Here is a 52,560-nt window from a genome sequence, read left to right on the forward strand (position 1 = left end):
AGTTGACCTGTTTCCCACAGTCCGGGCCGTCCGCGGAGTTGACCTGTTTCCCACAGTCCCGGTCGTCTGCAAAGTTGACCTGTTTCCCACAGTCCGGGCCGTCCGCGGAGTTGACCTGTTTCCCACACTCCCGGCCATCCGTGAAGTTGACCTGTTTCCCACAGTCCGGGCCGTCCGCGAAGTTGACCTGTTTCCCATAGTCCGGGCCGTCCGCGAAGTTGACCTGTTTCCCACACTCCCGGCCGTCCGCGAAGTTGACCTGTTTCCCATAGTCCTGAGCGTCCATAAAGTTGACCTGTTTCCCACAGAGGATGGAAAACTCTTCTTGTGCTGAGCGTAAGAGCTATCTGCCGGAACGGTTCCTCTTCGCTTCCTCGCCAGTTCGCTCGCTACGCTCGGTTACATGGCTGCGGCGAGCGCTGATACCTTTCTCTATACCCTTTTGTACGACTTGTTGTGTGATGGTCATAAGTGCGTCTGCGTGTTGCGGCACTGTGATTGAGTGGCACGCCCGTCGAACTTCTCCCCCCTCCTGTTGAGAGCGAAATCAAAACAATATGATTTTTTGCTTGCAACATGACTCTTTTTGTTCAAAATGACAAAAAACGTCATGAGGTGATAAATGGACAATATTGAGCAGTTACGGAAAGTCGCTACACGTGCAGGTAAGCTTCTGACATCTTTGAGCGAAAGTATCCGACAGCAAAAAGAGGAATTGAAGCTTACCGAGTTCTATCAGGAATACAGCAAAGCCGCTCTGTATAAGCTGCCTAAGCTCAGTAAAGGCAGTGTTGAGTATGCTGTGTCCGAAATGGAAGCCGGTGGCTACATTTTTAAAAAGAAACCTTCTGGTAATACGATGAAATACGCGATGACGATTCAGAATGTCATCGATCTGTATAACCATCGTAAAGTACCGAAGTACAGGGATCGCTTCGATAAAGCCTTTACGATTTTTGTATGTAATCTTAAAGGTGGTGGTTCCAAGACAGTTTCTACCGCTTCATTATCACATGCTTTTCGAGCTCATCCTCAGCTTCTGTTCGAAGACCTGCGTATTCTGGCCATCGATTTCGATCCGCAGGCATCTCTGACAATGTTCCTGAGCCATGAGAATTCAGTGGGCTTGGTTGAAAATACGGCTGCTCAGGCCATGCTCCAGAACGTGTCTCGTGAAGAATTACTTTCCGATTTTATAGTACCGTCTATTATCCCTGGTGTTGATGTAATCCCCGCTTCCATTGACGATGCATTCCTTGCTGAAGGCTGGAAGGGATTGTGTGAAGAACATCTGCCAGGGAAAAATATTCATGCGGTGCTTAAAGAGAACATTATCGACAAGCTCCAGCATGACTACGACTTTATTTTCCTTGATAGTGGTCCTCACCTTGATGCGTTCCTGAAAAACTGCATTGGGGCGGCAGACCTGATGTTGACCCCTCTTCCACCGGCGACGGTTGATTTTCATTCTTCCCTGAAGTTTGTGGCCAGCCTCCCTGCCCTCATAGATTCCATCGAAATGGATGGGCACACCTGCAATCTCATCGGTAATGTCGGCTTCATGTCCAAGATCCTGAACAAGTCTGATCACAAAATTTGCCATAGTCAGGCCAAAGAGGTTTTCGGTGCCGATATGCTAGACATGGTTCTGCCGAGACTGGATGGTTTCGAACGCTGTGGGGAGACTTTTGACACAGTTATTTCAGCAAATCCAGCAACCTATGATGGAAGTACTGAGGCACTAAAAAGCGCAAAATCAGCAGCGGAAGACTTTGCGAAGGCAGTCTTTGATCGCATCGAGTTCATTCGTACTAACGGAGGTATGTGATGTCGAATGAGAAAAGAAAAACCATCGGCAGACAGTTAAATACCCAGGCGTCAATGGCGGAAATGACGGACACCGGTAGAAGCCAGGTATTTACCTTAAAAACCGGCAGGAAGGTAACGTTTAGGTTTGTTCGGGTGCCTGCATCTGAAGTTGAAAGTAAGACCTTCGTAAACCAGGAAAACAACGGAAGAGATCAACTTGCACTGACCAGGGAGTCCCTGAAATCCATTATCCAGACGATTAAGTTTCAGCAGTTCTTCCCCTGTATTGGTATTAAGCAAGGTGAAAAGATTGAGATACTGGATGGTTCAAGACGGCGAGCCTCAGCGATTTATATCCGCACAGGCCTTGATGTCATGGTTACCGATGAACATTTATCAGCTGATGAAGCTCGCCAACTGGCTAAAGATATCCAGACAGCTAAAGAACATAACCTTCGCGAAATCGGCCTGAGACTGTTAGCTCTTAAAGAGTCCGGATTCAATCAAAAGGAAATTGCTGAACTGGAGGGGTTATCTCAGGCTAAGGTCACCAGGGCGTTGCAGGCGGCGGCAGTACCGCAAGACTTGATTGCTCTGTTCCCGGTTCAGTCGGAGCTATCGTTTAGTGACTATAAAATTCTTTTAGAAGTTAACGAAAAACTCAGTGAAAAGGGCTTAACGCCTGAAGAACTCATTCAGTCTGTCTTAGATCGACATAATGCAATTTTAAGTGATTGCGAGCGACCAGAAGATGAACAGAAAGCCAGTATACTGAAGCTGATTTCTCAGGCATCTCAGGCATTGATAGCTCCACCTCCCAAGGAAAAGTCAGTGATTTCCCCGCTCTGGACGTTTGAAGAAAAGGACAAGTTTGCGCGCAAACGTGTGAAAGGGCGCACGCTGACTTATGAGTTTAGCCGTATGTCAAAAGTGGTTCAGGATGAACTGGACAAGGCCATCAATGAGGTCCTTGACAGAAATTTGAGTCAATAATTTCGCCATGGCGATTTCACATCTAACTTATTGTAATTAGGAAGTTTAGGTTGAGAATTTCAAGGTGAAATCGCCAAAGTTTCACGCCAGTTTCGCTTCAGGAATATCTGACCATCGTGTCGTATAAGCAGGAGAAAGCATCTCCCGTTTCATCTGCCATTCCGGGGCAATGCCCCGCCCCGCAAACCATACTTTACCCAGCCCTGAGTGGTTGATCCCGTCCAGAACCTTCATCAGCTCAGCACTGTGAGGGCGGGGCGGGCGTTCGTCGAACAGCTGCAGCTGCGAAACGCCGGAGACGGTGAAGTCATTCAGCATAACTCCGGCTTTGGCATACCGGTGCCCATCCCTCCAGATACGCTCCAGAGCCGTTGTGGCGGCTGCAATGATGTCCCTGGTGTCCTGAGTCGGGGTCAGCAGTTTTTCCGTGGCCACGTTGCCGTAGTACGGCTCTTTAACGGCGAACGGGGACGTTTTGATGAAAACGGAAATATGCCGGCAATACTGGCGCTCTTTACGCAGCTTTTCAGAGGCCCGCTCTGCGTGCTGGCAAATAGCCTGGCGGAGCGACTCGTACTCTGTGATCTTCACGCCAAAACTGCGGCTGCACACAATTTGCTGTTTCGTCGGAGGGGCTTCCTCAAGCGAAAGGCAGCTTTCCCCGTTCAGTTCCCGTACCGTTCGCTCAAGGACCACAGAAAAATTTTTGCGGATGAAGGCCGGGTTCGTCAGAGCCAGATCGAGCGCGGTTTTTATGCCCAGCACATTCAGCTTGCGTGCAATACGGTTACCCACCCCCCAGATTTCTTCAACCGGCTGCAGTGAAAGCAGTTTCCGCGTCCTTTGCGGATTTCCCCTGGTCAGAGCGAGTACGCCACGAAACTGTTTCCACTCTTTTGAGGCCCACTGGGCTGATTTTGCGAGGGTTTTCGTTGGTCCGGCGCCCACGCCAATGGTCAGGCGGGTACAGTCATACACGTGCTGACGCAGCTGCCGGCCGAAGTCCTCAAGCCCCATACAGTGCTCCACGCCGGTCAGGTCGAGGAACATCTCATCAATGGAATACTGTTCCACCCTGGGGGCCAGTTCCTCCAGGCAGTTCATCACGCGCGCCGACATCGAGGCGTAAAGTTCATAATTACTTGAAAACGCATATATTTTTTCCGGGTACCTTTCGTTTTTTATCTGAAACCACGGAGTTCCCATTTTGATCCAGGGCTTCGCCTCGGCACTGCGAGCGATTACGTTCCCGTCGTTGTTGCTCAGGACGACTATCGGCTTTCCTTTCAAATCCGGGCGGAAAACACGTTCACAGCTGGCATAGAAGCTGTTCACATCGGCCAGGGCATACATCAGTACATCTCCCTCGGGCGGTGGATGATATGCGTGACGACGCCAAAGATATCCAGCTCGTCGGGATCAGGATAAATCGGCGACCAGGAGGCATTCATGGGCTGCAGCGTCAGTCGCGGCGTCAGCAGAAGCCGTTTCACCGTAAACTCACCCTGTACGCTGGCGACAACGATATCGCCGTGCCGCGGCTTTTCAGCACTGTCCACAACCAGCAGATCGCCATTGTACAGACTGCCGTCGGCCATGCTGTCTCCGCTGGCACGCAGGTAGTACGTCGCGCTCGGATGCCGTATGCAGTAATCATGGAGATCCAGATCGGACTCGACATAGTCAGCAGCAGGGCTGGGAAAACCGCAGCTGGCCAGATCGGCAAACAATGGATGGGTCTGTGGCGGGAGTTCTTTCCCGGCGCTGAAAAGTTGTAGCTTCATCTTTCCTCCTGACACTCCAAAAATACTGGTTATGCATACAGTATATTTAACAGCGTGACGATAATCCAGATCGCATGCCTTAAGAACATTTTGAGTACATAAAGGTGTTCAAAATGCTCAAACTAATCATTTTGATATTTTTATATTGCTCATATTGAGAAATATTGCTTTTATTTTTTCATTTTGATCTTATAATTGGTATCAAATTGAGTGTAATTAACGGAGCATAATGATGAATATTTACTGCGATGATGGTTCAACTAATGTTAAGCTGGCATGGTTTGAAGGCGATGAGCTTCAGACCCGAGTCTCTGCGAACTCCTTCAGGCATGGCTGGAAAGTGGCGGAATTCAGTGCGGCAACGTTCAACTATCAGGTGGGTACGCTGAAATACACCTGGGACAGCGTCAGCCGGGATGCCATCCCGACAACAAACGTGGAATATCAGTACGGTGATCTCAACCTGCTGGCCGTGCATCATGCGCTGCTGAACAGCGGACTGGAGCCGCAGCCGGTGAGCCTGACCGTGACGCTGCCCCTGAGTGAGTATTACGACGGGGACTGCCAGCGGAACGAGGAGAACATACGACGCAAACGGGAAAACCTGATGCGTGAGCTGGTTCTGAATAAGGGCAGGGCATTTACCGTAACGGACGTGAAGGTGATGCCGGAATCACTGCCGGCGGCGTTCTCCCGTCTCGCGGAGCTGAAGCCCGGCCCCGCTGAGACCACCCTGATTATCGATCTCGGTGGCACCACGCTCGATGCCGGTGTGATTGTCGGCCAGTTTGATGATATCAGTGCGGTGCACGGTAATCCGTCTGTCGGCGTGTCACAGGTCACCCGCGCAGCTGCAGGCGCGCTGCGGGCGGCAGACAGCGAAACCAGCGCCCTCATCGCTGACACTATCATCCGCAACCGCAATGATCGTCAGTATCTGCAGCGTGTGATCAACGATGCCGGTAAAATCGACGAGGTTCGGAACAAAATAACAGAGGCGATCACTTCCCTGGGGGCGCGTGTCACCAGTGAGCTGACGGCCTTCAGGAACGTTAACCGGGTATTCCTGGTCGGGGGAGGGGCTTCCCTCATAGAAGAAGCTATCCGTCAGGCCTGGCCTCTGGCTCCTGACCGTATCGAGGTTATCGGCGATCCGCAGATGGCGCTGGCCAGGGAGATTGCCCTTTACAATAAAGAGGACTAAACGTGCCGGACGGCCAGTATTCTTTCTATCTGCACAGCGACGATCGCACCGACATCGCGGCAATGGCAACCATCAGCACCATCTCACAGCCCCTGCGCGGTGAGTTCATCCGTACCGCCGCCACCGCCGGGGCGGTGGTATACCAGGTGGATGCCCGTTTACCGGCGCTGATCCCGGTGTTCTTTGCCGGGCAACTGAGCGCTGTCCGCCTTTGCGCCGTGATGGCCCTGGTCTCCGGAACCTGGTCCTCACTCACCGGCCTTCCGGATGAGCCCGAAAATGGTGAGGCAGCTCTGCCCGTGTCACCGGAGACAGAATACCAGCGCCGGCGTTACACCCTGACGCTTCAGAATGGCCGGAGTGGGGAACGGGTGGAAAGTGTGCTGACGGAAGCGTCATCCCGTCTGCGTGGGGATCTGCTGAGAAACCTGATTATCACCGGTCTTGCCCTCCACACGACGGCGCCGGAACTGCCGCGCCTGCTGGCCAGTATGCCGGTACCGCCCACCTCGGTCAGTGAGCTGCAGGCACTGGTTCAGCAGATGGCCGGCACCGCTGACGTGAACAGGGCTGCAGCTGCAGTACCGGATACGCCGGCAGCATCTGCCGCGCCGGTGTCCGGGTCGGATACCCGGGAATTAAAGAAAAATATGCGGCGTGCATTCGGTGACTAAAATCAAAAACAGATCTTGTAATATACAGAATTAAATGGTTTTCATCCCCAGGGAGGTTCTCATGTCACCAGGATTCAGAAATGTGCTCCGTCTCGCCCGCATTCCCGTCGACAGCAGTGAACCGGTGCGCAGAAAATTTGGCAGCCGGCTGATTGGCATTGTGACGGTATGTCTGCTTCCGCTTCTGGTTTTCGACGTTCCGCAGTGGGTTTTCATTTTGTCGCAGGTCATCTGGGGGGCGGGCGTCTATATTGGCCTGTCCCTGGCCGGGGATAAATCCCTGAACCGCTGATATAAACTTTCCGGTTGTTCAAAAAAATAACAGGCGTGGTGGCGCCTGTTCTCCCGCGCTTCTCCGTCCTTTGCCTTCAGGTTATCCACAATCTTAAGCCCCGGATTTGTGGACAGGTATGCAGGTAATTCCCCGTTCGCCTGGAGTTAACGCAAGCCTGCCGGACGCTGCCAGTGTCTCGCGTTCGGTCTGGTACGGGACGGGCGGTTTTTCCGCTCCGGCCCGGCGTCGTTGAGAGTGTACGCCAGTCCCTCGCCCTTTTAAGGAACGCCCTTCAAGCCGCTTTCGCGGCATATCCTTGCCGTCCAAAAGACGGACGGCTGCGGTATTCCACGGTCGGCCTGACCCGTGACCGGACGCGATGAACAGGCAGCGTGCGGCAGGGAACGGTATCGCGGTGATGCCTCCTGCCCCCTCTGACTACAGGAGTGCTGCCATGTCCAGATTCATTCTCGGGAACTGTATTGATGTGATGCGCGGATTCCCCGACCGTGCCGTGGACCTTATTGTGACCGATCCGCCTTACCTCGTCGGTTTTAAGGACCGTCAGGGCAGACAGATTGCCGGGGATGTGACGGACGAATGGCTGCAACCGGCCACGCTGGAGATGTACCGCGTCCTTAAAAAAGACGCACTGATGGTGAGCTTCTACGGCTGGAACCGTGTGGACCGCTTTATGGCCGCGTGGAAGGCGGCAGGATTCTATGCCGTGGGCCAGCTTGTGTTCACCAAAAACTATGCCTCCAACCGTCGTAACGCCAGGGCCCGACGCGGATTTGTGGACTACTGCCATGAAGGGGCTTATGTCCTTGCCAAAGGCCGCCCCGTGCCGCCCCTTAAACCGCTGCCGGATGTGCTGCCCTTCCCGTATACCGGTAATACCCTGCATCCGACGCAGAAACCGGTGGAGGCGCTACAGCCGCTGATTGAGTCATTTAGCGCCCCGGGCGCGATTGTTCTCGACCCGTTTGCCGGAAGCGGTTCGACCTGCGTCGCTGCATACCGTGCCGGACGCCGCTATATCGGCATCGAAATGCTGGCGCAGTACCACCGGGCCGGAACCGAACGACTGGCCGCCATGCACCGGGCCGTCAATACCCCGGCGGCGAACGATGAATGGCTCCCGGAGGCCGCGTAATGAATTACGACGGACACGAAGCCCTGCGCCGCGATATGGCCGGGCTGGCGAACAATCTTTGCGACCTGAAAACCACCCTGAAAGTGCTGGAAGACACGTACCACTACCGGTACGACGGACTGGCGGAACGGCTTGCCGGTATCAGTCTGCGACGTCTCAGCGTCCTGATGGATGAGGCGTTCAATATTGCACTGATGCTCGATGAAAGCTTTCTGGATTGAGGAGAGAACATGTACGGAACCCGTGAAGATCTTTGCAGGATGCTGAATGAGCAATATCCCGCAGAAACCCCGCTGAACCTGATTATCTGGACCCCGGCGGATATTGAAGCACTGGCTGACGGGATGGAATATTCCTTTTCAGAACATGACGTAAGGGCAGTACTGGAACGCATGGACGCTATACCGGAAGAACAACGGCTTGAGTCGGGCGTGTCAGCCGGCCTGGTGATGGCACTGATAGACCAGGTGAAAGAGAACGGGCAGAGGGTGACTGTGCCGGTTGACCTGCTTGAAACCCTGCTGATTACCGCCGAACAGGCATTGTGGGACAGGGAATGGACCGCACGGGATCGCAATCTCCCGGTGCCGGAAAGCGTCATGCGCCGCCTGGCGGATACAGCAAAAGTGCGGGCATTACTGAAAAGCTGACAGCAGATCGCCCCGCCACGCTGCGGGGTGATATAACCCGGACATAGACGATAATGATGAAAAATGAAACCCTTAACACGCTTATTCTGCGTCACGGCGACCGGATGCTGCGCCAGGCTGGCTGGCCCGACACTGTTGATATGGCGCCCGTCGCCCCTGAAACCGTACCCGGCTGGCTTGCCGCCTGCGGCTCTCTCAGTGGCGTGGAAATCCTCACGCTTACGGAACAGCTTTGTCAGCCGCTGACGTATGGCCGGGCAGCGTTGTTGCTCGCCAGCGCCCGGCGGCTGGCGGGAACCCCGGCTCGTCTGCATCTCTTTCCGGTGCAGGCATATCCGCATCCGGAGCGGCTGGCTGACTGTCAGGTTATCCGCCTGCCTTACGCTCAGGAGTGGCTGACGGCGGCGGAATGTGACGATCTGCTGGCCTTCCTGAAAGCCTCCCTCATGCAGATATCGGAAATCGTCCACCGGGATACGAAGCGCATCGCCGCCGCGCTGACGTCGTCCGTCAATCCCCGTCTGATGGACAGGCGGATCGGTGACTGGCGCTTGCTGGCCGTGGAGTATGATCATGATAACTGCCTGGACGAAGACGAAACCGACAGGCTGGATCAGGTCCTCGATGCCATTCTTATTCGCGATGCGCGATTCTGCCCGGTCCTGCTCACCCTGGTTAACGAGCGGGAGGAAACTATCAGGAGCGCAGGGGTTATCGCTGATCAGCTGCGTTTTACGGACACGCCGGTCCGGCGCTGGTTTGATCGCCGGGTTTTAAGGGAAATGGTGAGAGAGGCCCGCGCCAGCAGAACTCAGGAGTGACCGCCCGGCGCATCAGGGGAGGGGGACCCTCCCTTGTCAGCCTGCCGGCACAGGAGGAGTGGTGCGATAAGGATGTCGCCGTGCCGGCTCCGCGTCCACCCGGCCCGGTTTCCGGGCCTTTTGGGTGAACACAACCCTCTGTTATCGCCGTGCCGTGTGCTGGCTGTGCCGTGCCTTCACTTTAGCCCGGCAGCCGCAGAGGCTGGAGTTCGCTGGCGCACCCATCTCCGGATAAGGAAGTCGCCGGCTTGCCGTTGCCGCCGGCTCCGCTTCACCCGGCCCCATCCCTCCGGTCTGTGGCCTTATTCCTGCGTCTGTCGCGTCGCGACATCTGCTTCCGCTTTTCTCCCTGTGGTCGAAAAACGGGGGGAGAAACCCTGTATTCAACCTCCTGCATCGCGACGGGTAGTGCCGTGCCTTCACTTTAGCCCGGCTGCTGCAGATGCAAGGGTTCGCTGACGCCGCCATCCTCGCCCGGTCGCAGTTTTTTTTTGATGCTCGCCGTTCTTCCCGTCGTTTTCTCGCTCAGGTTTCGCTCGAAAACCGTCCAGACCAGCTTCGCGCTTTATCTGCGCTGCGGCCTCCGGTGTCGCCCCTGCATCTTCCGCTTTCCGCCGGGCTGACGTGTCGGCACGGCACAACCCGGTGCCGCAGTCCATGTGATTACGGAGGTTTTACCATGCAGTATGTGACAACACGCCCCGTCCTGAATGTTGAAGAGTGTGACCGCCTGTCTTTTATGCCCTACCTGTTCGGCACGGATTTCATGCTCGCAGAATTGCAGGTGTATGCGCTGGCGAAACAATGGATGCCTGAATACAGCAGTGAGTTCTGGCACTTTATCCGGCTTCCAGAGGGCGGCGGTTACATGATGCCGGATTGTGGCCGGGTTCATCTGTTCAACAGTGAAAACTGGTTTGATCGCATGGTCAGCGCCGACGCGGCGGGCATTATTCTGACCAGCCTGGCGATTAATCGCCGTCTGGCGGCCCATCATGACAGCAGTAACCCGGCACTGACTCGCCTTTATATGCTGCGTGATGCCCAGCTCTGGAATCACATTACCCTTCACCCGGAATGCAACGCCATTTACGCCGCGCTGGACTGATTAACGACCGGGGCGGCCATGCCGCCCCGCAGGGAGACGAAAAAATGAATTCATCCATCACCACTCCGGCCATCTACGTGGGCACGTATCACCAGTACAACGGCGGCAGTATTTTTGGCAAATGGTTTGATTTAACCGATTTCGACGACGAAGACGAATTTTATGACGCCTGCCGGGCGTTGCATGCCGCCGAGGATGACCCCGAGTTTATGTTTCAGGACTGGGAAGGGATCCCGTCTCAGTTTGCCTCTGAATCCTCTGTTAAGTGGGCGTTTATCGAGGCATTCCGGCAGGCGCAGGACGACGGGCGCGCAGCCGCGTTTGTGGCCTGGGCGGAATATACCGGCGAGTGCGACTATGACGCCTTTGATGATGCGTATTGTGGCGAGGCTGAAAGCGAGGAGGATTTTGCTTATGGCTTTGTGGAGGATCACGGCCTGTTAAACGAGGTGCCTGAATCCCTGAGCGTCTATTTCGATTATGAGGCTTACGCGCGGGATCTGTTCAGCAGCGGCTATGTCTTCCATGAAGGCTATGTATTCAGCAACTGATTACTATCCGGCGGGGAAGCCCGCCGGTTAAGGAGAAAGCATATGAAACTTGCACCACAAAGCCGCGATATCCTGCGACAGTACAAAGCCCTGATTAATGCCCGCCGCCGCGATGCCGGTCAGCGGGAACTGACCACTGCGCAGGTGATGGATGAAATCTGCGAATACATGACCTGTCAGTGTGCCGTCTGTATTGGCGGACACTTTATCTTACAGGGCGGCAAGGGCCAGTAAGCTCGATGGCAGGCGTCCGGGCCGGAGGGCGCCTGTCAGTCCGCGCGCAAAACCCTGGCAGGCTGCGCCTGCCGGAGAGAGACGTCGCCGCGCCTCCGGCGCCGCGCACTCTCCTCTTCGTTGTCAGTCGCTGTTGCCCGGGAATACGCGTATTATCAGGGATATCTTCCTCTAAAGCAGACCGGTGAGACATATGTCAAAGTGGAATATCGCCTCTTTTTCAAAAGAGGAGCAGGACAACGTTGCCGTCGATAAGGTGGCCGCTGCCGTTGCCTGGCAGGAAAGGATGAACAAGCCTGTTGTGCCTGAGCTTGTTGAACGGGAACAGCCTGAACATCTTCGCCAGTATTTCCGTGAACGGCTTGAAGTTCATCAGCAGAACAGTCAGCAGCTGCCGCGCGCAAATGCGCCCGAATATAATAAACCCGGAGATGAGCAGCAGAAGTGATTCGTATCGTCAGTGTGTCCAGGGAGGAAATTTTATGCGTATGTCTCTGATGTTTGCAGCCGTGACGCTTTTAACCGGTATTAACCTGTTATTTATTCCGTTTCAGCCTGTTCCGGCTCTGTGGGGGGGGATCCTGGCAGTTGTTTTTATCCTGATTAATGTCGTGGCAGAAAAACTGCGCCTCTGGAGTGGCATGGCGTGGATTATCGTTGCCGGCATCATCATAACGCTGATGCTGAAGGGGAAAGAGCCGGGTGACGAATTACGCGTGCTGATCACCGTTTTTGCTTTCCTGGCTTCGGCCTGGTACTGCGTTGTTCAGTACAGAAAAGAGAAGGGCGAATCTCAGTCCTGACCAGACCAGACCAGACCAGACCAGACCAGACCAGACCGGTACTCTCCATCTTGCTGCAGCTCTTCCTCTGTTTAACTTTCTTTTCACACAATCTGCCCCGGGGCCACCTTCGGCTCCTGACCCGCTGGCGCGGTTCAGTCGTCGAGCCACACTCCGCTAACCGCGAAAAGACGCGGTAAGCTCCGCCGAACCCGCAAAGCGGTTTCGGGCCTGCCGGCTAGTGTCTGATGTCTGAGTTCAACGGCAGCGCTTGCTGCGACCGGAACGGTCGCGCCGCTTTCACCGTGCCGGCGAAGGACTGCCGGCACTCTGCAGGGCAACGCCGTTTCGCGCCCGCGCGTTCCGTCGTTGCGGCGGGTGCCTGCTCCTTTCCCCTGGTACCCGTATCACCCTTTTGAGTCCATTCGCCCGGGCTGACATAGCCACAACCTGTCGCATTGGCTGTCCAGGGTGTAATGAACAGTCCACAAAACTTTTTGCATGGAACCGCAAAAACTTTTGTGTCCTGCCCCGGACAGATGCGTCAGGCCGTGGCGTCTTTGCCCTTGCGGCGAACGGCTCTCAAACGGGTGAAGGTAACAACCAGGGGGCAGGTTCAGCAGGTCCCCGCAAAACGTCAAAACCGCGGCCCCGGCAACTCAACGGGTGATGGTTTTTAAAGACAAAACAACAGAGTAAGGAGATTCATCATGGCAGCACGTGGCGTTAACAAAGTCATTCTGGTCGGACATCTGGGACAGGACCCGGACGTGCGTTACATGCCCAACGGGGGCGCAGTGGCCAGTCTGACGCTGGCCACGTCTGAAACATGGCGTGACAAGCAGACGGGAGAGATGCGCGAAAACACCGAGTGGCACCGTGTTGTCATGTTCGGCAAGCTCGCGGAAGTGGCGGGCGAATACCTGCGTAAAGGTGCGCAGGTCTACATCGAGGGCCAGCTGCGCACCCGCAACTGGCAGGACGAAACCGGAGTCACGCGCTACGTCACCGAGGTGCTGGTCGGCCAGAACGGCACCCTGCAGATGCTCGGCGGCCGCCGTGGATCCGGTGAGCCTGAGAGCGCCGCGCAGCCGCAGAGTCCTGCTACCCCGGCACAACCTGCTCAGGCTGCGGTTAAATCCCCGAAAGCGAAGGGCGGTAAGAAAGGCCGTCAGGATGCGGCTCCGTCTCAGCAACCGCCTCAGCCACTCCCGGATGATTTCCCACCAATGGATGATGACGCGCCCTTTTAAACCACGATGAAGACGCCCCGTTCAGGCGGGGCAGAAAAGGAGAAACACATGGACCATAACGCTTTGTCCCCGCTTATATCCCTGCCGGATGGCACGTTTACCCGCGAGCAGGCTCAGGTTGTCGCAGCGCAGTATCAGAATGTGGCGATTGAAGATGACCAGGGGACCCATTTTCGCCTTGTCGTCCGTCATCAGGATGACGGCAGCATGATCTGGCGCGTCTGGAATTTTGAACCGGGCGGCGAGGACATGATGAACCGCTACATCCGGGGCTACGGAGTACGCAAAACGAAGTAAGCAGTAAGAAGAAGGCCGGACAGGTGGGCTGTCCGGCAGACATTCATCAATAGCTAAGAGGTATCAATTATGTCTGCAACAGAGTCTAAGGTAAAAACTGCTCCAAAAACCAGCAAAAAATCCCTTAAAGCTGCTGAAGCCGAAGCGCTGAAAGCGGCTCTCGATGCCGCACCGATTGAGTATGTCCCGGTGACGGCCCTGGTGAAATCTCCCCTGAACGTCAGGACCATCCCTTATCCGGCGGAGAAAGTACGCTCAATGGCAGATTCCATTGATGCGCTTGGCCTGTTGCAGAATCTGGTCGTTCATTCTCTCCCTGACGGGTTGTGTGGTGTGGCTGCAGGTGGACGTCGCCTGAAAGCGCTGCAGCTCCTGCAGAGTGAAAAACGTATCGATGCCGGATATCAGGTAATGGTGAAAAAGGTACCTGATGAACTGGCTGTTGCGGCATCAATGGCAGAAAACGAACAGCAGATGGCAATGCATCCGTCTGAACAGATCGCCGGATTCCGCACGCTGGCAGAGCAGGGGAAAACTCCCGCGCAGATTGGCGATTGGCTTGGGTTCGGTACCCGTCATGTTCAGCGCATGTTGAAGCTGACCGAACTGGCTCCCGAAATTCTGGAGGCGCTGGCGAAAGATGAAATCACCACCGAACACTGCCAGGCACTGGCGCTCGAAAGCGATCAGAAACGCCAGGTGGAAGTGCTGGAATCCGCTCGCAAACGGTCCTGGAATAATGAAGTATCAGTTTCCTCGATCCGTAACCTCATTACCTCAGAAGAGGTCTCCACAAACGGCGATAAATTCCGCTTTGTGGGGCAGGCCGCATTCAGTCCGGAAGAAATCCGGGTTGATCTCTTCAGCAGCGAAAACGGCGGCTATGTCAAAAGCGCATCGCTCGATACCGCCCTGCTGGAAAAACTGCAGAATATCGCGGAGCACCTCCGCGAAGCGGAAGGCTGGTCATGGTGTGATGGTCGTCTTGACCCGATTTCACACTACGGGAAGGACACTAAAATCTGGCGTCTGCAGTCTGTTCCACCGATTGAATATTCTGAGACAGAATCAGAACGTCTTGCGGAGCTGGAAGCTCTGGAAGCTAAGTATGAAGACGAGAACCCCGGCGTGAATGCTGATGTCGTGGCCGGGGCTCTGGAAGCCGTCTGGGAAGAACAGCAGACCATCGCGCACCGGGCAAAACACCGGGCATGGACGGATGAATATAAGCAGACCTCCGGTGTGGTGGTTTCCTGGAATGGTCATGAGGTGACGGTGCAGCGTGGCGTAGTACTGCGCGCCGATGAAAAAATGGAGGAGAAGGATGCCTCCACCGATCAGGCCCCTGAAAAAGTCGATCCGCTGGACGCCGTCAGTGTTCCGTTGCTGACCCGCCTTTCTTCTGAACGCACACTGGCGGTTCAGGCGGCCCTGCTGCAGCAGTCGCAGAAAGCCGTCGCGCTGATGGTCTGGAAAATGTGTAACTCGGTTTTCCATACCACAACGTCCGTCAAAGAGCCGTTCTGCATTAGTGTGAGTGTGTCGCATTACGCGCTGACCCGTGAAGCACCTGACGGTGAAAACAGCGTTGCGTTTCAGGCCATCCAGGCAGAAAAAGAACGTCTTGAAGCCCTGCTGCCGGAAAACTGGCGAAAGGATATGACCACCTTCTTTACGCTCGATGGCGCAACCCTGATGGCGCTGATGGCTTTCTGCACCGCCTGTTCCATAGATGGTGTACAGGGCAAGGATGAATTTGGTCGTAAACACCAGAGTTCGCTGGATGGGGTGGAAAACGCCATTCAGTTTGACCTTCGTGACTGGTGGAAACCGACGGCTGATAACCTTTTCTCGCACATGAAGCTGCCACACATTGTACAGGCACTCTCTCAGGCCGGACTGGCTGGCGCAGCACAGGACGCCGCGAAGATGAAGAAAAAGGATGCCGCTGAACATGCAGAGCACTTCCTCTCAAAAATCCGTTGGGTTCCGGAATGGATGACCAGTGCTGACAATCAGAAACAGCTTGCCGCAAAGTCTGAACTCAGTCTGGCAACAAGTCAGAACGATACCGACGCTGATGCCGGCGACGTCACCGACCATAACAACCCGGCCTGCGCCGCCTGATAACGGAGACGCCGCCCTGCGGGGCGGCGATAAGGAGACTGAAAATGAAAACGTTACTGACTCTGGATGTCCTGAAAACCATGTCTTCTGATGAGCTGGAAGACTACCGCGCCGCCGGTGAAGACTTTCGCCGGGAGCTAAGTCACGCTGTCATGCGCGATCTGACCTCACCGTCCGGCTGGTCCGTGAATGCCGAATACCGGTGCGAATTTGGCGGCTTCTTTCCTGTCCAGATCCGTTTTACCCCCCCTCATGGTCACTTTGATGTGGCGGTATGCAGCCCGGGGGAGCTGAATCCTCGCTGGATAGTGGTCTTTGTTACCCGTGACGGTCAGCCGTTCTCTGTCGTTCGCGTGATGGATGCATTCAACCCTGAACTCATCACCCATACTCTGGATCTCATCGAGTGTCTTGACGCCGGTGGCTACTCGTTTGCCAGCATCATCAGCACGCTGTCACAGGATGGCGCACAATGATCCCGTCATCCAGTGCTCTTGTATCCCTGAAGCCAGCCCGTCAGGCAGCGCTGCAGGCCATCATGACGGTGGAAGAGGCTCGCCAGCGCGGCGCACGTCTGCCATCGATGCCACACGTCCGGACATTCCTGCGCCTGCTGACAGGCTGCAGCCGGATTAACAGTGACGTTGCCCGCCGTATTCCTGGCCTTCACCGTGATCCAAAAGACCGCCTTTCCAGCCTGAAACAGGTGGAAGAGGCGCTGGATATGCTTATCTCCAGCCACGGGGAATACTGTCCGCTGCCGCTGACAATGGATGTGCAGGCTGAACTTTTTCCGGAAGTCCTTCATACCCGAACAGTACGCAGGCTAAAACGTCAGGACTTTGCCTTCACCCGAAAAATGCGCCGTGAAGCCCGTCAGGTCGAGCAGTCCTGGTTACTGCGTCAGAACCTGCTGGGACAGGCTGTCACAGAACTGAATTTTCAGTCACCGGAAACCGTCTGCACCTGGTACACCCGGTGGAGCGACGAGTTTGACGCGAGTGAGCTGGAACCGGCCTTCTGGCGCTGGCAGACGCGATTCGCCTCACTCAGGGAGCTGGTCTGGCTGCGTTACAGTCATGCACAGTTGTATGAGGTGATGCATGAAATCAGTTTTATCGTCAGGGGATCCGGGGAACACATTCTGGAACGCGAACGCTGGCTGGTTCCCAACAAACTTGAGTTGCAGGAGAGAAAACAATGAGAAATAACCCCTGCAAAACGGAGCTGAAGGTGGCCCGCAGCCAGCGCAATAAACTGCATACCATCTCTTCCCGACTTAAAGATATGACCTGCGAATGGGACGGGCTGAGTGGCTGGCTGGAAACAGAAACAGAGCGGCTGGTTGAATATGTCGATCAGCATATTCAGGCGCTGGATGAACAAATCAGGGACTGGTCTGCAGGAAACAGCGACAGGGAGTTCTGATGAGTATTGTCAGCCGGAAGTTTGATCGGAAGGATGTGGGAACGGTATTTCGCCATGCGGTCACCGGAAAAGTATTGTGCCGTCTGGAGGTCAAGCTGACTTCAGAAGACAGGGAGGAGTTACTGTCCTTAATCAGTCTGGTGTATCGCGCCGGAGAGAACGCCGGTAGCGAACAACGGGCGGCTGAAATCCGGCAGGCACTGGGTTTGCAGAGAGAAAACGAGTCAGGAGGTGTTTGAGGATATATTCAGTTATCAGACTGTTAGTCCTGGGTGGATGAGAGACGACAGGGTATAATGACATCGGCGCTTGAGGCTTTTTGCCTCATGACGTAAAGGTGGTTTGTTACCGTGTTGTGCGGCAGAAAGCAGAAAGCCCCGTAGTTAATTTTCATTAACCCACGAGGCCACCTGTATGCCTAGACAACATCAGGATAGCCTCTTAGATGCCGCGAGGCAAGGAGAAGAAGGCCATGAAACTGCCGCGAAACACTCTGCTCGGGTGTGTATTAATAGTGTGCCTCACACTGCTGATATTCACTTACCTCACCCGGAAATCACTCTGTGAAATCCGGTACAGAGACACGAACAGGGAGGTGGCGGCTTTTATGGCTTACGAATCCGCTAAGTAGCTAACCCCGGCGGGGGGAAACCCCCGCCATTAAGGGGAGATGATGTCTGTCATGCCTGAAGCGCCTTTATGAAGGGGTTACCGTTCGCCGGTAGCCCCTTTTTCCTCTATCTATTCATGTTGAGGCTAATGTACGCATCCATTAGCTATTACCGGGAAGGTTATTTTTCCCTGTTCCGTGCTGCACGGATGCCTGTCTGATAGTGCTTTTTCACACTTGCAATATCACTCAGGGTGGAGGCCTGACAGGAGTATGCGGCAAGACGGTAGCGGGAAGCTATTTCATCCAGGATGGCAGGCGTATTATCGCGGCTGCGGTGCTGGCGACCCTTCTGCCCAAAAGTGGCAACAATTATGTCCTGGCTACCCGAGCGGCCGAAAAGGCGCATACAAAGACGCTTTACAATAAGCGGGGTTAAGTCCAGATCGATGCTGTCAGCTATCTCAAAAATAAAATTCAGCATCCGGTACGTTTTATAGCGCTTAACTGCTGCGCTGAGGCGTGCGGCTCTCTGAGGCAGTTCCCACGAATCATCAGAATAGCGCTGCAGTTCAGCCTGATAATCCCGGGTCAGATGTTCGATTGTGTACGTAAAGTTGCGGTAAAAGTAAGCGCGAGACTGTTCAGTCCGGGATTCCTGAGCCATTTTATGCACCAGTTATTAATGCTAATGGATGCGTACATTAGCATTAATATATATTGCGCTCAAATTTTACTCTTCCTGCTTGATTGTGTATGACTTCTGTCATACAGTTGTCTGTGTAATGAACAGCAGTGAATCCACTTAACTCAGAGAGGCGAAGCGCAGTCGCGGGTGAGCCAAAGGAGATCCAGCATGAACTTCACGATAAAATCCCGTAAAACCGGAGAAACTTTCAGTTTTTACGCACCCGACAGGGGGGGCTACGTTCACCTGGAGTCCCCGGGACACTCTGGTAATACAGGTGCTCAGATTTGCCGTGGGGGAGGGTTTATGGGAAGTTCGCTTTCCTGTGGCGCTTCTGTGGACGATCTGGCCAGTGTTGCCCGTAAATGGTACCGCCAGTACATGGAGGAACGGCGTAAATTCTTAATGATGTCGGGCCAGTATTCTGAGGATAACCCATGAAAAAAGAGATTTCCCGCAACCCCTCTTTCACGCCTTCGCCTAAGCTGCGAGCTCATCTGAACTCCCACAGGGAAGGGGTGACTGAACGGCTGAATAATATCTTTGATCGCTATGCGCATCTGGTTCGCGCCTGTGCCCTTCCTCTCGATGCCGAAGAAACACAGGTTCTGCTTAATGTGCTGAATGGCTCCGTTGTGGAACCCGCCTTTATTGAATATCTGGCTCAGGAAATCCGGGACTCGGATTACTATCTGGAGGGTATCCCCGCGGCTGAATCGCTGTATGAAAAGTGCCTTTCAGCGACCTATCCACAACTGCTGGCTACCGTCGAGCGGCTCGAGCGCTGAAGAAGGTCATACCGATGAGTGACGTCCTTTCCAGAAGACAACTTACCGCTAATCTAAAGATGATTGCCGGGGCGATTGGCTGCCTCAACAGGAATGATGTTGCACAAATTATCAGCCTGGGCGGTGTCCCATGTTCTAAAAGCCGGGCCGACTCGATAATCCGCAGTGCCGGGGCGGAAAAAAATGCATCCGGCAATTCTCATCTTCGCGGAGCCAGAATAAACCGATCCGCAGAGGTCACGCCGGAAGAATTCAATGCTTTTTGTGCCGGGATGAAAACATTTCTTGTCGCATTTGAAACGAATAACCTGAGTGAAAACAACGATAAGTAAGCTCCTGACCTGTCTGTGATCCGGACAACTGCAGTTTCAGGAATTTATAAATCCCTATATGTGGTAGTGTTAATTTTGTGACGCGGATCATAACATCCGGCCCGGTTATTGAGCTGTATGTTGCATATATTGACCTATCTCGATTCGCCCGTTGGATCAGCCCGTGATTTCCCTGCGGGCTTTTGTTCTGATACTCCTCCGTTCCTTCCTGTGATGGCTTTCTTTCCTGCTGTGTCCCTTTTTAAAACTGAAAAGGCTTAAAAGCACACCCACACTGGACACCTTCGGCTCCCGGCCAGCTGCGCTGTCCAGTCGTCGAGCCACACTCCGCTTACCGCGAAAAGACGCGGTAAGCTCCGCCGAACCCGCTACGCGGTTTCGGGCCTGACGGCTAGTGTCTGATGTCTGAGGTCAGGGTCAACGGCAGCGCTTGCTGCGACCGTTCCGGCCGCGCCGCTTTCACCGTGCCGGCGAAGGACTGCCGGCACTCTGCAGGGCAACGCCGTTTCGCGCCCGCGCGTTCCGTCGTTGCGGCGGGTGCCTGCTCCTTTCCCCTGGTACCCGTATCACCCGTTTGAGTCCATTCGCCCGGGCTGACATAGCCACAACCTGTCGCATTGGCTGTCCAGGGTGTAATGAACAGTCCACAAAACTTTTTGCATGGAACCGCAAAAACTTTTGTGTCCTGCCCCGGACAGATGCGTCAGGCCGTGGCGTCTTTGCCCTCGCGGCGAACGGCTCTCAAACGGGTGAAGGTTATATCCAGGGGGCAGGTTCAGCAGGTCCCCGCAAAACGTCAAAACCGCGGCCCCGGCAACTCAACGGGTGATGGTTTTAACAGACAAAAAACCAGACAGAGGAGAAACGATGATGGAGCGTAGAAATATGGTCCTGCGTACCGATGGCTTTATACGCAACATTCATTCCCGAAACCCGTTCGATGTTATCCGCGCCGATGTAGTGCTGGAACGTATCGAGAAAAAGGCTGGTCGGAGCTGCGGGATGCATTACGAGCTGTATCAGGCCCGTCTGCTGGGTGGTGCACTGGATTATCTGGATGCGCTGCCGTTGAAAGACCGTCCGGTGTTAATGGGCGCTGCGGCAAAGCGCGGCTATCTGCTGACGCTAGCCGAAGAGGAACGCGCGCTGGAAGCACGGGATGTACTGATGAGTGAACTGGCGGCAAACGACTGCTGAGAAATAAACACGGATGGCGGCGTATCGCTGCCATCCCTTAAAGACCAGAGGTAACGCAAAATGAAAGTATACGGCCATCAACACTCATCAGAGGCTTTCTCCCGGGAAACTTCCCCATCCAGTTTTGAACCAATAGCGGAAAAGGTGATCGCTTTTCACGGAAAGGATGCCAGTTACGCCTATAACGTGCTGGCCGATCTGAAAGCCGCAGGTGCTTCATATACCCGCCGGAATATCATCGCCGATATGTTCCGCCGTCTGGGTGTGGATTGAGGTCTGGTCAATGGAACACGTGAAAGGAAAAATCCAGCAGGGGGCAGGGAACGCCTATTATGCAGGGCTTCAGTGGCGCGGTATTACACTCAGACACGCCGATGCTGCAGCGCTTAATCAGTTTGATATCGATATCAGCAAAGCTCAGGCACCCGAAGCACGCACCTGGTTGCTTCAGAACAAAGCAGAATTCATCGCTCTGATCCTGGGCATTGAAGTCGTAAACGTCGGGTAATCGGAATGGCTGGCGGGGAAGAAACTGGCCTGTCAGCCTGTTTCCATATTGTCAACTTCCGTGGAGTGAAGTACAATGTTTCCATAATGGAAACTGGAGGCATGGCGTGCATGTTATATCACGAGCCCCTTTTGATGAGGCGGCAAGACACTATCCGAATGATGCAGCGGCCATCGATGACACCTATCGTGTACTAAAGCGGGTTGTCGCAAAAAAACCGGATGAGCTAAAGCGATACTTTACCAGTCTGGATCGCATGAAATACCGGGAAAAATGGTGGGTTATCGATATCGGCGGTAATAACCTTAGAATGATGTTTTTTGCTGATTTTGAGCGCGGAAAGATATTCGTCAAACACATCACCACCCATGCTGAATATGATCGCTTAACGAAATATTATCGGGAGCACAAAGAATGATTTTTAGCGATGCCATTAAAGCTGCGAATGACCTGGCGAGTATTGTCCCTCTGCTGGGTGGCAGCTCGTCCCGCAAAGATTACGAAGAGGCGCTTAAACTCGTTGAATATCTTCTGGAACATGACCCGGACAGCCCGCTGGTTGATATGCTGACTGCCCGCATCGATGCCTGGGAAGATAACGCGGTGGAATTTGAAGAATTTAATACGCGCATCGAAGCAGGCAAAAACGGTGTATCGTTGCTGCGGGTTCTTATGCAGCAACACGGGCTTTCACAGTCCGATTTTGAAAACGAGATAGGCAAAAAATCGCTCGTCAGCCGGATCCTCAGTGGTGAACGGAGTCTGACCCTTGATCACATGCGGGCGCTGGCAAATCGATTTCAAATCCCGGTCTCGATGTTTGTTGACTGATACCGGCAGAGCAGGCGAAGAGGGCACAGTAGCTGTCTTCAACCTGTCATCCTGACTACGAGACGGGCAAAAAGGCCGCGCGCCTGCGGCGCCGGGAAAACCGGGCCGCGCTGACGCGCCGCCCGCATTTCCTCTCCGCGTCTTCCCTGTTTGCTGCCCGCTGTCTTCCTGCTTCTTCTCCCTGCTGTGTCTTTGCTGTTAAACCCTTTAAGGCCTTAACGTCAAAGGCATAACAACACTGGACACCTTCGGCTCCTGACCCGCTGGCGCGGTTCAGTCGTCGAGCCACACTCCGCTAACCGCGAAAAGACGCGGTAAGCTCCGCCGAACCCGCTACGCGGTTTCGGGCCTGACGGCTAGTGTCTGATGTCTGAGGTCAAGGTCAACGGCAGCGCTTGCTGCGACCGTTCCGGCCGCGCCGCTTTCACCGTGCCGGCGATACACCTGCCGGCACTCTGATGGCGCCACGCCGTTCCGTCGTGTCGGGTGTGTTCATTCTCATCCCTTCCCCTGGTGAGTCATCTCTCGTCCGTTCCCCGGCGAAGGGCTGGTCGTAGCACCGCCGTGTCGTCATCCGAAGGGTAAAATGAACGCCGCCAAAACTTTTTGCCAGGGACCGCAAAAACTTTTGTCTGCGCCCTTCTCCTTCCGCCCCGCCGTTGCTCCTTTGCCCTTTGCCGCCAGGGAACTCACCGAGAGATGGATTAACCACCAGACCAGAGGAAAAGCAGAATGAACACACAGAACGTCAACGTCAAAACCGCCACCAAAGAATCTACCGAAAGATGGGTTGAAAACCTTCTGGCCAACGCGATTAGCGAGCAAAAGAGCCTCCTGCTGCATCTGGTAGAGCTTAAAAACAAGCGTCTGAGAGAAAGCGAAAGAAGTGAACTGGTATGGGGCACGTTGATGCGTATGGCTGATAACGTCCTGGGTGCGGGAGTGATTGACTGGCACGCTGACGTTCTGCAGGTGCATTTCGGCGTTGCTCAACCATGGCTGCAGTCCCGGAAACTCGTTGAGCTTCTTTTTGGTGATACCGGTAAGGAAGCGTGGAATGACGCACGCAAATACATTGCTGACTCAATGCGCGCTGAACGCCATATGCCATGAGTCTGCTTTTTTCCCCAACATCTGGCGGTCCGGAGGCCGCCGGTGATCCACATAAGGAGAGACGTATGAACTTACACCTGACCGAATCCTCTGCAGTCCTGGGAATGCAGACCACCGCAGAGGCAGAACGTGCGTACTGGTTGAGTCGCCGTAACGATGCGGTGAAAGCACCGGAAGAAATCGACGTTCATGCCTTTCACGAGGCGCTGGGCCTGATGTATCCGCTCAACTGGTCAACAAGTGAGAACGGCGAGTGGGAAACGTTCATGCTGCAGGAGATGGTCTGCTGTGACGTGACAGAGATATACGCCCGCTACGGAGCCAGATATTTCCGGCTGCGGGATGTGTGCAACCTGAGCCATGCGCAGATTACAACGCGCATTAAGGAGGAATTTAACCTGTTCCGGAAATGAAAAAAGCAGGGAAAACCCTGCTTAATCCACGCCGTAAAAATCGCTGTAACGGTTTTTACGGCTCCATTAACTACCAGACGGAGTTAATTCTATGAACAGAAGTATTGTTTCACCTTCCACAGCGGCTGTAAAGCCCCGTCGTCATCCACGTATCCAGCGAGACGATATTGCGGCCCAGGAGATTGATCCGGCGCTGAAAGCCTTCGGACGGCATATTGCCCGCAGTATTCGTAAGGGGCGCGGCGTTCATATCCCCGCGATGAACAACACCGCCTTCGGGCAGGTACTCCGCACGCTTGAACTTAAACGCGCATGTAACTGATAAGGTGAGCCGCTCCTTCGGGAGCGGCAACAGCGGAGATAATTGTATGTCACAGCTTGGTTTTGCCGATGTGTTCAATATGGCCAGAGAAAACGCTGATAACAGCCCTGTCATTCAGGCAGGGCAGCAGATCGCGGAAACGGTGCCCACGGTTCAGCGTATGATGAGCGAGCAGTACAGCCGGGGCCGTTTTATCAGCGTATTTAAGGATACTGGCCGCCATCTGGGGCGCTGGGAAGTGTTCAGTGATTTTCTGTCACTCGCCGCCAGTGAGCTGGATATAGCCCGCATCAGAACGCCGGAGAGCATGGAGCACTGCCGGAAAATCTGCGCCCGGTACGAGGCCACCGACATCGCGAACATGCAGGAAATGTTCTGCCTGATGGTGTGTGCGCTGGAGGCGAAATTTCATGATTTCCTCGGCGCGATTTTTATGGAGCTGGAGCTGGGCGATAATTTTCGCGGGCAGTATTTTACTCCGTATTCAGTGCAGTGTCTGATGGCGCGGATGCTGATGCCAGGTGTCAGAGACACTATCCGCCGGGAAGGGATTGCCACCGTCAGCGATCCGGCGTGTGGGGCCGCCGGGATGCTGATCGCCTATGCAGAGTGCCTGCTTGAGGCAGATATTAACCCCTCCATGCACATGTTTGGCAGCTGCATTGATATCGATCCGGTGGCGGCAGATATGGCCTTCATCCAGCTGTCACTGCTGGGGATAGCAGCGGAAGTGGTGACGGGCAACACGCTCACGATGCAGATCCGGCGGGTCAGGTATACCCCGGTTTTCTACCTCAATGACTTTGAAAAACGACTGGCAGATCTGCGCCGGTTCAGGGCTATGCGGGACTTTATGCGCGGAATACAGGAGGCCGCGTAAATAACCGGAAGGGCAGGGGATAACCTGCCCGACTGCGCTGAAAGGCCGCAGCGCCTGTGGCGCTAAGTAATACCGGCTGCGCTACGCGCCGCCCGTATTACTCCGGCGCGGTATTATCTCATCAATATTCTTTATTCATCCCTGTTACATCGCTTCCGCTATTCTGCTGTGTATCTCTTCCGCTATTTATCTCTGATGAAAGATTAAATAAATACTGACCCGGGCGTCGTCCCTGTCGGGACACGGCTGTCGTGAACAGAGCCAGCAAGCTGTCTCTGCCCTGTCGGGCTTCCATCCTGACGCAAATTCAAAATCTCGCTTGCTGCATCCTTATCAGGATGCGCCGCTCTCACCGTGGCGATAAATACCCGCCACTCCAGGGCCTGAACGTGAATCCGATAAACACCGGATTGACGTTCAGGGTTGTGCGCATTCTCACTCCTGCTCGATATCGCCCGACTTCATCTTTCGCGGAGGGCTGCTTTTAGCATCTGCCGTGGAGGAAATAAAGGGGTATATAAACGCCGCGCGCCCCTTTATTTCCTCCCCGTCGGCTGCAAATTGCCCTTCGCCGCTCAGTGATGAAGTCGAACGTTTTAATAAACCGCGAAGGAGAAAATCAGTATGCGCACAATGAAAGTCAACACCGCCACTCGTGAATCAGACGAACAGTTTAAAACAGACAAATATCTGCGCTGTGCCGTAACCAATGGTAAAGCTCGCCTTGATTTTATCCCGGACCTCTTTTTTACGCCGTTAGCCGATAATATGGCCGCGAGCTGGTTACGCCAGCATTCTGAATACGACGGCGGTTCCTGGTCTTACTGGGTTATTCCACAGGGTGTCGGCGGGAATATTGCACCAAACAGCATCCAGTTCATTACCACGCAGACCGGATATATCGCACCTGAAGGTGAGCAGCGTTACAGGATGTGCATCCCGGGAAATTATTTCGAAGGTGAGGTCAGCGCCGATGCAGCAGGCATTATTGCCACGCTGATGATTATGAACAGGTTGTCCTGGCACGTGGCTGAAATGGGGCCGCAATATGACCAGATCTGCAGGCGTCTGGTTTCACGGCAGGATGCACTGAAGGATTATATCAGCATTATTCAGCATCCCGAACGGCATTTAATATGGCGGGCAATTGATTAATCACTTCCCTGTTCTGAAGACCTCATGAATGGGGTGTTCAGTTTTTTGTTAAAGATGACTGGCCGGCATTTTTATTTTTCTTGATAGCCAGGTAGATAGCCTCAATCTTCCTGGCGTACTCCAGTCGTCGTATGGCCTGCCTGTCCGTTCGCCGGAACCCGGCATTGTAGGCGCCGACTGCCTCCCAGCTGACTCCCCATTTTTTAAAAGCCAGTGCCAGATAATAAGCACCGGTGTAAATATTCAGACAGGCATCAGTCAGAAGGTGTCCCGGTTTAATACCGTACTGCGACAGTTCACCCTGGTGTTGCGAGTCGATCTGCATCAGTCCGGCACCGTAGCCAGACCCCGGGTTTTTCCCGATGGCATTCACCTTCCATTTAGACTCCTGCCATGAAATAGCCCGCAGCAGATCGGGATCTATTCGATAGTCCCGTCCTGCCATATCAAAACAATCCGCAGCCCAGGCAGGCGTGGAAATTAAAAGCAGGGTAGCTAATACCAGTTGTTTTCTCAAAAGACTCCCTCCGGGTCGGTTCCTGCAAATACGTTAACCCAGACCAGAACCAGACTCAACAGATATGCACTCCTCACCACAAAATCACCACACCCCACGCAAAATTAAAATTTTGCTGATTTCACTTTATCTTCAGTGGCTTAACTGTAGTTATATTATTTTGTGTTATATTTTTTAATATATATGTAAGTTGCCGGCGAGTCAGTAGTAAGTCGTCGGTAAGTTTATAGCGACTCGTTTACGACTCACTCTTTTATAATCAGATGTTTAAAGCAACTTAACTCTAGACTTAAGTTGTTATGTGACTCGTAATGCAACTTACTTAGACTCTAGACTTAAGTTTAGAGTTGTAATTAAGGTAAACTCGCGTTATCTTCTCGTTATAATATCTTGCTAGATGCTGTTTTTAATAAAGGAACCGAAATGGCCAGGGTACAAGCTTATGCCAGCGATGAAGTTGCTGAAAAAATTAATGCAATAGTTGAAAAGCGAAGGGCTGAAGGGGCAAAGGAAAAGGATGTTAGCTTTTCAAGTGTTGCTTCGATGCTCCTTGAATTAGGCCTTCGAGTCTATGAGGCTCAAATGGAAAGAAAAGACTCAGGGTTCAACCAAACTGAGTTTAATAAGATTTTGCTTGAGAATGTCATGAAGACTCAGTTTACCGTATCCAAACTTTTGGCTATTGGCTCTCTAAGCCCTCATGTTACAGGTGATGAACGATTCGAGTTCCGTAGCATGGTGAGCAACATTCGAGAAGATGCAAAAGATGTCATTTCTCACTTTTTCCCTGAGCAGGAAGAAGAGTAAGACCCGGTGTGTATTTCTGGTGGTTTGTAATTAATTCAGTAGTAAAAAAAGAATAATGATCTAGCTTTAAAAAGTGACATGGAAGAATAGGGAATATAGAATACTTACAGGGTTGTAATAAAATTTGTTGAAGCGTTGACGTCCGGGGCTAGTCCCCCCGGACGTCAACTATCCATAGTGTCCTTTCCAGGAGGCGCCTATGTGTGCGAAGGATCGTAGTCAAATTGCTGTACGCAGTCAAACAGATTCCATTCATTCTATGCGCGAGATGCTTAATATTTCATCTTGCCCTGCCTTTATTCGTGATTCCCGGGGCGACGTAATTCACACCAGCCCAACCTTTGATAAAGTTTTCTTAACATCTGGGTGCGCTGGAACATTTGATACACCCAGTGCACCTGGTAACTGGTTTCTGGATCTCTCCCTTGAAGTCAAACTGGAACTGATGCAGTCAGAACTGAAATCATTTTCAGAAGGTTCTGCTGTACTGGTCAAAAAAATTTGGTTGGTAGATTCTCTTTGGACTGTTTTTATTGAAACGTTCACAATTAATGAGGAGACCTACAGTAAATGGGTCTTTATCAAGGAAGGTGATCAGATTCCTCAGCCTTCAAGGGAATATAATGAATTTTCGAAAAAAATGCAGGGATATATCGAAAGAATTCAGCGGTCAGCAAAATCTGACTGGGCTATCTTTAATCTATATGCGGTTGGGTTTTCACATGCTTCTATTTCAAAAATTATTGGAATAGAGGTACAAACATCAAAGAATACAGTTAGCAAAATAAAAAAAGAATTGAACTTTGATAGTCGTGATTACATTATTTTGTCATCAATTTATACATTAAGTTATGGAAGGTTTGTTTCGAACGTACTGGGTATATTGAAAGCTGGTGTTAATGATTTGTTAAATCAATAGTACCATTGGTACTGTTGATTTGTGAAAATAATTTACTCAATATTTCTCCTTAGTTTGTTTACTTTTAAATCCTCCAATGTAAGATTTATTAAAGGTTGGTAATCTTACTTTGGAGGTCGATTGGAAAGAGCGATTAGGAGCAACGCACGACCTGCGCCTGGAAAAAATGTGCTTTTAAAATTAGATGAAGAAACTAATCGTCGACTCATCAAAGCAAAAGACAGAAGCAGAAGAAGTAAAACAGCTGAAGCTTATTTGAGACTGAAAGATCATCTAGAACGTTTTCCGGACTTTTATAACTCGGAACTAACCATACCAGGAGGTGAAAAGGAAGAGTGATTTAACATCATAGTCATAAATCTGTTTTATATATCAACCATTCTTTTTAAAGGAAATAAATATGAATGCTGTATTAAGTGTTCAGGGCTCAGCTGTCTCTGAAAAAACCAAACCGTCTTTTATGTCCCGCGTTTTCAATAAAAAGAAAGCCCTGAAAGTCGCTAAAGTTGCGCTGCCGGTTGCTGCTGTGGCGGCGTTCTTCCCGGATGCTGCGATGGCCACCACCACGGCAACCGACCTGATGAAGTCCGGAGATGCGACCGTTAAAGGCACGTTTGGTAAGCAGTCCAGTGTCGTCAAATGGGTGGTTCTGGCAGAAGTCGTCGCCGGCGGCATCATGTACATGATGACCAAAAACGTGAAGTTCCTGTTTGGCTTCGCGATTATTTCCACCTTTATCACCATCGGTATGTCGGTCGCCGGTTACTGACAGGAAGCACGTGATGACGGGAGACGAATTAAAGCGATACCGTTTCCCGGAAACACTGACTAACCAGTCCCGCTGGTTTGGCTTATATCTCGATGAACTTATCCCGGCCGTGATTTGTCTCGGCTGGGGTTTCTGGACCAGCAAGTTCATTTTTGGTATGGCTGCAGCGGCACTGGTTTTCTGGGGTATCAAGAAACTGAAAAAAGGGCGGGGCAGTTCCTGGCTACGCGACCTGATTTACTGGTATCTGCCAACCTCCCTTCTTAAAGGTTTCTTTCATGATGTTCCGGACTCCTGTTTCCGGCAGTGGATTAAATAAATCAACGGGGAAATAACATATGGAACATGGTGCCAGACAAAATACCACCCGCGTTATCGCTGTGGGATTTATCAGTCTGGGGACACTCCTGACCCTCAGTCTTGCGACCAATATTATCCAGGGCATAAATAATTACCGTCTTCAGACAGAACAGAAAGTCGCTGTGACACCGATGTTATTCAGTGCTCCCTTTGCGGTGTCTCAGAACCAGGCTGACGCCTCTTATATTGAGCAGCTGGGCCTGTCCTTTGTTGCCCTGCGTCTGAATGTCACGCCGGAAACTGTTGATGCCCAGCATCAGCAGCTACTCCGGTATGTATTACCCGCCTCGCAGAACAGCCTCAAGGTCCAGCTGGCTGAAGATGCGAAACGCATTAAAGACAATAACGTTAATGCCACCTTTTATATGACGTCGATCCGTGCCTGGCCGGCAGAGAACCGCGTGGATATCCGGGGTGAGCTGAAAACGTGGATTGGGGATTCCAAACCCTACAGTGAAATTAAAAGCTATGTCATTCAGTTCAGTCGTGTCGATGGTGTCAGCTGGCTGGCGCGTTTTGGAGAAATAAATAATGAAAAAAATTAACCCGTTATTTATTTCATGCTGTCTGCTGTTGGTTGCCCCCGCGATGTCAGCGACCCTCAGCGGTACGCTGGCGCCGACAGTGGTCCCCCTGACCAATGGCGGTCAGGCAAATATTGCCGTGAGTAACACCGACCCGAATCTGTTCACTGTACCTGGCGATCGCATCACGGCGATAAACAGCCTGGACGGTGGCCTGACAAACCAGGAGCAGACCGACAGCGGCGGCGCCATTCTGGCGACCGTCAGTAAAAAACCATTCACCTTCATTGTGGAAACCGAACGCGGGCTGAACTTCTCCATTCGTGCCGTGCCCCGTGCGGGCTCAGGCCGGACAATTCAGCTGGTCAGCGAGCTGGCGGGGACACCCGGTCCTGCAAAAGCCTGGGAAGAGTCGAACCCCTATGAATCGTTACTGGTTTCGCTGAATCGCGCCGTGCGCCAGGGCAGCGTACCCGATGAGTATCAGTCTGTCCCCGTCACTTCTGAAGTGCTGCAGGTACCGGCTGGTCTGCGCGCCACTGCCGACAGGGTCTGGGTCGGCCACCACCTGAAAGTCGTCCGTTACAGTCTGGATAACGTCTCCCTGTCGCCCCGTATGGTGCGTGAAAGCGATTTCTGGCAGCCCGGAACACGTGCCGTCATGTTCAGTACCCCGGCGGGCCTGCTGACTGCCGGTGGTCGCATGCAGATCTGGGTCACGACGTCAGATGAAGGAGTGAAGCGCTGATGGCCAACTTCAACACGCTGATCAAACGTAAGCAATATATCTGGCTGGGACTCATTCTGGCGGGCGGCGCGGCAGCCGTCGGAGGCGGGCTGTATCTGTCAGATCTGAACATGAGCTCTGATGAGGAAGCCCCGGCTCAGGGCGAACCCGCACCGGATATGACCGGGGTGGTCGACAGCAGCTTCAACAGTAAGGTGGAACAGCACGCGACAACAGAAATGCAGGCGACTGCCGCTGATCTCAACAAGCGTTTTGACTCCCTGCAGGGGGAAGTGGACCTACTGAGTAAGGCGCGAACCGCTGACCAGATACGTATCGACAAACTCAGCAGTGATAATGACGCCATGCAGAATCAGCTGAAGGCGCTGGGCGTGAAACCGGCTGTCTCTGGTGGCGAGCCTGCGCCGACTCCTCCGTCACCGCCACCCGGTCCGGAAGGGGAGCCGCAGCCAGCCAGTTATCCGCCGCAGACCGGCGCCGCGGTACCGCCTCCGACGGCATTCTATCCGGGGAATGGTATGACACCGCCGCCGCAGGTCAGCTACCAGTCTGTGCCGGTACCAAACCAGATACAGCGTAAAACGTTCAGTTACGACAAAGGAAAGAAAGCGAAGTCATTGCCGTACATTCCGTCGGGGAGCTTTGCAAAAAGCATGCTTATCGAGGGGGCAGATGCCAACGCGTCTGTTACCGGGAATGAATCCACTGTACCGATGCAGCTGCGTATCACCGGTCGCGTGGAAATGCCAAACAGCAAAACCTACGACCTGGCAGGGTGTTTTGTGGGGCTTGAAGCCTGGGGCGATGTATCGAGTGAGCGCGCCATTGTCCGTACCCGCAATATCAGCTGTATCAAAGGTGATAAAACCATCGATCAGCCCATTAACGGCCACGTGTCCTTTATGGGGAAAAACGGGGTTAAGGGAGAGGTGGTGATGCGTAACGGAAAAATCCTCGGCTGGGCATGGGGGGCCGGTTTTGTTGACGGGATTGGTCAGGGCATGGAACGGGCTTCACAGCCGGCAGTTGGCCTGGGGGCAACCGCATCTGTTGGCGCCGGTGACGTTCTGAAAATGGGCGTCGGCGGTGGTGCATCTAAAGCTGCACAGACGCTGAGCGAGTACTACATCAAAAGGGCCGAGCAGTATCACCCGGTCATTCCGATTGGTGCCGGCAATGAAGTAACCGTGGTCTTTCAGGATGGTTTTCAGCTGAAAACCATTGAGGAACTGGAAGCGGAAAAGAACGGGCAACAGCAGGCTCAGAATCAGGAGGCGGAGCCGGCACCGCAGGCTGATGCACATCATCAGTCAGGCGGCGGTATGAACGGATTCAATACTGACGAGATGCTGAAGAAGCTGGGCAAACTTGATCCGCGTGAGTTCTCTCCGGGCGCAGCGCCGCAGGGGGAAAATAATGGCTAAGTCTCTCATTACTGCTGTTCTGTCAGCACTGCGCTGGGCTCACTGGCTGGTTAAGTGTGCGGTGGTGTATCCGCTGGCCATGATGATGTTACTGGTTGTTCTGGTGTTCCGGACGGGACCGTACACGTTCGGCCAGACGCTCGTGAAAACCGTAGAGTCTGTGCAGCAGGAGGGATATGTCATTCAGGACTGCACGGGGCCGAAAGAACTTAATGGTGATGCGGTGAACGCACCACTGCCTCCGGTTTTACAGGAAGACTGCACCACCGTCAGTACGGATGCGGCAGGGTATGCAGCATATATCGACCAGAGCTATACGCATAATATTCTCTGGCTCTGGCTGCTGATGGCGGTGGTGTTTACCGGGATGGCTGTGGTTTTCCGTCGGACTCCTGTCCGCAGGGGGAGAATACGGAAAAACGGTGTTGTCGTCGGAGAGTCTGGTTCGGGTTCTTCAAGGCTGATTCCAGCCCGATCTGATGTCAGCCAGATTAAGCGTGAACAGGGGGGAACTGCGGAATGAACAGGAAGCAGGAGAAAAAGGAGCCTAAGCCTGTACCTCAATCTGCAAATTATTTAGACCCCAAACTTTATGAGGAGCTTGTAAGGGCTGCTAATAATCTTGCAGAAGCAGTATTCAGGAAGACTGACTGGAAATCGATTTTTAAAAAATAAACAGATTACGGGTGAATATATGAAGGAATTAATGCTGTTAATTCCTCTGGGCAGCGCTTTGCTCTTAACCGGGTGTGCGGGCACAGAGACCGAATTTCAATGTAATGCCACGACGTCGGATACCTGTATGACGATGGAGCAGGCAAATGAAAAAGCGAAGCTGAAAGAGGAACGCAGTGACGCAAAGCCGGCTGCGGCCGGGTTGCCACAACTGGCTGAGGGTAATTTCAGAACAACGTCAGTTAATTCGTACCCGTTGCCGCCACAGCCAAATTTAATGCATCCCGGAGCAACGACAACTGCACCGACTAATAAAGTAACGTCAGGATTGCTGACGAATAACAGAATAGTCAGTGCGCCGGTATATCGGCCCGTGGTTGTAGCGCCAGCTGTTCGGCAGGTCAGTGTATCAACTTTTACATCTCCGGTAACGGCTCCAGGTAACTATCCCCGGCCATTAAGAAAAGGGGAGGAGACAACGTCATTGTGGATAGCGCCGTATGTGGATGCAGATGATGTATATCACCAGCCAGCAACGGTTCTTTTTGTCGTGACACCATCGGCGTGGGGACAACCTCGCCTTAATTGATTCACAGCGCCATTACTGGCGCTGCAGTAAGTTTTCATTTCTGAATTATAACGAGTGCCCTCTGCGTTGAAAGGGAGGGGCGGTAGCGTGTGAAATGAACCTCGATAACGAATAATGAAAGGATTAGAAAAATGACTGACTCAATGAAATATCTATGGCTGCTTTTGCGCGAAGATTCGTCATATATTTTTATGTTGATGTTGATTGTTGGCACTGCCGTAGTTATGTCTTTCTTTTTACAGAGGTTGTTTGTGTCATGGTGGGGTAAGACAATCATTCTGATAATGTGTATTGTCGTCGCGATTACAGAAGTTTTTGGCTTTCTTGAGCCTGAGTCAACATATAAACAGATTCAAACCAGAAAACAGGATGTCATCTATACGCTGAAAAACTGCAGAATCTCCGCATTTGAAGCGCAGCAGGCAGGGTTTCTGGCTAAAGCAAAAGATGCCTGGTCTTGCCCGGATGGCGTAACACGGTATATGGATGTGAGATACAGGGATAAGGCAGAGATTAATAAACTCAGTACAGAGGGTAAGTAACGTTATGGATGAATTATTCAAATGGCTGCTTGCTTCTGTATTTTTAGTATATCTCTTGCTGTTTGCATTCAGTAATGACCCTGTACCAGAAGCGCTCGCACATCACTGGACTCATGACTGCCGCTTGCTGGAGAAGAATATTGATAAAGGTTTATTTTCTCCCACGCAAAACCGGCTTCAGTGTGGTGATGTCATTGAAAATGTCAGTACAGATGAGTATGAACAGGCGATAAGCGGGAAAAAGCCGGTCACCTTACAGGAGTTAATCGAAGGGATATTCAGTCATTAATATATAAACAGGGGCAATAAAGTATGCATGCCTTTATTTTTCTGGTACTGATGACACCGAGTAGTGGCGGTGGGTTTTGGAATGTTTCTCCCATGCCTAATACAGATGTTTGCATAAAAATGCTACGGGTACTCGAAGCACGTGGAGGAAGAGGTTACGGAAGTAATACAGGAGAGTGCATTGAAATTAAAACCCGCGAGCCTTTGAACAGCGTGATGGAAACATTGAGTGAGGGTGTAAATGGCTGAGTACCAGTTAAGTTTTGATGGTTTTGTTCGACTTTTTTTTGCAATGGCAATTATTATCTGTGGTTACGGCTATGTAATTATTGGTGTTTTTATAAGAGATACGCTTGCCTGTATTTTAATGTTGTTTGGGCTTACAGGTCTCAGTGCTTTATTTTCTTTCATGGTATTCATGGATAAAAACATGTGGGCCGGTTCTCCTGATTTGACGCTGTCAGTAATAACGGGATTTTTTACAGCCACAGTCATCTTTTATATGTTTTATGTCTTGATTTATTCCTTTGAACGGATGGGGGCAGGTGAATAGTAAGACCGATGGTCAGTATTAACACTCTCGCATGAATTGCAAGGTAGCGTGTTTGCAAAAAAAACTCTTCAATATCGTTTTCCGTTTTTTTTAATAAGGTTTAATGATGAGTGAAATAATAGAAAAACATAAAGATATTGCCAGACTGTCTCCTGAACAACTCTCCTTATGGTATGAAAGATTAGGGGAAATTGAATCCAGAATCGTTCTTATCATGATGATAATGGATAAGTATAAAGGGAGGCAGGGTGGCTATTCACCCCGTAGTTCTGTTGCAATTGTTTTTAGCGGTGTTTTAATAATGGCAGAATTTTATCTTTGTGATTATTCTGCGTGGGGGATGTTTGCAGGCATAGTTTCAGGCCTGGTGATGTATTTCATGGTGATGCGGTTTTTCCCTGTTCCCTTGAATGGAAAAGAAAAGATTATACATTTGTTGAAAACGGCAAAGCTACCCGCTGAAAGCAAACTCATGACATTGTCTTTTCCACCTGAAGAATCGCCGGAATTCATGGTGAAGAAAATATCAGAGGTGTTAATAAGAGAAAAAGGCCTCGTTAGAGATGCACTTAATTTTAACTTCCTGACAGGAAACGGGTCGTGAGAGCTTACTATATACTTGGAAATAACGTTGCATGGCTTAATGGTGTATGTCTGGTTCTTTTTGTTATTGGTGTGATCGGTGCGCTGGCAATGGTTGCCATCCCTGAAAAATTCAATCTTCGAGTTAACAGAGGCGATACATTCATATACTGTGCGCTTATAGCGGTGGTTGGGTTTTGCGGGATGTTCGTTATCTCCATTCACTCATTTTCGATGGATGAACTTGAAGCAGGTAGACACTGGAAAGACGACTGCAAGACACTTGAGGTTAACATGCCGACAGGCGCTTTTACCAGCCCTGTTAATAAACTGGACTGTGATGGCATCATCATTAATGTGCCTGGTGGGCGGTATTATTCGTATATCCATCAGTGGGAGTTATATAAAGCTAACTCAAAATGAAATGCTGATTAACAAACTGGATTGACCGGTAGGGATGGAACAATGGAAAGACAACAAGAAATTGAAGAGCGCTCCCGGGATTTAATAAGAAAGGCCGATGAAAAAGAAAGGCAAGAATTGAAACGTTTTAAACTGCGATATGGTATTTTTTTGGTTTTTCTTTTTCTTGTGCCAGCTGGATGTTTTTTTGTGCAGTATGAAGATTTTCGCGATATGCAGCCCGCCACTCCAGAACAACTGCAAAGTATTTTTCATGACGCACCTTGTGCTGCTGAGGCTTTTCGGATGGCTCTTCAAACTAATACTGTCACTTCGTCAGCGACATTAACTTTTGGTGACGCAAAAAAGATGGCATCAGAATGCAAGGATAAAGAAGAGGTTAAAGCAGTACGTGAAAAACAACTTAACGCAGTGAACGATATGAGCAAATAATCAGGGGGTGGATATGATGCTGTTTTTTAGAAAGTATGGATTTTTGTTTATCCCTCCAGTCTACTGGCTCATCTATCTGGGCGCCAGGCTGACGTACAATGGACTGGCAGGCGATTTTTCTCCTGATTTCTTTCAGGGTATTCGACATGAAGGTGTCTATATTATCTGTAGTTTGTGTGTCTTTTATTTTTTCTGCCTGGAGGTGGAAGTTAGCGATGGGTGGTTCTCAGCGAACATTCTGTTCCTGATTGTTTTCTTTCATGCGGTTTTATTATTTATCACTCTGCTTATTTGTTTGTGGCAAGGGGCGGTGTTGTGGGATGCTATTTTTCAAGGTCAGATTATTTCCGCCGTGTGTTTATTGTTTTTTATTCCTGTACTTTGCATTATAAGAAGGAGTTTCTAGTGCGGCTGTGAATATTCTTCTTGCCATTTATTACCCTTGTTATTTTGAAATGCTCTTAAAGGAACGCCCGCATGAGTAATAACATCATCGATGCCGTCACCCAGGCTGTGAATTCACTGGTGTCAGCACTGAAGCTGCCAGACGAATCCGCGAAAGCCAATGACACGCTGGGCAGCATGAATTTCCCCCAGTTCAGCCGTATTCTGCCCTACAAGGATTATGATTCCGCGACCGGCCTGTTTATTAATAACAAAACCGTCGGTTTTATGTTTGAGGCGCGTCCTTTACCCGGCGCAGATAAAAGTATCGTCGCCACACTGGAGCATTTACTGCGCAGCAAACTGCCCCGGGGCGTCCCGGTCAGTTTTCATCTGGTCTCCAGCAAACTGGTCGGCAATGACATCGACTACGGTCTGCGTGAATTCCGCTGGAGTGGTAAACAGGCTAAAAAGTTTAATGCCATCACCCGCGCTTACTATCTCCGGGCAGCAGAGACGAATTTCCCCCTGCCTCCTGAACTGGATTTACCCCTGACGCTGCGTAACTACCGCGTGTACATCTCCTGCTGCGTGCCCCGGAAGAAGAACTCCACCACGCAAATTGTGGAGCTGGAGAATCAGATTAAAGTGTTACGGGCATCGCTCGGTGGGGCTTACATCCCGACGCGTATCCTCGATGCGGCCGGGATGGTCGAACTGATGCGCGAGCTGATTAACCCGGATCCACATGAGATGTACCGGGTGCCGTACAAGCTGGACCCGTATCAGGACCTGAACTACCAGTGCGTGGATGACAGCTTTGACATGCAGGTCACTGCCGGTCATCTGAAAATCGGCCGCCTGGGGCGCGACGGGAAAGAGAGCGTGACCCGGGTGACGAACTACCACCTGGAGTGTGATCCGGAAATCGCCATGCTCTGGTCCACTGCGGACAACTACGCCAACCTGCTGAACCCGGAGCTCTCCATCTCCTGCCCCTTTGTCATCACGCTGACGCTGATGGTGGAGGACCAGGTGAAGACCCAGAACGAAGCCAACCTGAAATTCATGGACGTGGAGAAGAAAAGCAAAACCTCCTACGCGAAGTACTTTCCGAACGTGATAAAGGAAATGCAGGAGTGGGGCGATATCCGCCAGCGACTGGCGACCAACCAGACCTCTCTGGTGTCCTACTTCTTTAACATCACCACGTATACCGCCGATAACGCAGAGGCCTCTCTCGCTACCGAGCAGCAGGTGCTCAACAGTTACCGTAAGGGTGGCTTCCAGCTTATCCCGGCCCGCTATCATCACCTGCGTAACTTTCTGGCCATGATGCCGTTCAAATGCGGCGAAGGCCTGTTCAAAGAGCTGCAGGCGGCAGGTGTGGTGAAGCGGGCGGAGACGTTCCAGGTGGCCAACCTTCTGCCGATCGTGGCTGACAGCCCGCTGGCGCCGGCAGGACTCCTGGCCCCCACCTACCGTAACCAGCTGGCGTTCATCGACCTGTTCTACGAGGGAATGAACAATACCAATTTCAACATGGCGGTCTGCGGCACCTCCGGGGCGGGCAAAACCGGGCTGATTCAGCCCCTTATTCGTAGCGTGCTCGACTCCGGCGGGTTTGCCTGGGTGTTCGACATGGGCGACGGCTACAAGTCCCTGTGTGAAAACATGGGCGGCGTGTATCTCGACGGCGACTCGCTGAAGTTTAATCCGTTTGCCAATATTCTCGACGACGCTAACTTTGACCTGTCCGCCGAGCGTATCCGCGACCAGATGTCGGTGATGGCCAGTCCCAACGGCAACCTGGATGAAGTGCACGAAGGTCTTCTCCTGCAGGCGGTCCGGGCGGCCTGGCTGAGTAAGCGCAACAAGGCGCGTATCGATGATGTGGTGGCCTTTCTCCAGAGCGAGAAAGACAGTGAGGAATACGCCGACTCACCGGGGGTGCGCAGCCGTCTTGATGACATGATTATCCTGCTCGACCAGTACACGGTGAACGGGCTGTACGGGGAGTACTTCAACTCTGATGAGCCGTCCCTGCACGACGATGCCCGGATGGTGGTCCTTGAGCTGGGCGGGCTGGAGTCGCGCCAGTCCCTGCTGGTCGCGGTGATGTTCTCGCTCATCATCTATATCGAAAACCGGATGTACCAGTCCCCGCGCAGCCTGAAAAAACTTAACGTTATCGATGAAGGCTGGCGACTGCTGGACTTCAAAAACGAGAAGGTCGGGACCTTTATCGAGAAGGGCTACCGGACGGCGCGCCGGCACACCGGGGCCTATATCACCATCACCCAGAATATCGTGGATTTCGACTCCCCGACCGCATCGAGCGCCGCACGTGCAGCGTGGGGAAACTCGTCGTACAAGGCCATTCTGAAACAGTCAGCGAAGGAGTTTGCCAAATATAACCAGCTGTACCCCGACCAGTTCAGCAAGCTGGAGAAAGACATGATTAACGGCTTCGGCTCGGCAAAAGAGCAGTGGTTCTCCTCCTTTATGCTGCAGGTGGAAGCGAACTGCTCCTGGCACCGCCTGTTCGTCGACCCGCTCAGCCGGGCGATGTACTCCTCAAAAGGCCCGGATTTTGAGTACATGAAAGCGCGCCGGCAGGAGGGGGTCGATATCCACGATGCGGTGTACGGACTGGCGTGCCGCAACTTTAAAGCCGAAATGGCTGAGCTTGAATCCCGAATACCGGTGAATGACATGGAGGATAAACAGTGAAGAAAAACCACAGCGAACAACCGGTCAGTACGACCTCTCATACCTTTCGCCGGATATCTGTCATCGTTGCTCTCGTGCTTTTCGCCCTGGCAACCAGCGCGTTTCTCTCACGCGTGGTTCTGGAGTACTCCAGGCCGCGGGTGGTGGCTTTTGATATGAAGAAGACGCTCGACAGCTTTATGGACAGTGTCAGTCAGAAGCAGCTGACAGAAGCGCAGTCAAAAGCGCTCTCTGACCGGTTTAACGACGCGCTGGAGAAGAGTCTGGCGGAGTATCAGCAGCAGCATCATGTGGTCATTCTGGTTTCACCTGCCGTGGTTCAGGGCGCGCCCGATGTGACCCGCAACATCCAGCACGACATTGCCCGCCGGATGAAAGGAGAACAGTGATGATACGACTGAAAGACTGTCTGCTCGCCGCCTGCCTGTTATCGCCGCTGACTCAGGCGGCTGATCTCGGTACCTGGGGGGATTTATGGCCCGTCCGGGAGCAGGACATGCTGCAGCTCATCACGCAGCGTCTGCAGTCGCTGCAATCCTCTGGCCAGTGGGACCAGACGATGGATGCGTTTAAGCAGCGGGTTATCGAGAACAGTCAGCGTCCGGCACCGGTGGAGGGCATTAAGCGTGCGGAGAAATACGAGCAGCGCTGGTTTGATCCCAGCATCCGCCTGACCGAAGATCTGAAGGACAATGAGGGGCGGGTGTTTGCCCGCAAGGGAGAAGTGGTAAACCCGCTTAAAACCGTACCGTTTGTCCAGACCCTGTACTTCATCAATGGTGACGATGCCGACCAGCTGGCCTGGATGAAGCGTCAGGTGCCGGAAACCCTGATGAGCAAAATTATCCTGGTGCGTGGCAGTATCCCGGACACCTCCGCCGCGCTGGACAGCCGGATCTATTTCGACCAGAACGGCGTACTGAGCAAGCGATTTGGCCTGACGGCGGTCCCGGCGCGGATCACGCCGGCGCCCTCCGGTGAACGGCTGAATATTGAGACCTTCCCTGTAAAATAAGGATGTTTCTGTGAAAACCCTGACGCTTTTCCTGAGTGCCCTGATGTTATGGGGGTACAGCCTCAGTGCGGCTGCTGACCCCTCCTGTGAGGGCCGGTTTGTTAACCCGATCACCGATGTGTGCTGGCGCTGCATCTTTCCTCTGTCGCTCGGCAGCGTGCAGGTTGGTAAAGGCGACCTGCCTGATACCAGCAATCCCGGCAATCCCCTGCAGCTGTGTCCGGCGCCGCCGCCGCTATTTGTTCGCCCCGGTCTGGCCATCGGGTACTGGGAGCCGATGGCCATGACGGATGTCAGCCGTTCGCCAGGCTGCATGGTCAATCTGGGGGGCTTCAGTATTAATCTCGGCAAGACCGGCATGGGAACCGCGAGAAAGGACGATAAGCAGGTGAACGGCGCCTTCTATCACGTTCACTGGTACAAGTACCCGCTGACATACTGGCTGAACATCATCACTTCGGCAGGCTGTCTGGAAGGCGGAGACATGGATATTGCCTATCTGTCCGAGATTGACCCGACCTGGGTGGACAGCAGCCTCACCACCATCCTGAATCCGGAAGCCATCCTGTTTGCCAACCCCATCGCGCAGGGCGCCTGCGCTGCGGATGCGCTGGCCAGTGCATTCCATATGCCGCTGGATGTGCTTTTCTGGTGTGGTGGCAGCCACGGCTCACTTTACCCGTTTAACGGCCAGGTCAGTAATGAATCCAGTCCGCTGCAGTCATCGGTACTGGTCAGTGAACGTATGGCCTTCAAGCTTCACCGGCAGGGACAAATTATGGAGAGTATCGGGAAGGACAAGGCGGTCTGTTACGAATATCCCTCCCCGATCATCCCGAAAGAACGCTGGCGCTATCAGATGGTGAACATGTATCCGGACAGCGGCCAGTGCCATCCGCTTGGACGCAGCGTGATGCGCTGGGAGGCCGGAAAAAATCCACCCAACTCCCGCAAGAACTATGGCTACCTGATGTGGCGTAAACGTAACTGCGTATTTTTGTAACCCGGAGGCAGAACATGAAGCATAAGCATCTGGATTGTTTGATGCAGGACTTACACAATATCAGTCAGATGATTGCCGATGATATCCTGCAACGATCGGAGGCTGCCTGGGAGGTACAGGAAGTGCTCGATTCCATGCGAATGACACTATTAAACAGAAAATGCCCCTCTTCGCGACTGGCTGAGTATGCGGTCTGTCTCCTGCGGGCAGAACGATATCGACAGGTGCGGATTTACGGTAAATCGTTAAGAGAAGTCAGGGATCTCAGCCTGTGGATTACAGGACTGAAAGCCTTCAGACGGAGACTGGAGAAAACAGAGGAAACCTGGCGGTACCGCCAGTGGGAAGCAAGCCGTGCTGCATATTCGCTGGCCGGATTATTTATTCTGCCAGCGTACCTTATTTTCTCCCTTGCGGTAGGTGTCGGTTGCGACTTACGGATAAGCTCGGTCATCCTGGGGGGATATCTTGTCTGTTTAACTGGCGTGGCTGTCCGGGCCAAAGACTGCGTAGCCATTTACTGGTCGTTGTACAGTTTCATTCCTCTGGTGATGCTGAATTGATATTTTTGATGCGGAGAGTCTACATGACTGGTATCAGTACAAAGAAGGATATTGAATACATAAAGGCCGTTTTTAATGACCTCAGTGAAGCGTTAACGCAGATGGCATATGGACAGGTTGTTCTGCCCGTCGATATCAAAGGGTTGCTTTCTGACATTCAGGCGTCTCTGATTAAAGGACGTCTGCCATGTGCCCTGGAAGTCGACTGTTTTGAGGGAAGCCTTCTTTTGTTCCTCCGAAGTGTCAGGCAGCAACGGCAAAGCATTGTCTGCACCACTGAGGTGGACAGGCAAATGGCCAGACTCAGGGATGTCAGATACTTTCTTGCTGTGTTAACAGGATATCCTGAGAGAGTACAAGAACCACCCCGGTTACTGTGGAGATGGCGGGATATTAAAACGCTGTCCGTGCTCTTCCTCAGTGTAGTACTGTCTTTTTGTTCTGTCCTTTATCTCGCCTCAGGTAATAATGGTGTTGTGCATGGTGTTTATTATATTGCGATAATTTTATTTTCTGTTTCAATATATGCATTAGAAGAGTCTGGGGTTGGTGGTGTGGTGTTTTCTCTCTCGGGGGTGACCATTTTTACTGTTGCTGCTCTTTGCGAATACTTACCGCCTCAATAACTGGTTTTTGGCGTTATCATGAAAGTATGCTTTGTAAAATAACTTGCTCTTTTTCTATTTACAGACGTCGGTCTGGCGTTTTTGGCAATTATAGAAGTCTGACAAGAAAAGGATAAATGATGGAAAGAAACAATAAAGAACACGACTCACAACCGGCTCAGTCTCAGAAGACTTCTCCATGTACATCACGGGTCACTTTCAGCATGGAAGAAATGGTACTTACGGCTGAGCAATACAGAGACTGGCAATTCATTGGCGAAACCCTCAGAGATAAAATCAGCCGATACGCGGAATAAGTACGACGGGAGGCAACATGTTGAAGGACTATGCGTTTGTGAAAACGTCGATACATACAGTCGGTTTGACCCTGAAGTCTCCCCCTCTGGCATCAATACCGGGTATAACCGACGCCTCTCAGGCATGTGATAAAATCTCTGCCAGGCTGCGTTATGGCATCATTCCCCGACCGGGGGGGATCAACCGTCTGAATGCCATATTGTGGCTTGCAAGAATGCGAGAGGTCGAGATTCATGGGCAGTCATCAGCGACGGCACATGAACTTCGTCGGCTGAATGCTTTGCTCGGGCAGGTCTGCGGTGTGCTCAAAGCGTGCTGGATTTACCGGGGATGGGAGGCCTCGCGTGCATCGACTATAGTGTCCATTCTGCTGATTATCCCTGCATTCCTGGTATTTTGGCTGGCGCTTTATGTCGGGGGGCCGATTCTGGTGTGCTCTGTCAGTATGGCGTTGTTTCTTGGTGTTGGCGTCGTGGTTAACGTATGGATCAAAGATCCTGTGGGGCTGTTCTGGTCGCTGTACAGCTATATCCCTTTATATGCCATCATCTATATGTGATTGAATGATGATGAAAATATCAAACATGTATGATTGTGACCCTGTAAATGAATTCGCTTATGTTCGTGAGAGGTTAAATGGCATTTTTCTTCGCCTCTCGGAAGAACCCTTTATCCGACTGAGTAAAACAAGAATCATGCAACGTCATCTCTCGGACATACAGTGGATGTTGAACCACAACCATTACCCTACACCAGGACAGGTCGATTTTTTTATCAGCCTGTTGCGGGATGATAAATTCAGTGTGGTCAGAGAGGAAGGGCGATACACAAAAGGTGCAGCAGATATTCAGCTGATGATCGATGCACTAAAGGATATCCGGGATTTTTTAAAACTGATTACCCGGTATGAAACAGAGGGGGATATTATCAGGCTCACATCGTGTTCAGCCTGGAAAAATACAGCGTTATATCTCTGTCTTGCTGCTTTCTTTGCTTTGTTTATAGCTCAGGTTGTTATATTTTCAGGCTATTCCCCCCTGGCTGTTTACTTTAGTGGTTTTGCCTTGTTTTTTATAACATCTCTGGCTCTCGAAAATGAAGTGCTGATATTTTCTTTCATCGGTCTGGTTGTCTTTACTCTGTGTATCCTTTTGGCATGGACAGGTCATTATCCCGGATAACATAAATATCAGTCATTATAATCGGTAATAGAGGCAATTATGAATAAAGGAATCACCGGGCTGGCCTGGGGGCTGAGTCTGCTCTGCACGACGGCGTCAGCCGCTGACAATATGAATACGCCCGGGGACCAGCAGTGGCTGAAACAGCAGGAGAACCTCAGCGAACAACTGCGCCAGCATCCGGATAAACAGCTGCAACAAGAGCTTGAGGCGCAAATCAGCCGCAATCCTCTGCCCAAATCTGACCGCCAGTTTATCGATAATCTGGTCAGCCAGCAGAAAGCGGCGAATCAGGAAAAACCGGCAGAAGGGGCGCTGTACTTTGTCTCCTTCTCGATACCTGAAGAGGGGCTGAAGCGGATGCTGCACGAAACCCGGCAGTATGGCATTCCGGCGACACTGCGCGGGCTCGTCAATAACGACATGAGGACCACCACCGACGCGGTGCTGCAGCTGGTGAAAGACGGCGTCACCGACGGGGTGCAGATCGACCCGACACTGTACACGCAGTACGGCATCCGGAGTGTGCCGTCTCTGGTGGTACGGTGTCAGGCCGGGTATGACGTGGTACGCGGTAATATTCACGTCAAACAGGCGCTGGAGAAAGTGGCACAAACCGGTGACTGCGCACAGGTGGCCCGGCAGATGCTTGATGCGCCCTCGAATGCCGCCGGGAGCCAGCCATGAAAGATACACCGTACTTCATGGCGTTACCGGAAATGGTGAGGGATGCGGGAGGGTTGAAATGAAGACGGTTATTTCCGTGCTGACCGTGCATTTCGTTGTCCTGAGCGCCTTCATCTGGCTGGCATCCCCCGCCTGCGCCGGCAGCGGAAGCGACTATAAAGCCGGCTCGGATTTTGCGAAACAGGTGCAGGGCAATGGTCTGAACTCACTGAAAAATTTCAGTGGTGAGCAAAACCTGCCGGGGTATACCGACAACCCGGATCAGACAAAATACTACGGCGGCGTCACTGCCAGCGGAGACAGCTCCCTGAAAAGCGATTCAGCCCTGGAGTTCAGCCAGGGGGATACCGGCAAAACGATTACGGAGTCGTTCACGAACCGGCCTCCGGATCAGATATCTCAGGATGCGCCGTTTATTCAGGCCGCAAAGGATACCGAATCCCGTGCCGACAGCATTGTCGGCGATACCGGACAGGCCTGTACCGCCCAGGTTGTGAACCGCAGCGAGTTCACAAACCATACCTGCGAGCGCGACCTGCAGGTGGAAAATTTTTGCACACGGGAAGCGACCCTGAAGGATAACGCCACCACGCAGAAAGTTAACCGGACTTATCAGCAGGTGGTGACGCTGAATTATACCCGGAGTACCCGGCAATGGAGTGGCAACCTGACGATCCCGACAGATGGGCGTCTGCTGAATGTCTCGGTGGATGGTGAGCCTCTGGCGATCCCCTGGATTGAAGCATGCGACGCCGAAGGGAAGGTGCGGGATAGCTGCAAGAGTGCCGTCAGTGAAAGCCTGACCCTCTTTGAACGAACGTTACCCATTGATGTGATCAGCTGGCCACGATCAGAATCGATATGTTCAGGCGGCCAGAACACGCATTGTACGAAGTATACCTATGACGGGCAGGGGAAGATTCATCAGTCGTTTGGCGTGGACAATGCGGTGACGGCAGGGCAGAACTTTTCAGTAAGCAAAACGTCGCAGACCCCACCGGAAGGTAGCCAGAAACCCGTACAGGTCACGGTCACCCTGGTGATGGAAGAAACCGAAACTGTCTACGCGCCTGAAGTCGTCTGGGTGGAAAGCTGTCCGTTCAGTAAGGATGAAGGGACAAAAACAGGCGAGGAATGTATCAGCCCGGGAGGAACGCGAACCATCACCCTCGGAGGCAGGGATTACTCGTTCACGGAAGCCTGCTGGAAATATAAGGACACCTGGCTCACGCAGCCGGCGGACTATGGCTCCTGTGAAAGCCTGATGAAAAATACGGCCTGCACCCTGTCATCCCGCCAGTGTGCCTTCTCCGGCGAAGACGGAACCTGCCTGCATGAGTATGCGACATATTCCTGTGAAACCAGGACGAGCGGGAAACAGATGGTTTGTGGCGGGGATGTGTTCTGCCTCGATGGGGAGTGTGACAAAGCCACGTCCGGGAAGAGTAACGACTTTGGGCAGGCGGTGTCTGAGCTGGCAGCGCTGGCGGCCGCGGGGAAGGACGTCGCGGCACTGAACGGGGTGGATGTCCGGGCCTTCACCGGAAAAGCGAAATACTGCAAAAAATTCGCGGCAGGCTTCAGTAACTGCTGCAAAGACGGCGGCTGGGGCCAGGATGTGGGGCTGGCACGCTGCAGCAGCGAGGAAAAGGCGCTGGCCAAAGCAAAAAAAGACAAGCTGACGGTCAGTATCGGGGAGTTCTGCTCTAAAAAGGTTCTGGGTATTTGCCTGGAGAAAAAAAGGAGCTATTGCCAGTTCGACTCAAAACTGGCGCAGATCGTTCAGCAGCAGGGCAGAAACGGCCAGCTTCATATCGGTTTTGGCGGTGCCAGCAGTCCTGACTGTCGGGGGATTACCGTCGCGGAACTCCAGGGGATTGATTTTAACGAGCTGGATTTCACAAACTTCATGGAGGATTTAATCAATAACCAGAAAATCCCGGATAACAGCGAACTGACCGAAAAAACAAAAGCGCGTATTAAAGAACTTCTCACGCAGCCCACAACAAAATAAATTAACTCTGTCCCGACAGATTCTGCAGCGATGGCCGAAAGGACGAATAGTGAGACCGATAATCATGAAAATGAATTTTTATAAACATCCTGTTGTTGATTTTATGCTGAGACTGGTGCTGACAATAATCATTATTTCTCCGGTGATTTATTTCTCCTGGGATGCCGTCAAAGGGGCGTCGGGGAGTGATTATGTCGAAAGTGTGGTCTTTATTGTTCTGGTGGGTTTTTTCTGGTTCGTGAGTTATCTCTTTTTTACTTCGCTTGCCGCGGTGTTACGGAAAAAGACGGAGGAAGAATGAAGACGGTGTGCATGTGTAATAAGTTTAAAGGATGGTGCAGGATTGCAGTGGTGATCCTTATTCCTGTCCTGTTGATAATAAACATGGCAATGTTATTAACGAGCCATGATGGGTTCGTGGTTGTTAGATCTTTATTGTTTATTTTTGTTCTCACGATTATAGCAAGACGATTACTGCCATAAAGACGGACGTCACCGCTTTAATCAGCAAAACAGACAGGAGTGTTCATGGAAGAGAAAAAAGCCTACGGGCTGGTCATGGTGTTTGTCGGGGTATTTGTCTTTTTCCTGGTCAGCATTATGTCGTACAGCCTGTGGCGGGACAGACAGGTTAACGCATTTATGACCACCAACCGGGCCTGGGGGATCCAGTGCGACACTGTTTCACAGGCCGCGTGGGTGGTCAGGGACGGGGAGCGGATGGACCTTCAGATAAATCATCTGTCCCTGTACTGCAGCGGTTATCGCTTTGAAGCCCGTGATGATGCAGGAAAGATACAGCGCCAGCTCGATAAATACAGTGTCTATCAGCATCTGTCACGCCAGTCGCAATAATTCATAAAAGGGTATTTGCCATGCGAACAATACATGCCGCCATGCTGGCGGGGTGCCTTTGCTGCGCCCTGATGCCGGCTTTCGCCAAAGACGCGGGCTGGCAGTGGTACAACGAGAAACTGAAGCCCCGTGATGAGGAAAAGCCAGCCGCACCAGCGGCACCACCGCCGCAAATGGATATTCTGGAGAAACTCGCCACACTCCAGGCGGCCACCAAACGGTCGCTGTACGAAGCCATTCTGTATCCATCGTCTGAAAACTTCGTGAAGTACTTCCGGCTGCAGAACTACTGGACGCAGCAGGCAAGTTTGTTCTCGATGAGTGCGAAGAAAGCGATGCTGGAAAACCCCGAACTCGATTACAACCTGCAGTACAGCCACTACAACGGCACGGTAAAAAACCAGCTCGCCGCTGATTATGCCGAACAGCGTCAGGCTATCTCCACCCTCGCACAGCACTACGGTGTGATGTTCTTCTACCGGGGTCGGGAAGCGATCGATGGCCAGCTGGTCCAGGTGATTAAAAACTTCCGCGAAACCTATGGCCTGAGCGTGATACCGGTGTCGGTTGACGGAGTGATTAACCCCATGCTGCCCGACAGCCGGACGGACCAGGGCCAGGCAGAGCAGCTTGGCGTGAAGTTCTTCCCCGCGATGATGCTGGTTAACCCGAAAAGTGGCCAGGTGAAGCCTCTCAGTTACGGCTTTATCAGCCAGGACGACCTGGCGAAACAGTTCCTCTATGTCTCCAGCGACTTTAAACCAAACTTTTGAGGATAAAGGGATGATTTATTTTCGGTCAGGATGTATTGCTCTGCTTTTTATCACCATTCCGGCGCTGGCCTCAGAAATCCGGGGCGTTCCGGAAGGAAATCGGGTTTTCTGGTTTGTTGTTTTTCCTGTAACGTGTCTGATGTTCCCTGTTTTTTTTGGTTGGTGGCTTGCCCGTAATGATCACACGAAAGAATATCTCACCATTTCAATGGCGGCTCTGATGACGCAATTTGTGTTCATTGTATACCTTTACTCAATTGACTATTTTACCGTTATTATGTCTTCCGGCCTGGTTCAGGCAATAGTGCCTTCAGTGGTCTATTCAGTAAGTTATCTTCGGGATGAAGAAGAAATCGTCCGGACTGCAGGGTATAAGGTTTGTATCGGAGGCATGTCCATCGCTGTGACTGCGATTGTGTGGTATTTTTTAAAATCATTTTTTGTTTGATGAAACATTTCGAGGGTGTAACTATTTCATTTATTTTATAGTGACAAGCCAGTTGTATAAGAATGCATCAGAAAAGAAAGATAATAACCCATGTGCGCTTTTTAATTATTTTTTAATATAAATTGTTGTTATCCGGAACAGCCATGTTATCGCGTCTGTCATTGTGATGGATGTCAGAATGACTGACGAAACAGTTCCTCTATGTCTCCAGCGGCTTTAAACCAAACTTTTGAGGTGCTTATGCATTATGTCACAGAGGCATATATTGCTGCGTTTCTGTCTATTCTGTTTGTCACGTTAACTGGATATATATTTGCTCGTAATATTAACGTTTCAGAGTATATCAGGTGCACATTCGTTGTCATAATCATACAAAGTGTTTTCATCGGTTATGTGGCAAAGCAGGGTGTGGCCTGGGACGTAGTATCATTTATGGCTGCCAGTATTCAGTGTTGCGCGCCTGTACAGACCATGTTTATTCATCGGGCCATTTATACCCGACAGGCCAGTAAGGTGATATTCAGAGTTTGTATTATGGCTGGAATGCCATTGCTTGCGTGGTTGTCGATAGTGTTGAGGCTTCAGTGAAAGTTATTTTTGTGAATGTCTCATGGGCTTTTATTAATAAATTCACATGCAGACGAAAACCATATTATGAATATGAACTAAGAAATTAGATGAGGATATATGCGAAAGATTCGTTTTCCGGATTTAGATATCACCGGGATGTGGGTGCTGGCCGTGGGCGTGTTTTTCCACCTGATAGCCAGGCTTGTCAGAAAACAGCCTGAAATGGCCGTGCAGGCCGCTGAAATTCTGGGATTAGGAATGGTGGTGTTCGGGGGATACCGCATTCTTAACGCCCTCATTGCTGAAGCCGAAAAAGAGGAGAAAGCCTGTGAAAAGCAGCCTGAAGAACATCGCTAAGACGCCGCTGGCGGCACTGGCTCTTTCCCTTGCTCTGGCCGGGATGGCACAGGCGGGAACGCTCGATGAGGTGAAGTCGCTCTGGGATCCGCGGGGAATCTCCGGTACTGAAACGGCTTCCCCGCAGAGCGACACTCCCCAGGCGGTGAGCGGGGCATCTCAGCCACGCTGGTTACGACTCAGCAACGGAAAGCAGGTGGACCTGCGCGACTGGAAAGTGGTGCTGTTCATGCAGGGACACTGTCCCTACTGTCATAAATTTGACCCGGTGCTGAAGCAGCTGGCCGGACAGTATGGCTTCTCCGTGTTCTCTTACACCATTGACGGGCAGGGTGATGACGCGTTTCCGGAGTCTCTGCCGGCGCCTCCTGACGTGATGCAGACCTTTTTCCCCAATATCCCGGTGGCTACACCGACCACGTTTCTGGTGAACGTAAACACGCTGGCTGCGTACCCGATCCTGCAGGGCGCCACGGATGCGCAGGGCTTTATGGCCAGAGTGGATACGGTATTTCAGATGATGGAGAACCCGAATAATGGATAATCTCAACAAAATATATTCTTCGATACCCGTACTGGAAAGAAATAAACGCCTGAAGTTATCCCGGCAAAAGAGATTCGATGTTTATTATTGTCTCGCTTTTATGTTTGGTTTTGCCGGATTATTTCTGTGGTGGGGAAGCCATGCTTTTTTCAATGTGTTCACTGACCTGTTAACCCCGCCGGAAAAACTGGAGTCGGCAAATAACATCATCAATCAGTGGAATGTCCTGATGTATTTCGTTCCCTTTATTCTTTTCTCGCTTTCCATTGGTTGTCTGGCAACGGCTTTACTGGGGGTACTCATTGCCGAACTAGCTTTTTGGTTTGAATATGCCTTTGAAAAAAGCTTCCAGAGATATTTAAACCGCAACCTTCGACGGAAAAATAAAATGAAAGAAGGAGAGCCTGATGTTCATCCGTAAACCATTATCGGTGCTTTGTGGGATGTTGCTAGGGGTGTCATTGACGGCGGCTGCAGATGTTAACGGTGACATGAATAACTTCTTCAATAAGCTGGGGTTTGCGTCCAATACCAGCCAGCCGCAGGTCTGGCAGGGACAGGCTGCGGGCTACGCCTCCGGCGGTTCGCTGTATGCCAGAACGCAGGTGAAAACGATCCAGCTGGTCAGCATGACCCTGCCGGATATTAACGCCGGCTGCGGCGGCATCGATGCGTACCTGGGGTCGTTCTCCTTTATCAACAGCGAGCAGCTGCAGCGCTTTGCCAAACAAATTATGTCCAACGCCGCGGGCTACTTCTTTGACCTTGCCCTGCAGACCACGGTTCCGGAGATCAAAACCGCGAAGGATTTCCTTCAGAAGATGGCGAGCGACATTAACAGCATGAACCTCAGCTCCTGCCAGGCCGCACAGGGCATTGTGGGCGGTCTGTTTCCACGGACCCAGGTGGCGCAGCAAAAGGTCTGCCAGGACATTGCCGGCGAGAGCAACATTTTTTCGGACTGGGCGGCTTCCCGTCAGGGCTGTTCGGTGGGGGGGCAGATGGACAAAGTGCAGGATAAAGCCAGCGATAAGGACAAGGAGCGTGTGATGAAGAATATCAACATTATGTGGAATGCCCTGTCCAAAAACCGGCTCTTTGATGACAACAAGGAGCTGAAGGAATTCGTCATGACCCTGACCGGGACGCTGATTTTTGGTGAGAACAGTGAAATTACCCCGCTGCCGGCACGCACCACCGACCAGGATCTGATTAAAGCCATGATGGAGGGCGGCACGGCGAAAATCTACCACTGCAATGATTCGGATAAGTGCCTGAAGGTGGTGGCCGATGCCAGCGTGACGATTTCTGACAAGAAGGCGTTGAAAAATCAGATATCAGCTCTGCTGAGCAGTATCCAGAACAAGGCCGTAGAGGACGTCGCATTGACGGAGCAGGAGAAAGGGTTTATCTCCAGCACCACCATCCCGGTGTTCAAATACCTGGTCGATCCGCAGATGCTCGGGGTGTCTAACTCACTTATTTACCAGCTGACGGACTATATCGGCTACGACATCCTGCTGCAGTACATTCAGGAACTTATCCAGCAGGCCCGGGCGATGATCTCAACCGGTAATTATCCCCAGTCGACAATGGATATGATCATGGAAAACCTCAACCAGGCGAGTGTCCAGATTGCCGCTTTCCAGTCCCGTGTTCAGGTCCAGCAGGACGCCTTGCTCGTGGTGGACAGACAAATGAGTTACATGCGCCAGCAGGTCTCTGCCCGCATGATGACCCGCTACCAGAATAACTATCATTTTGGGGGGAATCAGTAATGCTTGAGGTATATGCCATTGCTGGCGGTGACTGGTTACGGGGCAACCTGAACGCGATTGCAGCGTTTATGGGGACCGGCACATGGGCGACCATAGAAAAGATGTGTATCGCCATCTCGGTACTCATTGTGGCGGGGAACTGGGTAAAAAAACACAACGTCATGGACCTGATTGGCTGGGTCTTTTCCCTCACCCTGGTCTCTATGCTGGTTGTCATTCGCACCCCTGTGCAGATCATCGATTACAGTAACGTTGCGCAGGTCTATGAAGTCGATAATGTACCTATTGGTCTGGCCATTCCGGCGTCGCTGACAACGCGGGTGGGAAATGCACTTATCCAGAGTTATGAGATGGTCTTCGCGCTGCCGGACAGTGTCACGTACAGTAAAACGGGGATGTTATTTGGCAGTAATCTGGTCGCAAAAAGTACGGATTTTTTATCACAAAATCCTGAAATTACGACGCTGTTCTCCGATTACGTACAAAACTGTGTGATGGGCGATATTTTCCTTAATCATAAGTATTCGTTTGAAGAGTTAATGGAGTCTGCTGACCCATATACGCTGATATTTTCTCAACCGAGCCCACTGCGTCAGGT

77 protein-coding genes and 4 pseudogenes (1 of these 81 only partly in view) are annotated in these 52,560 nt (G+C 52.1%); 75 read left to right on the top strand and 6 right to left on the bottom strand.

Annotated elements, in window-relative coordinates:
- Both CWM54_RS25465 and CWM54_RS29340 read right to left on the bottom strand, forming a co-directional pair.
- Positions 1-286: pseudogene (locus tag CWM54_RS25465) on the bottom strand (hypothetical protein); the annotation flags it as partial.
- A gap of 131 nt (positions 287-417) precedes the next feature.
- Positions 418-493 (bottom strand): annotated as a pseudogene (locus CWM54_RS29340) (hypothetical protein); the annotation flags it as partial.
- A gap of 129 nt (positions 494-622) precedes the next feature.
- Here CWM54_RS29340 and CWM54_RS25470 point away from each other — a divergent pair.
- On the top strand, positions 623-1,828 hold the full coding sequence (locus tag CWM54_RS25470; RefSeq protein WP_000368714.1) for an AAA family ATPase: 1,206 nt from the start codon (positions 623-625) through the stop codon (positions 1,826-1,828).
- Entirely contained in the window at positions 1,828-2,802 is a 975-nt protein-coding gene (locus tag CWM54_RS25475) for a ParB family protein (protein WP_165785970.1), read from the top strand. Before CWM54_RS25470 ends, CWM54_RS25475 begins: the two co-directional genes overlap by 1 nt.
- Before the next feature lie 81 nt (positions 2,803-2,883).
- Here CWM54_RS25475 and CWM54_RS25480 read toward each other — a convergent pair whose 3' ends face one another.
- Both CWM54_RS25480 and umuD read right to left on the bottom strand, forming a co-directional pair.
- Complete coding sequence (locus CWM54_RS25480) at positions 2,884-4,155, bottom strand: Y-family DNA polymerase (RefSeq protein WP_100698917.1); 1,272 nt, start codon at positions 4,153-4,155, stop codon at positions 2,884-2,886.
- Positions 4,155-4,586, bottom strand: a complete 432-nt coding sequence (umuD, locus tag CWM54_RS25485) for a translesion error-prone DNA polymerase V autoproteolytic subunit (RefSeq protein ID WP_100698919.1) — start codon at positions 4,584-4,586, stop codon at positions 4,155-4,157. Before umuD ends, CWM54_RS25480 begins: the two co-directional genes overlap by 1 nt.
- Positions 4,587-4,818: 232 nt before the next feature.
- Here umuD and parM point away from each other — a divergent pair, with 232 nt between their 5' ends.
- From parM to CWM54_RS25595, 22 genes and pseudogenes are all read left to right on the top strand, one after another.
- On the top strand, positions 4,819-5,790 hold the full coding sequence (gene parM / locus CWM54_RS25490) for a plasmid segregation protein ParM domain-containing protein (RefSeq protein ID WP_001568038.1): 972 nt from the start codon (positions 4,819-4,821) through the stop codon (positions 5,788-5,790).
- A gap of 2 nt (positions 5,791-5,792) precedes the next feature.
- On the top strand, positions 5,793-6,464 hold the full coding sequence (locus CWM54_RS25495) for a plasmid partitioning/stability family protein (RefSeq protein WP_022644880.1): 672 nt from the start codon (positions 5,793-5,795) through the stop codon (positions 6,462-6,464).
- 61 nt (positions 6,465-6,525) lie between these two features.
- Positions 6,526-6,756, top strand: coding sequence for a hypothetical protein (locus tag CWM54_RS25500; RefSeq protein ID WP_001568040.1), 231 nt, complete (start codon positions 6,526-6,528; stop codon positions 6,754-6,756).
- Between the two features lie 195 nt (positions 6,757-6,951).
- A pseudogene (locus tag CWM54_RS29345) lies at positions 6,952-7,121 on the top strand (hypothetical protein); the annotation flags it as partial.
- A 71-nt stretch (positions 7,122-7,192) separates the two neighbouring features.
- A complete protein-coding gene (locus CWM54_RS25505; protein WP_001568041.1) occupies positions 7,193-7,894 on the top strand; it encodes a DNA methylase in 702 nt (233 codons plus the stop codon).
- The gene (locus CWM54_RS25510; protein WP_001568042.1) at positions 7,894-8,115 is read left to right on the top strand and encodes a hypothetical protein; all 222 of its coding nucleotides are present in this window, start codon (positions 7,894-7,896) and stop codon (positions 8,113-8,115) included. Before CWM54_RS25505 ends, CWM54_RS25510 begins: the two co-directional genes overlap by 1 nt.
- Before the next feature lie 9 nt (positions 8,116-8,124).
- Positions 8,125-8,544 (top strand): DUF1380 domain-containing protein, encoded by a 420-nt coding sequence (locus CWM54_RS25515; protein ID WP_004144453.1) that lies wholly within the window; start codon positions 8,125-8,127, stop codon positions 8,542-8,544.
- Positions 8,545-8,597: 53 nt separating this feature from the next.
- Positions 8,598-9,365 carry a hypothetical protein gene (locus tag CWM54_RS25520; RefSeq protein WP_100698921.1) on the top strand — a complete coding sequence of 256 codons (768 nt, stop codon included), beginning with the start codon at positions 8,598-8,600 and terminating at the stop codon, positions 9,363-9,365.
- 679 nt (positions 9,366-10,044) lie between these two features.
- Positions 10,045-10,473: an antirestriction protein gene (locus CWM54_RS29090; RefSeq protein WP_015632477.1), complete on the top strand. Its 429-nt coding sequence runs from the start codon at positions 10,045-10,047 to the stop codon at positions 10,471-10,473.
- Between the two features lie 44 nt (positions 10,474-10,517).
- A complete protein-coding gene (locus CWM54_RS25535; protein WP_100699033.1) occupies positions 10,518-11,024 on the top strand; it encodes an antirestriction protein ArdA in 507 nt (168 codons plus the stop codon).
- A 42-nt stretch (positions 11,025-11,066) separates the two neighbouring features.
- Positions 11,067-11,258 (top strand): hypothetical protein, encoded by a 192-nt coding sequence (locus CWM54_RS25540; RefSeq protein ID WP_032426749.1) that lies wholly within the window; start codon positions 11,067-11,069, stop codon positions 11,256-11,258.
- A 193-nt stretch (positions 11,259-11,451) separates the two neighbouring features.
- Entirely contained in the window at positions 11,452-11,706 is a 255-nt protein-coding gene (locus CWM54_RS25545; RefSeq protein WP_100698923.1) for a DNA polymerase III subunit theta, read from the top strand.
- 34 nt (positions 11,707-11,740) lie between these two features.
- The gene (locus CWM54_RS25550; protein WP_100698925.1) at positions 11,741-12,061 is read left to right on the top strand and encodes a hypothetical protein; all 321 of its coding nucleotides are present in this window, start codon (positions 11,741-11,743) and stop codon (positions 12,059-12,061) included.
- 689 nt (positions 12,062-12,750) lie between these two features.
- Positions 12,751-13,293, top strand: coding sequence for a single-stranded DNA-binding protein (ssb, locus tag CWM54_RS25560; RefSeq protein WP_100698929.1), 543 nt, complete (start codon positions 12,751-12,753; stop codon positions 13,291-13,293).
- 48 nt (positions 13,294-13,341) lie between these two features.
- Complete coding sequence (locus CWM54_RS25565) at positions 13,342-13,590, top strand: DUF905 domain-containing protein (RefSeq protein WP_100698931.1); 249 nt, start codon at positions 13,342-13,344, stop codon at positions 13,588-13,590.
- A 69-nt stretch (positions 13,591-13,659) separates the two neighbouring features.
- Positions 13,660-15,717, top strand: a complete 2,058-nt coding sequence (locus CWM54_RS25570; RefSeq protein ID WP_100698933.1) for a ParB/RepB/Spo0J family partition protein — start codon at positions 13,660-13,662, stop codon at positions 15,715-15,717.
- A 44-nt stretch (positions 15,718-15,761) separates the two neighbouring features.
- A complete protein-coding gene (gene psiB, locus CWM54_RS25575; RefSeq protein ID WP_100698935.1) occupies positions 15,762-16,193 on the top strand; it encodes a conjugation system SOS inhibitor PsiB in 432 nt (143 codons plus the stop codon).
- Positions 16,190-16,921 carry a plasmid SOS inhibition protein A gene (locus CWM54_RS25580; RefSeq protein WP_100698937.1) on the top strand — a complete coding sequence of 244 codons (732 nt, stop codon included), beginning with the start codon at positions 16,190-16,192 and terminating at the stop codon, positions 16,919-16,921. The genes psiB and CWM54_RS25580 overlap by 4 nt, the downstream gene beginning before the upstream one ends.
- Entirely contained in the window at positions 16,918-17,145 is a 228-nt protein-coding gene (locus tag CWM54_RS25585; protein WP_048334732.1) for a hypothetical protein, read from the top strand. Before CWM54_RS25580 ends, CWM54_RS25585 begins: the two co-directional genes overlap by 4 nt.
- Entirely contained in the window at positions 17,145-17,384 is a 240-nt protein-coding gene (locus CWM54_RS25590) for a hypothetical protein (RefSeq protein ID WP_052451810.1), read from the top strand. Before CWM54_RS25585 ends, CWM54_RS25590 begins: the two co-directional genes overlap by 1 nt.
- Positions 17,385-17,559: 175 nt before the next feature.
- Positions 17,560-17,712 carry a DUF5431 family protein gene (locus CWM54_RS29355; RefSeq protein WP_227521636.1) on the top strand — a complete coding sequence of 51 codons (153 nt, stop codon included), beginning with the start codon at positions 17,560-17,562 and terminating at the stop codon, positions 17,710-17,712.
- Positions 17,657-17,776 carry a type I toxin-antitoxin system Hok family toxin gene (locus CWM54_RS25595; RefSeq protein ID WP_223156217.1) on the top strand — a complete coding sequence of 40 codons (120 nt, stop codon included), beginning with the start codon at positions 17,657-17,659 and terminating at the stop codon, positions 17,774-17,776. Before CWM54_RS29355 ends, CWM54_RS25595 begins: the two co-directional genes overlap by 56 nt.
- A gap of 160 nt (positions 17,777-17,936) precedes the next feature.
- Here the strand turns inward: CWM54_RS25595 and CWM54_RS25600 are convergent, their stop codons facing one another.
- The gene (locus tag CWM54_RS25600; RefSeq protein ID WP_100698939.1) at positions 17,937-18,422 is read right to left on the bottom strand and encodes a cytoplasmic protein; all 486 of its coding nucleotides are present in this window, start codon (positions 18,420-18,422) and stop codon (positions 17,937-17,939) included.
- Between the two features lie 189 nt (positions 18,423-18,611).
- Between CWM54_RS25600 and CWM54_RS25605 the strand changes: the two genes are divergently transcribed.
- The 13 genes from CWM54_RS25605 (at position 18,612) to CWM54_RS25670 (ending at position 25,982) form a co-directional block, all read left to right on the top strand.
- Positions 18,612-18,884 carry a hypothetical protein gene (locus CWM54_RS25605; RefSeq protein ID WP_100698941.1) on the top strand — a complete coding sequence of 91 codons (273 nt, stop codon included), beginning with the start codon at positions 18,612-18,614 and terminating at the stop codon, positions 18,882-18,884.
- Positions 18,881-19,231 carry a hypothetical protein gene (locus CWM54_RS25610; protein WP_100698943.1) on the top strand — a complete coding sequence of 117 codons (351 nt, stop codon included), beginning with the start codon at positions 18,881-18,883 and terminating at the stop codon, positions 19,229-19,231. Before CWM54_RS25605 ends, CWM54_RS25610 begins: the two co-directional genes overlap by 4 nt.
- Positions 19,232-19,245: 14 nt before the next feature.
- A complete protein-coding gene (locus CWM54_RS25615) occupies positions 19,246-19,563 on the top strand; it encodes a hypothetical protein (RefSeq protein WP_100698945.1) in 318 nt (105 codons plus the stop codon).
- An 867-nt stretch (positions 19,564-20,430) separates the two neighbouring features.
- Complete coding sequence (locus CWM54_RS25625) at positions 20,431-20,760, top strand: hypothetical protein (RefSeq protein WP_162544171.1); 330 nt, start codon at positions 20,431-20,433, stop codon at positions 20,758-20,760.
- A 60-nt stretch (positions 20,761-20,820) separates the two neighbouring features.
- A complete protein-coding gene (locus CWM54_RS25630) occupies positions 20,821-21,033 on the top strand; it encodes a hypothetical protein (RefSeq protein WP_100698947.1) in 213 nt (70 codons plus the stop codon).
- Positions 21,034-21,043: 10 nt separating this feature from the next.
- Positions 21,044-21,268 carry a hypothetical protein gene (locus CWM54_RS25635; protein ID WP_100698949.1) on the top strand — a complete coding sequence of 75 codons (225 nt, stop codon included), beginning with the start codon at positions 21,044-21,046 and terminating at the stop codon, positions 21,266-21,268.
- Positions 21,269-21,374: 106 nt separating this feature from the next.
- Positions 21,375-21,686 (top strand): type II toxin-antitoxin system HigB family toxin, encoded by a 312-nt coding sequence (locus CWM54_RS25640; protein ID WP_023292165.1) that lies wholly within the window; start codon positions 21,375-21,377, stop codon positions 21,684-21,686.
- The gene (locus tag CWM54_RS25645; protein ID WP_049010942.1) at positions 21,683-22,099 is read left to right on the top strand and encodes a helix-turn-helix domain-containing protein; all 417 of its coding nucleotides are present in this window, start codon (positions 21,683-21,685) and stop codon (positions 22,097-22,099) included. Before CWM54_RS25640 ends, CWM54_RS25645 begins: the two co-directional genes overlap by 4 nt.
- Positions 22,100-22,831: 732 nt before the next feature.
- Positions 22,832-23,212 (top strand): hypothetical protein, encoded by a 381-nt coding sequence (locus tag CWM54_RS25650; RefSeq protein WP_100698951.1) that lies wholly within the window; start codon positions 22,832-22,834, stop codon positions 23,210-23,212.
- A gap of 65 nt (positions 23,213-23,277) precedes the next feature.
- Positions 23,278-23,625, top strand: coding sequence for a hypothetical protein (locus tag CWM54_RS25655; RefSeq protein WP_100698953.1), 348 nt, complete (start codon positions 23,278-23,280; stop codon positions 23,623-23,625).
- A 91-nt stretch (positions 23,626-23,716) separates the two neighbouring features.
- Positions 23,717-23,947 carry a hypothetical protein gene (locus tag CWM54_RS25660; RefSeq protein ID WP_023340951.1) on the top strand — a complete coding sequence of 77 codons (231 nt, stop codon included), beginning with the start codon at positions 23,717-23,719 and terminating at the stop codon, positions 23,945-23,947.
- Between the two features lie 46 nt (positions 23,948-23,993).
- Positions 23,994-24,827, top strand: coding sequence for an N-6 DNA methylase (locus CWM54_RS25665; RefSeq protein WP_100698955.1), 834 nt, complete (start codon positions 23,994-23,996; stop codon positions 24,825-24,827).
- A 624-nt stretch (positions 24,828-25,451) separates the two neighbouring features.
- Entirely contained in the window at positions 25,452-25,982 is a 531-nt protein-coding gene (locus tag CWM54_RS25670) for an antirestriction protein (protein WP_023292160.1), read from the top strand.
- A 37-nt stretch (positions 25,983-26,019) separates the two neighbouring features.
- Here CWM54_RS25670 and CWM54_RS25675 read toward each other — a convergent pair whose 3' ends face one another.
- Positions 26,020-26,427, bottom strand: coding sequence for a transglycosylase SLT domain-containing protein (locus tag CWM54_RS25675; RefSeq protein ID WP_224231152.1), 408 nt, complete (start codon positions 26,425-26,427; stop codon positions 26,020-26,022).
- A gap of 462 nt (positions 26,428-26,889) precedes the next feature.
- Here CWM54_RS25675 and traM point away from each other — a divergent pair, with 462 nt between their 5' ends.
- From traM to traG, 38 genes and pseudogenes are all read left to right on the top strand, one after another.
- A complete protein-coding gene (traM, locus tag CWM54_RS25680) occupies positions 26,890-27,306 on the top strand; it encodes a conjugal transfer relaxosome DNA-binding protein TraM (protein WP_074181767.1) in 417 nt (138 codons plus the stop codon).
- Between the two features lie 199 nt (positions 27,307-27,505).
- Entirely contained in the window at positions 27,506-28,225 is a 720-nt protein-coding gene (locus CWM54_RS25685) for a conjugal transfer protein TrbJ (protein WP_165785971.1), read from the top strand.
- Positions 28,226-28,393: 168 nt separating this feature from the next.
- Positions 28,394-28,564 carry a TraY domain-containing protein gene (locus CWM54_RS25690; protein WP_032431321.1) on the top strand — a complete coding sequence of 57 codons (171 nt, stop codon included), beginning with the start codon at positions 28,394-28,396 and terminating at the stop codon, positions 28,562-28,564.
- A 61-nt stretch (positions 28,565-28,625) separates the two neighbouring features.
- On the top strand, positions 28,626-28,994 hold the full coding sequence (gene traA, locus CWM54_RS25695) for a type IV conjugative transfer system pilin TraA (RefSeq protein WP_004194426.1): 369 nt from the start codon (positions 28,626-28,628) through the stop codon (positions 28,992-28,994).
- A 13-nt stretch (positions 28,995-29,007) separates the two neighbouring features.
- The gene (gene traL / locus CWM54_RS25700) at positions 29,008-29,313 is read left to right on the top strand and encodes a type IV conjugative transfer system protein TraL (protein ID WP_004178059.1); all 306 of its coding nucleotides are present in this window, start codon (positions 29,008-29,010) and stop codon (positions 29,311-29,313) included.
- Between the two features lie 19 nt (positions 29,314-29,332).
- Positions 29,333-29,899, top strand: coding sequence for a type IV conjugative transfer system protein TraE (gene traE, locus CWM54_RS25705; RefSeq protein ID WP_004194424.1), 567 nt, complete (start codon positions 29,333-29,335; stop codon positions 29,897-29,899).
- Positions 29,886-30,626, top strand: coding sequence for a type-F conjugative transfer system secretin TraK (gene traK / locus CWM54_RS25710; protein ID WP_023340945.1), 741 nt, complete (start codon positions 29,886-29,888; stop codon positions 30,624-30,626). Before traE ends, traK begins: the two co-directional genes overlap by 14 nt.
- Positions 30,626-32,050: an F-type conjugal transfer pilus assembly protein TraB gene (gene traB, locus CWM54_RS25715; RefSeq protein WP_100698957.1), complete on the top strand. Its 1,425-nt coding sequence runs from the start codon at positions 30,626-30,628 to the stop codon at positions 32,048-32,050. Before traK ends, traB begins: the two co-directional genes overlap by 1 nt.
- Positions 32,043-32,549, top strand: a pseudogene (traP, locus tag CWM54_RS25720) (conjugal transfer pilus-stabilizing protein TraP); the annotation flags it as partial. The gene traB and the pseudogene traP, both read left to right, overlap by 8 nt.
- 20 nt (positions 32,550-32,569) lie before the next feature.
- Positions 32,570-32,725, top strand: coding sequence for a hypothetical protein (locus CWM54_RS28970; protein WP_153587559.1), 156 nt, complete (start codon positions 32,570-32,572; stop codon positions 32,723-32,725).
- A 19-nt stretch (positions 32,726-32,744) separates the two neighbouring features.
- A complete protein-coding gene (gene traV, locus CWM54_RS25725; protein ID WP_100698959.1) occupies positions 32,745-33,314 on the top strand; it encodes a type IV conjugative transfer system lipoprotein TraV in 570 nt (189 codons plus the stop codon).
- A 131-nt stretch (positions 33,315-33,445) separates the two neighbouring features.
- On the top strand, positions 33,446-33,856 hold the full coding sequence (locus tag CWM54_RS25730) for a hypothetical protein (protein ID WP_065808169.1): 411 nt from the start codon (positions 33,446-33,448) through the stop codon (positions 33,854-33,856).
- Between the two features lie 4 nt (positions 33,857-33,860).
- Positions 33,861-34,145, top strand: a complete 285-nt coding sequence (locus tag CWM54_RS25735) for a hypothetical protein (protein WP_100698961.1) — start codon at positions 33,861-33,863, stop codon at positions 34,143-34,145.
- Positions 34,146-34,168: 23 nt separating this feature from the next.
- Positions 34,169-34,393: a hypothetical protein gene (locus CWM54_RS25740; RefSeq protein ID WP_100698963.1), complete on the top strand. Its 225-nt coding sequence runs from the start codon at positions 34,169-34,171 to the stop codon at positions 34,391-34,393.
- Positions 34,386-34,697: a hypothetical protein gene (locus CWM54_RS25745; protein WP_100698965.1), complete on the top strand. Its 312-nt coding sequence runs from the start codon at positions 34,386-34,388 to the stop codon at positions 34,695-34,697. The genes CWM54_RS25740 and CWM54_RS25745 overlap by 8 nt, the downstream gene beginning before the upstream one ends.
- Positions 34,698-34,800: 103 nt before the next feature.
- The gene (locus CWM54_RS25750; RefSeq protein ID WP_133123776.1) at positions 34,801-35,301 is read left to right on the top strand and encodes a hypothetical protein; all 501 of its coding nucleotides are present in this window, start codon (positions 34,801-34,803) and stop codon (positions 35,299-35,301) included.
- Entirely contained in the window at positions 35,298-35,702 is a 405-nt protein-coding gene (locus CWM54_RS25755) for a hypothetical protein (RefSeq protein WP_100698969.1), read from the top strand. Before CWM54_RS25750 ends, CWM54_RS25755 begins: the two co-directional genes overlap by 4 nt.
- A 42-nt stretch (positions 35,703-35,744) precedes the next feature.
- A complete protein-coding gene (locus CWM54_RS29095; protein WP_100698971.1) occupies positions 35,745-36,134 on the top strand; it encodes a hypothetical protein in 390 nt (129 codons plus the stop codon).
- 7 nt (positions 36,135-36,141) lie between these two features.
- On the top strand, positions 36,142-36,540 hold the full coding sequence (locus CWM54_RS25765) for a hypothetical protein (RefSeq protein ID WP_165785973.1): 399 nt from the start codon (positions 36,142-36,144) through the stop codon (positions 36,538-36,540).
- Between the two features lie 71 nt (positions 36,541-36,611).
- Positions 36,612-39,251, top strand: a complete 2,640-nt coding sequence (traC, locus tag CWM54_RS25770) for a type IV secretion system protein TraC (RefSeq protein ID WP_100698975.1) — start codon at positions 36,612-36,614, stop codon at positions 39,249-39,251.
- Entirely contained in the window at positions 39,248-39,640 is a 393-nt protein-coding gene (gene trbI / locus CWM54_RS25775) for a type-F conjugative transfer system protein TrbI (protein WP_100698977.1), read from the top strand. Before traC ends, trbI begins: the two co-directional genes overlap by 4 nt.
- A complete protein-coding gene (gene traW, locus CWM54_RS25780) occupies positions 39,640-40,266 on the top strand; it encodes a type-F conjugative transfer system protein TraW (protein ID WP_065810777.1) in 627 nt (208 codons plus the stop codon). Before trbI ends, traW begins: the two co-directional genes overlap by 1 nt.
- Before the next feature lie 19 nt (positions 40,267-40,285).
- The gene (gene traU / locus CWM54_RS25785) at positions 40,286-41,269 is read left to right on the top strand and encodes a conjugal transfer pilus assembly protein TraU (protein WP_223176982.1); all 984 of its coding nucleotides are present in this window, start codon (positions 40,286-40,288) and stop codon (positions 41,267-41,269) included.
- 14 nt (positions 41,270-41,283) lie between these two features.
- Positions 41,284-41,832 carry a hypothetical protein gene (locus CWM54_RS25790; RefSeq protein ID WP_100698978.1) on the top strand — a complete coding sequence of 183 codons (549 nt, stop codon included), beginning with the start codon at positions 41,284-41,286 and terminating at the stop codon, positions 41,830-41,832.
- 23 nt (positions 41,833-41,855) lie between these two features.
- Positions 41,856-42,458, top strand: coding sequence for a hypothetical protein (locus tag CWM54_RS25795; RefSeq protein ID WP_100698980.1), 603 nt, complete (start codon positions 41,856-41,858; stop codon positions 42,456-42,458).
- A 313-nt stretch (positions 42,459-42,771) separates the two neighbouring features.
- Positions 42,772-43,314 (top strand): hypothetical protein, encoded by a 543-nt coding sequence (locus CWM54_RS25800; protein WP_100698982.1) that lies wholly within the window; start codon positions 42,772-42,774, stop codon positions 43,312-43,314.
- 4 nt (positions 43,315-43,318) lie between these two features.
- Positions 43,319-43,936, top strand: coding sequence for a hypothetical protein (locus tag CWM54_RS25805; protein ID WP_224231151.1), 618 nt, complete (start codon positions 43,319-43,321; stop codon positions 43,934-43,936).
- 39 nt (positions 43,937-43,975) lie between these two features.
- Entirely contained in the window at positions 43,976-44,623 is a 648-nt protein-coding gene (gene trbC / locus CWM54_RS25810) for a type-F conjugative transfer system pilin assembly protein TrbC (protein WP_100698984.1), read from the top strand.
- A 58-nt stretch (positions 44,624-44,681) separates the two neighbouring features.
- Entirely contained in the window at positions 44,682-46,637 is a 1,956-nt protein-coding gene (gene traN / locus CWM54_RS25815; RefSeq protein WP_100698986.1) for a type-F conjugative transfer system mating-pair stabilization protein TraN, read from the top strand.
- 64 nt (positions 46,638-46,701) lie between these two features.
- Positions 46,702-46,938 (top strand): conjugal transfer protein TrbE, encoded by a 237-nt coding sequence (gene trbE, locus CWM54_RS25820; RefSeq protein ID WP_100698988.1) that lies wholly within the window; start codon positions 46,702-46,704, stop codon positions 46,936-46,938.
- 227 nt (positions 46,939-47,165) lie between these two features.
- Complete coding sequence (locus CWM54_RS25830) at positions 47,166-47,492, top strand: hypothetical protein (protein ID WP_100698992.1); 327 nt, start codon at positions 47,166-47,168, stop codon at positions 47,490-47,492.
- A gap of 20 nt (positions 47,493-47,512) precedes the next feature.
- Complete coding sequence (traF, locus tag CWM54_RS25835; RefSeq protein ID WP_100698994.1) at positions 47,513-48,265, top strand: type-F conjugative transfer system pilin assembly protein TraF; 753 nt, start codon at positions 47,513-47,515, stop codon at positions 48,263-48,265.
- Positions 48,266-48,275: 10 nt separating this feature from the next.
- Complete coding sequence (locus tag CWM54_RS25840) at positions 48,276-48,713, top strand: hypothetical protein (protein WP_100698996.1); 438 nt, start codon at positions 48,276-48,278, stop codon at positions 48,711-48,713.
- Between the two features lie 687 nt (positions 48,714-49,400).
- Positions 49,401-49,640, top strand: coding sequence for a type-F conjugative transfer system pilin chaperone TraQ (gene traQ, locus CWM54_RS25850; RefSeq protein ID WP_080883165.1), 240 nt, complete (start codon positions 49,401-49,403; stop codon positions 49,638-49,640).
- On the top strand, positions 49,612-50,184 hold the full coding sequence (gene trbB, locus CWM54_RS25855) for a type-F conjugative transfer system pilin assembly thiol-disulfide isomerase TrbB (protein ID WP_080786398.1): 573 nt from the start codon (positions 49,612-49,614) through the stop codon (positions 50,182-50,184). Before traQ ends, trbB begins: the two co-directional genes overlap by 29 nt.
- Positions 50,177-50,605, top strand: a complete 429-nt coding sequence (locus CWM54_RS25860; protein WP_004152689.1) for a hypothetical protein — start codon at positions 50,177-50,179, stop codon at positions 50,603-50,605. Before trbB ends, CWM54_RS25860 begins: the two co-directional genes overlap by 8 nt.
- Positions 50,592-51,962: a conjugal transfer pilus assembly protein TraH gene (gene traH / locus CWM54_RS25865; protein ID WP_009309877.1), complete on the top strand. Its 1,371-nt coding sequence runs from the start codon at positions 50,592-50,594 to the stop codon at positions 51,960-51,962. Before CWM54_RS25860 ends, traH begins: the two co-directional genes overlap by 14 nt.
- Positions 51,962-52,560: the 5' portion of a conjugal transfer mating-pair stabilization protein TraG gene (gene traG / locus CWM54_RS25870; protein ID WP_100699000.1), read on the top strand. Its footprint extends 2,254 nt past the window's final position; 599 of the gene's 2,853 nt are visible here — the first part of the coding sequence; it begins with the start codon at positions 51,962-51,964; the stop codon falls past the right edge of the window. Before traH ends, traG begins: the two co-directional genes overlap by 1 nt.

The sequence above is a fragment of the Klebsiella sp. D-Nf1 genome, assembly GCF_002810515.1.
GTDB lineage: Bacteria > Pseudomonadota > Gammaproteobacteria > Enterobacterales > Enterobacteriaceae > Klebsiella > Klebsiella variicola.

Excerpts from the sequence above, each read along its gene's own strand:
- CWM54_RS25830 (WP_100698992.1), top strand. The coding sequence starts at position 47,166 with ATGGAAGAGAAAAAAGCCTACGGGCTGGTCATGGTGTTTGTCGGGGTA.
- trbC (WP_100698984.1), top strand. The coding sequence starts at position 43,976 with ATGAATAAAGGAATCACCGGGCTGGCCTGGGGGCTGAGTCTGCTCTGC.
- traH (WP_009309877.1), top strand. The coding sequence starts at position 50,592 with ATGTTCATCCGTAAACCATTATCGGTGCTTTGTGGGATGTTGCTAGGG.
- CWM54_RS25730 (WP_065808169.1), top strand. The coding sequence starts at position 33,446 with ATGACTGACTCAATGAAATATCTATGGCTGCTTTTGCGCGAAGATTCG.
- CWM54_RS25570 (WP_100698933.1), top strand. The coding sequence starts at position 13,660 with ATGTCTGCAACAGAGTCTAAGGTAAAAACTGCTCCAAAAACCAGCAAA.
- CWM54_RS29355 (WP_227521636.1), top strand. The coding sequence starts at position 17,560 with ATGCCTAGACAACATCAGGATAGCCTCTTAGATGCCGCGAGGCAAGGA.
- CWM54_RS25655 (WP_100698953.1), top strand. The coding sequence starts at position 23,278 with ATGAACTTACACCTGACCGAATCCTCTGCAGTCCTGGGAATGCAGACC.
- CWM54_RS25550 (WP_100698925.1), top strand. The coding sequence starts at position 11,741 with ATGCGTATGTCTCTGATGTTTGCAGCCGTGACGCTTTTAACCGGTATT.
- traV (WP_100698959.1), top strand. The coding sequence starts at position 32,745 with ATGAAGGAATTAATGCTGTTAATTCCTCTGGGCAGCGCTTTGCTCTTA.
- CWM54_RS25590 (WP_052451810.1), top strand. The coding sequence starts at position 17,145 with ATGAGTATTGTCAGCCGGAAGTTTGATCGGAAGGATGTGGGAACGGTA.
- psiB (WP_100698935.1), top strand. The coding sequence starts at position 15,762 with ATGAAAACGTTACTGACTCTGGATGTCCTGAAAACCATGTCTTCTGAT.
- CWM54_RS25805 (WP_224231151.1), top strand. The coding sequence starts at position 43,319 with ATGATGATGAAAATATCAAACATGTATGATTGTGACCCTGTAAATGAA.
- traA (WP_004194426.1), top strand. The coding sequence starts at position 28,626 with ATGAATGCTGTATTAAGTGTTCAGGGCTCAGCTGTCTCTGAAAAAACC.
- CWM54_RS25610 (WP_100698943.1), top strand. The coding sequence starts at position 18,881 with ATGAAAAAAGAGATTTCCCGCAACCCCTCTTTCACGCCTTCGCCTAAG.
- parM (WP_001568038.1), top strand. The coding sequence starts at position 4,819 with ATGAATATTTACTGCGATGATGGTTCAACTAATGTTAAGCTGGCATGG.
- CWM54_RS25470 (WP_000368714.1), top strand. The coding sequence starts at position 623 with ATGGACAATATTGAGCAGTTACGGAAAGTCGCTACACGTGCAGGTAAG.
- CWM54_RS25740 (WP_100698963.1), top strand. The coding sequence starts at position 34,169 with ATGCATGCCTTTATTTTTCTGGTACTGATGACACCGAGTAGTGGCGGT.
- traN (WP_100698986.1), top strand. The coding sequence starts at position 44,682 with ATGAAGACGGTTATTTCCGTGCTGACCGTGCATTTCGTTGTCCTGAGC.
- traK (WP_023340945.1), top strand. The coding sequence starts at position 29,886 with ATGAAAAAAATTAACCCGTTATTTATTTCATGCTGTCTGCTGTTGGTT.
- CWM54_RS25510 (WP_001568042.1), top strand. The coding sequence starts at position 7,894 with ATGAATTACGACGGACACGAAGCCCTGCGCCGCGATATGGCCGGGCTG.
- traL (WP_004178059.1), top strand. The coding sequence starts at position 29,008 with ATGACGGGAGACGAATTAAAGCGATACCGTTTCCCGGAAACACTGACT.
- CWM54_RS25600 (WP_100698939.1), bottom strand. The coding sequence starts at position 18,422 with ATGGCTCAGGAATCCCGGACTGAACAGTCTCGCGCTTACTTTTACCGC.
- traC (WP_100698975.1), top strand. The coding sequence starts at position 36,612 with ATGAGTAATAACATCATCGATGCCGTCACCCAGGCTGTGAATTCACTG.
- CWM54_RS25500 (WP_001568040.1), top strand. The coding sequence starts at position 6,526 with ATGTCACCAGGATTCAGAAATGTGCTCCGTCTCGCCCGCATTCCCGTC.
- CWM54_RS25685 (WP_165785971.1), top strand. The coding sequence starts at position 27,506 with ATGTGTGCGAAGGATCGTAGTCAAATTGCTGTACGCAGTCAAACAGAT.
- traE (WP_004194424.1), top strand. The coding sequence starts at position 29,333 with ATGGAACATGGTGCCAGACAAAATACCACCCGCGTTATCGCTGTGGGA.
- traW (WP_065810777.1), top strand. The coding sequence starts at position 39,640 with ATGATACGACTGAAAGACTGTCTGCTCGCCGCCTGCCTGTTATCGCCG.
- CWM54_RS25750 (WP_133123776.1), top strand. The coding sequence starts at position 34,801 with ATGATGAGTGAAATAATAGAAAAACATAAAGATATTGCCAGACTGTCT.
- CWM54_RS25630 (WP_100698947.1), top strand. The coding sequence starts at position 20,821 with ATGAAAGTATACGGCCATCAACACTCATCAGAGGCTTTCTCCCGGGAA.
- traF (WP_100698994.1), top strand. The coding sequence starts at position 47,513 with ATGCGAACAATACATGCCGCCATGCTGGCGGGGTGCCTTTGCTGCGCC.
- CWM54_RS25670 (WP_023292160.1), top strand. The coding sequence starts at position 25,452 with ATGCGCACAATGAAAGTCAACACCGCCACTCGTGAATCAGACGAACAG.
- CWM54_RS29090 (WP_015632477.1), top strand. The coding sequence starts at position 10,045 with ATGCAGTATGTGACAACACGCCCCGTCCTGAATGTTGAAGAGTGTGAC.
- traB (WP_100698957.1), top strand. The coding sequence starts at position 30,626 with ATGGCCAACTTCAACACGCTGATCAAACGTAAGCAATATATCTGGCTG.
- CWM54_RS25675 (WP_224231152.1), bottom strand. The coding sequence starts at position 26,427 with ATGGCAGGACGGGACTATCGAATAGATCCCGATCTGCTGCGGGCTATT.
- CWM54_RS25480 (WP_100698917.1), bottom strand. The coding sequence starts at position 4,155 with ATGTATGCCCTGGCCGATGTGAACAGCTTCTATGCCAGCTGTGAACGT.
- umuD (WP_100698919.1), bottom strand. The coding sequence starts at position 4,586 with ATGAAGCTACAACTTTTCAGCGCCGGGAAAGAACTCCCGCCACAGACC.
- trbE (WP_100698988.1), top strand. The coding sequence starts at position 46,702 with ATGAAAATGAATTTTTATAAACATCCTGTTGTTGATTTTATGCTGAGA.
- CWM54_RS25505 (WP_001568041.1), top strand. The coding sequence starts at position 7,193 with ATGTCCAGATTCATTCTCGGGAACTGTATTGATGTGATGCGCGGATTC.
- CWM54_RS25585 (WP_048334732.1), top strand. The coding sequence starts at position 16,918 with ATGAGAAATAACCCCTGCAAAACGGAGCTGAAGGTGGCCCGCAGCCAG.
- CWM54_RS29095 (WP_100698971.1), top strand. The coding sequence starts at position 35,745 with ATGGAAAGACAACAAGAAATTGAAGAGCGCTCCCGGGATTTAATAAGA.
- CWM54_RS25540 (WP_032426749.1), top strand. The coding sequence starts at position 11,067 with ATGAAACTTGCACCACAAAGCCGCGATATCCTGCGACAGTACAAAGCC.
- CWM54_RS25635 (WP_100698949.1), top strand. The coding sequence starts at position 21,044 with ATGGAACACGTGAAAGGAAAAATCCAGCAGGGGGCAGGGAACGCCTAT.
- CWM54_RS25790 (WP_100698978.1), top strand. The coding sequence starts at position 41,284 with ATGAAGCATAAGCATCTGGATTGTTTGATGCAGGACTTACACAATATC.
- CWM54_RS25580 (WP_100698937.1), top strand. The coding sequence starts at position 16,190 with ATGATCCCGTCATCCAGTGCTCTTGTATCCCTGAAGCCAGCCCGTCAG.
- CWM54_RS25745 (WP_100698965.1), top strand. The coding sequence starts at position 34,386 with ATGGCTGAGTACCAGTTAAGTTTTGATGGTTTTGTTCGACTTTTTTTT.
- CWM54_RS25800 (WP_100698982.1), top strand. The coding sequence starts at position 42,772 with ATGTTGAAGGACTATGCGTTTGTGAAAACGTCGATACATACAGTCGGT.
- ssb (WP_100698929.1), top strand. The coding sequence starts at position 12,751 with ATGGCAGCACGTGGCGTTAACAAAGTCATTCTGGTCGGACATCTGGGA.
- CWM54_RS25665 (WP_100698955.1), top strand. The coding sequence starts at position 23,994 with ATGTCACAGCTTGGTTTTGCCGATGTGTTCAATATGGCCAGAGAAAAC.
- CWM54_RS25605 (WP_100698941.1), top strand. The coding sequence starts at position 18,612 with ATGAACTTCACGATAAAATCCCGTAAAACCGGAGAAACTTTCAGTTTT.
- CWM54_RS25660 (WP_023340951.1), top strand. The coding sequence starts at position 23,717 with ATGAACAGAAGTATTGTTTCACCTTCCACAGCGGCTGTAAAGCCCCGT.
- CWM54_RS25735 (WP_100698961.1), top strand. The coding sequence starts at position 33,861 with ATGGATGAATTATTCAAATGGCTGCTTGCTTCTGTATTTTTAGTATAT.
- CWM54_RS25615 (WP_100698945.1), top strand. The coding sequence starts at position 19,246 with ATGAGTGACGTCCTTTCCAGAAGACAACTTACCGCTAATCTAAAGATG.
- CWM54_RS28970 (WP_153587559.1), top strand. The coding sequence starts at position 32,570 with ATGAACAGGAAGCAGGAGAAAAAGGAGCCTAAGCCTGTACCTCAATCT.
- CWM54_RS25860 (WP_004152689.1), top strand. The coding sequence starts at position 50,177 with ATGGATAATCTCAACAAAATATATTCTTCGATACCCGTACTGGAAAGA.
- CWM54_RS25535 (WP_100699033.1), top strand. The coding sequence starts at position 10,518 with ATGAATTCATCCATCACCACTCCGGCCATCTACGTGGGCACGTATCAC.
- CWM54_RS25645 (WP_049010942.1), top strand. The coding sequence starts at position 21,683 with ATGATTTTTAGCGATGCCATTAAAGCTGCGAATGACCTGGCGAGTATT.
- CWM54_RS25625 (WP_162544171.1), top strand. The coding sequence starts at position 20,431 with ATGATGGAGCGTAGAAATATGGTCCTGCGTACCGATGGCTTTATACGC.
- CWM54_RS25795 (WP_100698980.1), top strand. The coding sequence starts at position 41,856 with ATGACTGGTATCAGTACAAAGAAGGATATTGAATACATAAAGGCCGTT.
- CWM54_RS25475 (WP_165785970.1), top strand. The coding sequence starts at position 1,828 with ATGTCGAATGAGAAAAGAAAAACCATCGGCAGACAGTTAAATACCCAG.
- CWM54_RS25545 (WP_100698923.1), top strand. The coding sequence starts at position 11,452 with ATGTCAAAGTGGAATATCGCCTCTTTTTCAAAAGAGGAGCAGGACAAC.
- traQ (WP_080883165.1), top strand. The coding sequence starts at position 49,401 with ATGCGAAAGATTCGTTTTCCGGATTTAGATATCACCGGGATGTGGGTG.
- CWM54_RS25515 (WP_004144453.1), top strand. The coding sequence starts at position 8,125 with ATGTACGGAACCCGTGAAGATCTTTGCAGGATGCTGAATGAGCAATAT.
- CWM54_RS25520 (WP_100698921.1), top strand. The coding sequence starts at position 8,598 with ATGATGAAAAATGAAACCCTTAACACGCTTATTCTGCGTCACGGCGAC.
- CWM54_RS25840 (WP_100698996.1), top strand. The coding sequence starts at position 48,276 with ATGATTTATTTTCGGTCAGGATGTATTGCTCTGCTTTTTATCACCATT.
- CWM54_RS25650 (WP_100698951.1), top strand. The coding sequence starts at position 22,832 with ATGAACACACAGAACGTCAACGTCAAAACCGCCACCAAAGAATCTACC.
- CWM54_RS25565 (WP_100698931.1), top strand. The coding sequence starts at position 13,342 with ATGGACCATAACGCTTTGTCCCCGCTTATATCCCTGCCGGATGGCACG.